The sequence below is a fragment of the Rossellomorea vietnamensis NBRC 101237 genome (assembly GCF_001591825.1).
Classification (GTDB): domain Bacteria; phylum Bacillota; class Bacilli; order Bacillales; family Bacillaceae_B; genus Rossellomorea; species Rossellomorea vietnamensis.
The window spans coordinates 57,672-115,150 of the sequence record NZ_BCVQ01000010.1; the positions used below are offsets into that span (position 1 = coordinate 57,672).

Here is a 57,479-nt window from a genome sequence, read left to right on the forward strand (position 1 = left end):
GATTTCATAAAAGCACCGCCCCTACTGGAAATACCGGTCCGTCACTGCAAACCTTTACGTAACTCGACCCTTCAGGATCATCCTGTTTATGACATACGCAGGCGAAACAAGCCCCGATTCCGCATCCCATCCGCTCTTCTAATGAGATAAAACCGCGTTTGCCCTCCAATTGCCTTTCAAGAGCTTTCAGCATGGGTGTCGGTCCACAGGAATAAAACACATCAAAGTCCGGCTTCTCTTCAGAGATGACATCTGTTACAAATCCTTCACTTCCAAGGGAGCCGTCTACAGTGGCAACATATGTTAGCCCAAGTTCCCCGAACTTATCTTCATAAAAGCTCACTGATTCATTTTGAAAACCAAGAATGTGCTTCACTTCCCAACCGCTTTCTACAAGCTTCCTGGAAAGACCGTAGAGGGGAGGAACGCCAATCCCTCCACCTATTAACAGTGCGGTCTTACGTTGGCCATCCACGGAGAAACCATTACCCAAAGGTCCCAACACGTCGACCCTATCACTACGATCCACCAGGGAAAGGAGTCGTGTCCCTTTCCCTTCAGCCCGGTAGATCAGGGTCATGGTATGTTGTTCAGGATCGTGGCAGGCGATGGAAATCGGCCTTCTCAGTAATGGGTCTATTCCCGTCCCGACTTTCACATGAACGAACTGTCCCGGGGCCTTTATTTCATCCACCAGGCTCCCTTGAAGAACGAGTTCATAAATGTTTTCAGCTATCCGTTCATGAGAAAGCACAACCATGTTTTCGTTAACGATCATTGATAAACCGCCTCTTTCACTTTCGGTAGTGAGTCAAGTGCCTCTGCTGAAAAAGTCATAGATTCAATCACTCTCAGGATGGCTTCAGCAGTATCCAGTGACGTAAGACATGGAATGCCGTTTTCGACCGATTCCCTTCGAATTCTGAATCCATCCCGGGCAGGCTGTTTTCCTTTTGTCAATGTATTGATGACAAGCTGGGTTTCACCGCTTTGGATGATATCCAATAATGTAGGACCGCTGGATCCGATCTTATCCACTTCACGGACCGTGATACCTGCCTTGGCCAGATGCTCTGCCGTACCCTTCGTTGCGAGGATTTGATAGCCGATATCGATAAACCGTTGTGCCAGGAGGACTGCTTCATCCTTGTCTTTATCTGCCACGGTCATGAGTACGGAGCCGTATTCCTTCATTTGCATACCTGCAGCGACCATCCCCTTGTAAAGTGCCTTTTCCAATGTCTGATCTTTCCCCATTACTTCCCCAGTAGATTTCATTTCAGGTCCGAGAGTTATGTCCACCCGTCTAAGTTTGGCAAAGGAGAAGACCGGGACTTTGACGTACACACCCTGTTTTTCAGGAACCAGTCCTGATTCATATCCTTGATCTTTCAGGGATATACCAAGGATGGACTTGGTTGCAATATTCGCCATTGGGACATTTGTGATTTTACTGATGAATGGCACTGTCCGGCTGGAACGGGGATTCACTTCCAGGACGTATACTTCGCCTTTTGAAATAACATACTGGATGTTCAGTAATCCAATAATGTTCAACCCTTTTGCCAGTCTCGTCGTATAATCGATAATGGTTTGTTTCTGTTCCTGTGTGAGTTGCTGAGGAGGATACACGGCGATGGAATCCCCTGAATGAACTCCCGCACGTTCGATATGCTCCATAATCCCCGGGATGACTACGTCTGATCCGTCTGAGATGGCATCCACCTCGATCTCCTTGCCGATCAGATAACGGTCGATCAATACCGGGTGCTGTGGATTGACCTTTACTGCATTTTTCATGTATTGAAGAAGTTCTTCTTCCCTGTAAACAATCTCCATTGCCCGTCCTCCGAGTACGTACGAAGGTCTTACCAATACCGGGTAACCGATGCTTTTTGCTATTTCAAGTGCCCCTTCTACGGAAACTGCCGTTTTACCTTCGGGTTGAGGAATGCCGAGCTCATTCAGAGTATGCTCGAATTTATCGCGGTTCTCTGCGCGATCGAGATCCTCAAGTGAAGTACCCAGAATCTTGACGCCTCTTCTCACCAGCTCATCTGCCAGATTAATGGCCGTTTGTCCACCAAACTGGACGACGACTCCCTTTGGCTTTTCCAGGTCGATGATGTGCATGACATCTTCCACCGTCAGTGGCTCGAAATATAATTTGTCCGAGATACTGAAGTCGGTCGAGACCGTTTCGGGATTGTTATTGACGATGATGGCCTCATAACCCGCTTCCTTAATGGCCCAAACAGAGTGAACGGTCGCATAATCAAACTCCACTCCCTGTCCGATCCTGATCGGTCCCGAACCGAGGACGATGACACTCTCACGTTCTGTGACCCTTGATTCATTCTCATCTTCATAAGTGCCGTAGAAGTAGGGAGTTTCAGATTCGAACTCTGCCGCACAGGTATCTACCATTTTATATACCGGGATAAGGTCCTGCTCTTTTCTCCACGTATAGACATCCGCTTCAGAGCTTTCCCATAAACGTGCCATGGTGATATCCGAGAAGCCCATGCGCTTCGCTTTTTCTGCAAGCTCAGGGTTGAAGGGGTTCAACGCCAATTCTTTTTCAAACTCTATGATTCTATTCATCTTATATAAGAAGAAGAGGTCGATTTTGCTCCATTCATGGATGGTCTCGATTGTCACTCCCCTTCTCAGCGCTTCGCCGATATAGAAGAGGCGCTCATCCCCTGCTTTTCTGATCCTTTTCTCAATCCATTCGTCCGTAAATTGATCCGCGTCACTCAATTCCATATGATACGTATTGCTTTCAAGGGAGCGGATCGCTTTCAGTAGTGATTCTTCGAAGGTCCGGCCGATTGCCATCACTTCTCCGGTTGCTTTCATCTGGGTACCAAGGTTTCGTTTGGCCGCTTCAAATTTATCAAAAGGCCATCTTGGGATTTTCGTCACAACATAATCCAGTGCAGGTTCGAATGATGCATACGTTTTACCCGTCACAGGATTCATCATTTCATCCAAGGTCAGGCCGACGGCGATCTTCGCTGCAAGTTTTGCAATCGGATAGCCGGTCGCTTTGGATGCCAGGGCAGATGAACGGCTCACCCTGGGATTGACTTCTATGATGTAATACTGGAAGCTGTCAGGGTCGAGGGCCAGCTGGACATTACAGCCACCTTCGATTCCCAGCTCGCGGATGATATTCAGACTTGTATTCCGGAGCATTTGATATTCACGGTCGCTTAATGTTTGACTTGGTGCTACCACGATGGAGTCTCCCGTATGGATCCCCACCGGATCTATATTCTCCATATTACATACCACGATGGCGTTATCGGCTGCATCCCGCATAACCTCGTATTCTACCTCTTTGAAGCCTGCAATGCTTTTCTCCAGAAGGCATTGTGTGACAGGGCTGTATTTCAGTCCCGAACTTACAATCTCGACCAATTCGTCTTCGTTGTGACAGATTCCCCCTCCGGTTCCACCCAAGGTATAAGCTGGACGGACAATGACCGGATACCCAATTTCATTCACAAATTGATAGGCTTCATCCAGGGAATGGATGATTTCACTGTCCGGAACCGGTTCTCCCATTTCATTCATCAAGTTCCTGAACAAATCACGGTCTTCCGCTTTCTCGATGGCAGATAGCTTCGTCCCGAGGATTTCAACTCCGCATTCTTCCAAGACCCCGGACTGGGCAAGTTCAACAGCCATGTTCAATCCCGTTTGGCCACCTAATGTAGGCAGCAGCGCATCCGGACGTTCTTTACGGATGATCCTGCTGACGAATTCAAGTGTCAATGGTTCGATGTATACTTTATCTGCCATTTCAGCGTCTGTCATGATCGTGGCAGGATTGGAATTTACGAGGATGACCCTGTAACCTTCCTCTTTCAGTGCGATGCAGGCTTGTGTTCCGGCGTAGTCAAACTCCGCCGCTTGTCCAATGATGATAGGTCCGCTTCCGATAACCAAGATGCTTTTAATGTCTGTACGTTTAGGCATGTTGAAGCTCCTTTCTTTTCTCTTCTTTCATCAATTGCAGGAAATCATCGAATAAGTAGTTGGAATCCTCAGGTCCCGGAGATGCTTCAGGGTGATATTGCACCGTAAAGGCCGGATAGTCCAAATGTTTCAATCCTTCTACCGTTCCATCATTTATGGCCAGATGAGTGACCTGTAATCTCGACCCGGCTAAAGATTTTTCATCGACTGCATAGCCGTGATTCTGTGAAGTCAGTGCGACCTTTCCGGATTTTAAATCTTTGACAGGATGGTTGCCGCCACGATGTCCAAATTTCATTTTGAAAGAGTCCCCTCCACACGCCAGGGCAAATAATTGATGTCCGAGGCAGATACCAAAGAGTGGAATTTCACCAAGCAATTCCTTGATCGTTTCAATCGCCTGGGGTACATCTTTCGGATCCCCCGGACCATTCGATAACATGATCCCGTCAGGCTGCAGGCGTCTGATTTCTTCCGCTGAAGTATCATAAGGAACCACAATCACATCACAATCACGTTTGTTCAATTCCCTTAGAATCCCGTGCTTCATCCCGAAATCCATCAACACTACACGGTAACCTCTTCCAGGGCTTGCATAGGCCGTCTTCGTAGAAACCTGTTTGACCTGATCTGTTCGTAAATCTGTCCCATGCAGCTTATCAAGCATTGCCCCGGAATCCAGTTCAGCTGAACAAATAATGCCTTTCATGGCTCCATGCTTCCTGATGATCCTGGTTAACTTTCTCGTATCGATCCCTGATATTCCGGGAATTCCTTTTATTTTTAATAATTCATCCAATGTTGATTCATTTCTCCAGTTAGAAGGGAAGTCCGCCACTTCTCTCACAATGAACGCTTTGATGGCCGGGGTGATCGATTCAAAATCGTCCCGGTTGATGCCGTAGTTCCCTACAAGGGGATACGTCAAGGTGACAAGCTGGCCGCAGTAGGATGGATCTGAAAGGATTTCCTGGTAGCCGGTCATGCTCGTATTGAATACCACTTCACCTATACTTTCTTCATTTGCTCCGAATCCTTCTCCCACGAAAACCGTTCCATCGTCTAAAATGAGTTGTCTTTTCATTGTTCGTTTCCTCCTTCATTCCATACAAGAGATCCTTGATAAAAAGTTGCTTTCGGCCATCCTTTGCATTCCCATCCTTTGAATGGCGTGTTTTTCCCTTTGGACAAAAATCCAGCCGGATTGATTTCCTTTTTTTCATGCAAATCGATGAGCGTAAAGTCTGCTTCTCCTCCTACTTCAAGTAGTCCAAACGGAAGATTAAATGCTTCACTTGGTTTGATGGTCATCCAGTCAATAAGCTGCTTCAGAGAGAAGATCCCTTTTTCCACAAAGTTTGTATAAAGGAGCGGAAAGGCGGTTTCCAACCCGACGATTCCGAACGGAGCGAGCTGCATCCCTTCCGACTTTTCGGCTTCCGTATGGGGCGCATGGTCGGTGGCGATGAAATCGATCGTTCCGTCCAGGAGACCCTCTATAAGAGCCTGTCGATCCTCTTTACTTCTGAGAGGAGGATTCATTTTGAAATTTGGGTCAAGCCCCGGGATATCGTCTTCACAGAGCAGAAGATGATGAGGTGTCACCTCAGCCGTCACGTTGATACCGGCCTTCTTCGCATCCCTGACCACCCGGACAGATTCTTTTGTCGATATATGGCAGACGTGGTAGTGTACCCCGGCTGCTTCAGCTAATAGCACATCCCTGGATATATGTACAGCTTCACAGATGGAAGGAATGCCTGGCAGATTATGTTCTCTGGAGAATGTCCCATCATGGACCGCTCCTCCGTAAATCAAGGTGTTCTCTTCACAATGGGCGACGATTGAGGCATTGATTCCGGCTGCCATCTTCATGGCTTGATACATCATGTCCGCTGATTGTACCCCTACCCCGTCGTCTGTGAATGCAAATGCCCCGTTTTCTTTTAATGATGGTAGGTCATTAAGCGTATTCCCGATTTGTCTTTCCGTGATGGCAGCATACGGTAACACCCGGACACTCGCTGTTTCAGAGATCTTCTGATTCAGGGACTGAAGAGTTTCCACCGAGTCGGGTACAGGTCGGGTATTGGGCATTGCCGCTATGGTGGTGAAACCACCCTTTGCTGCTGATTTCGTTCCCGTTTCAATGGTTTCCTTATGTTCTCCGCCCGGTTCTCTCAGATGGACATGCAGGTCGACAAAGCCTGGTGAAATCACTGACCCTTCTGCTTCAAACTCCTCATGATCTTTCCCTTTAAGCCCTGAACCGATCTCGATGATCTTCTTATCTTCCACCTTTACATCTACAGTCTCAAGATCACCATTCTTCGTTACTATTCTTGCATTCCGGATTAACCAATTCATTTCAGATTCCCCCTAATCAGTTGATTTCAAGTGCTCTTTTTAAAACGGCCATTCTCACGTATACTCCATTTTCCATCTGCTTGAAGATCCTTGATTGCTCACATTCGACCAATGAGTCGGCTATTTCCACACCACGGTTGACAGGTGCAGGATGAAGGATGATAGCGGATGGTTTCATCCTGTCTTTCCTGGATTCCGTCAGTCCGAAGCTTTCATGGTATTCTTCTTTCGTCAGGGTCGAAGTGATCGCGTGACGTTCATGCTGGATACGTAGAAGCATGATGACATCAGAATCGGTTATGCATTCATCTATAGGCAAATAGCAATGTCGGTCTGTTGCTTTGAACCATTCTTTTGGGCCTGAGAAATAGACCTCTGCCCCGAGTTTTGTCAGTGCTTCCGCATTCGACCTGGCGACCCTGCTATGGGCGATATCTCCGATTATGGATACCTTGATTCCCTCGAATCGGCCAAATTCCTGATGGATGGTCAACAGATCTAGCAAACATTGAGTCGGATGATTTCCACACCCATCCCCGCCATTGATCACACTTATGTTAAGAGGGGCCAGTTGATCAAAGTAGCGTTCAAGTGAATGACGGATGACGACCGTATCGACTCCTATGCTCTCTAATGTTTTCACCGTATCATACAGGCTTTCACCTTTTTGGATGCTTGATGTTTGGGCTTCGAAGGGAATGACTTCAAGACCAAGTTTCCTTTCCGCCATCTCAAAGCTGCATTTTGTACGTGTACTTGCTTCGAAGAAAAGATTGGCCGCGTATTTCCCGGTCCGTGACTCCCAGGTTTCACCCTTTTGAAACCGTTCCGCCTGATTCAGTATGTGAATGATTTCTTCTTTTGATAAGTCATTCATCGTCAACAAGTTCTTCATCATGAGACAACCCTTTCTCTCTCTTCTCTTCCAAAAAAAACACCCTGTCATCTTACTGACAGGGTGTTTTTGAACATACTTACAGTGACAGTGCGGAAAAATCCCGCATGTCTTGTTCAAATTCACCCTTCTCAGACTCTCTGGACCATGTTAAAAGGTGTTTCTATTTATGCAACATCTTGCTTAGCCTTCTCTTCTTCGAATAAGTTGTTACTTCCTTCACTTTCTTCCCTGCCCGGCAGGACAAGGTTCAGGAACACCCCAACGATTGCTGCAAGGGCCATCCCAGATAAGGAAACCTGCTCGTTGATCTTTACGAATGCCCCTCCGACTCCGATGACCAGGATGACACTCGAGATGACTAAATTACGCTTGTTCCCTAAGTCTACTTTGTTATCGATCAACATGCGGAGTCCACTTGAAGCGATGATCCCGAACAGCAGGATGGATACCCCACCCATGACCGCTGATGGGATCGAACCGATCAAGGCCGTTATCTTGCCGACAAATCCAAACATGATGGCAAGTACCGCCGCGCCGCCGATGACAAATACGCTGAACACCCGTGTAATGGCAAGCACCCCGATGTTTTCACCGTACGTAGTATTTGGCGGCCCGCCCAGGAAGGAGGCGATCACAGTCGCTACCCCGTCCCCAAGGATGGAGCGGTGAAGACCCGGCTTTTCAATGAAATTTCGTCCTACGACCTTACTTAATACCATCTGGTCCCCTGTATGTTCTGCCAGGGTGACAAGTGCAACAGGAACCATGATCCCTACGATTTCCCATGAGAAGCTCGGAGTGTAGTCCACAAAGGGGACAAAGAAGTCCGGCATCTGGAAGAATGGAGCATCGATTACCTGTTGAAAATCCACCAGCCCTGCGAAAACCGCGATGACATATCCTCCGATGATACCTGCAAGAATCGGGACCATCCCGAGAAATCCTTTGAAGTAAATCGAACAGATGACCGTGATTCCCAATGTGGCAAGAGCCACCATGAAGTGCGTGTTACTGTAAACCAATTGTTCTGCTCCGGGATTTTCATACATGGCCATATTGACGGCCGTTCCGGCAAGACCCAATCCGATCACCATGATGACGGGCCCTACCACAACCGGAGGGAGGATCCTGATCAGCCATTTCAATCCAAGCTTTGATATGAGCAGCGCGACGATTCCATATACAATCCCTGCAAGGAAGCTTCCCATCATGGCAGCTTCCGGTCCTCCCAGGCTCTTGGCAGCGAGGATCGGTGCGATGAAAGCGAATGACGATCCAAGGTAAGCAGGGATCCTCCCCTTCGTGATCAGGAGATAGGCAAGTGTTCCGAGCCCGCTTGAGATCAAAGCAACCCCAGGGCTTAATCCAACCAGGAACGGGACCAGCACCGTTGCCCCGAACATGGCGAATAGATGTTGTATGCTAAGTGTAATCCATTTTCCTATATTAGGTACTTCTTCTACGTCTAACACGACTTGTTGATTTTGATTCATGTTTATTTCCTCCTCCAATACCCATTTTTACCCATTAAAAAACCCTCTTTATCCTAAAGAGGGCACAAAGAGGGTATAAGAAGGCATGATTCTACCTTCATTCCCATCCTTTGTCAGCCTCACTGGACCACTCTTAAAAGGACTTCCATTATTCTTTTTCGTGTATGGCAACTATGTCTTCCTGGTCGACTTCTGATAATGCGACCATGATCTTCTCAGAGCTTGATGTCGGAATATTCTTCCCGACGAAATCCGCCCGTATCGGTAATTCCCTATGTCCACGGTCAACCAGCACAGCCAGTTGAATCTGACTTGGCCTTCCGAGATCCATTAAGGCATCGAGCCCGGCCCGGACCGTTCTTCCAGTGAATAGGACATCATCCACCAAAATGACTTTCTTGTTTGTAATATCAACCGGAAGGTCAGAACCCTTCACTTCTGGTTCATGATCCTCTGTTTTCGTCGTTAAATCATCACGGTATAGGGTGATGTCGATTTCTCCGACCGGAATTTCTTCTCCTTCAATCGCATGAATCCGCTCGGCTAATCGATTGGCAATATAAATGCCCCTTGTTTTGATGCCGACTAAAATGCAATCTTCAATTCCTTTGTTTCGTTCGATGATTTCATGGGCGATCCGTGTGAGCGCCCTTCGAATGGCGGGTTGATCCAGTACTGTTGCTTTCTTTGTCATTTTCGCCACCTCATTTTCTTTTATTTCAATAAAAAATCCCTCTCACCGCAGAGATGAGAGGGCACACTTATCGTTATGATCTGATTGCACGCCAAAGAATTTTTGGTCGTACACTGCTCCTTCTCAGCCTCACGGGACCGTATTAAAGGTTACTTATTCAATTAACACTATCATAAAGGCAAGGTCGAAATTTGTCAACGGTTATTTTCAAGGTGCTTAACCAATTTCGTGAATTCTTCGGGTAACTCCGCATGGAACTCCATATATTCTTCCGTTCTGGGATGGACAAACCCAAGCACACCTGCATGAAGGGCCTGTCCTTCAATGCTTAACGTTTTTCGCGGGCCATATTTCGGATCACCCGCGAGCGGGAAACCGATGTATTTCATATGCACACGGATTTGATGGGTTCTGCCTGTCTCCAGTTCACATTCAACGAGGGTGAAATCTTTATATCGGTCCAGCACCTTGAAATGCGTGACCGCTTGTTTGCCATTATCCACGACAGCCATACTTTGGCGGTCTTTAGGATCCCTGCCGATCGGCGCATCGATCGTCCCGTATTCGTGGGGGATCAGGCCATGTACGATGGCTGTATATTTTCTGGTAACGGACTTGTCCACAAGCTGATTCACCAAATGCTCATGAGCCATGTCATTTTTCGCCACCATCAGCAATCCAGATGTATCCTTATCAATACGGTGTACAATACCTGGTCGCAGCACGCCATTGATTCCTGACAGGTCCTTGCAGTGATGCATCAATCCATTCACCATTGTTCCTGAATAATGACCCGGTGCAGGGTGGACGACCATCCCTTTCGGCTTATTTACGACGATGACATCCCCGTCTTCATAGGCGATATCAAGGTTAAGATCTTCCGGCTCTACGTCCAATTCTTCCGGTTCCGGAATCGATACAGTGATGACTGCATTCAACGGACACTTGAAGTTAGGTTTCACCGCTTCTTCATTTACTTTAATATGACCTTCTTTTATCCATTGTTGAACCTGGGAACGGGACCAATCCTTATTCAACTGGCTAACGACCTTGTCAATTCGTTCTCCCTGGTTTTCCTCAAGTATGTTGTGCTGAATTACTTCCATTTTTGTTCTCCTTCTTTGCTTTTCGTTCGTCTAAATACATATAAATCAGTAACAGTGCTACTCCAATGGTTAATGCTGCATCGGCAATATTAAAAATCGGGAAATCATAGGAAAAGATGTATGTATTTAAGAAATCGACCACTTCTTTTCTGAAGACACGGTCAAGAAAGTTTCCAATTGCACCGCCTAGCATGAAAGCAAGACTCAGACTAAACAATGAATGTCCTTTTGCATGGACTTGCATATAATACACGATACCTACAATCACTATTAATGTAATAATGTAAAAAAACCACATTTGTCCTTGGAGTATTCCCCATGCTGCACCTTGATTCCGATGAGAAGTAAGATAAAAGACATTATCTATGATCGAAATGCTTTCTCCCTCGGTCATTCTTCTTACAACCAACCATTTTGTTAATTGATCCAGTCCAATTACAACCAAAGCCACTAAATAATAATACACAAAGGCAACCTCCGAACATCTTTAAATGATTACCTTTGCATTTTAGCATAAAAGGGGAAATAAAGACACTTAAACTGGAGAAGAACGATGGAAACGCGGGAGAAATTTACGAATAGGATGAGATCTTCCCAAACCTTCTCCATTCGTATGCATTTTCAATCGTCGTACAGGTTGGGTTCATCAACATGTAATCGAATGGGATTTCCTGCCCGCTCAATTCACAATAACCGTATTGATTCTCCCGGACACGACTCAGTGCCTGTTTCACTTCGGTGATCTCGTCGTTTATATATTGCTGGATTAAAGGGTGTTGAGATTGACTTGCTTCAAGCTCTTTCAAGGATTGTTTAAGCTCTTCTACAATGGATGTGTATCGGTCATATGTCATCTTGATCCCTCCACTTATAGTATGGGGGAAATGACCCTGAATATTGTGTTGCAAGATATAGCAATTATGGAATTTGAAACACTTTAGTATAAAGACAAAAAAAAGGTGACCTGTCACATGACAGGTCACCTCTTACTTGATTATGCCAGATGAGAATAGCTTTCTTTCACAACGGATGCACATCGTGTGCAAAGTGTTGGATGATCTTTATCCTCTCCTACTGTTGGTGTTACGATCCAACAACGGTCACATGTTTCACCTTCAGCTTTTTCAACGACAATGTTGTTTTCACCAAGGCTTAACGCATGCTCTGGAGCCTCGTTCACCTTTCCGCCGATTTCAAAGGCTGATACAATGAACAGCTGTTTTAAGTCTTCTTTGATGGAATCAAGTAAGCCTTTCGTTTCATCATTGACGTATAGGGTCACTTTAGCCGTCAATGACTTACCGATCACCTTCTGATTGCGTGCTTCCTCAAGTGCTTTTAAAACATCATCTCTTAATTCTAAGAATGTGTTCCATTTTTCCTTCAATTCATCCGCATTTGCGAGTTGTTGTACTTCAGGCATATCGGTCAGTTGGACACTTTCGCCCTCTGCACCCGGGATGTATGCCCAAACCTCATCTGCTGTATGGGAAAGGATCGGGGACATCAGTTTCGTAAGTGCTACCAGGCTTTCATACAATACCGTCTGAATCGCTCTGCGCTCATAGTGATTTTCTGACTCGATATACAGAACATCCTTTGCAAAATCCAGGTAGAACGAACTCAAATCCAGTGTACAGAAATTATTGACTGCATGATAAATGCTTGCAAATTCATATTTATCGTACGAATTTTTCACATTCTTCACAAGATCATTCAGCTTCACGAGCATAAATTGATCCACTTCTCTTAATCCATCAAAGGATACCGCATCTGTTTCAGGATTAAAGTCAGAAAGGTTCCCCAACAAGAAACGATAGGTGTTACGGATCTTACGGTAGACTTCAGCAACCTGCTTCAAGATAGGGTCAGATACTCGAACATCTGCCTGATAATCAACAGACGCTACCCAAAGACGAAGGATATCGGCTCCAAGTTGTTTCATTACCTTTTCAGGGACAACGACGTTCCCTAATGATTTACTCATCTTTCTTCCATCGCCATCAAGAGCGAATCCGTGACTTAACACGCCTTTGTAAGGGGCTTTACCCGTTACGGCTACGCCTGTTGTCAATGAAGAGTTGAACCAACCACGATATTGGTCGGATCCTTCCAGGTAAAGGTCTGCAGGACGCTGCAAGTCATCTCTTTCCTCAAGAACGGCCTGATGGGAAGATCCTGAATCGAACCACACGTCCATGATGTCCTGTTCTTTCGTGAATTTCCCATTGGGACTGCCTTCATGTGTAAATCCTTCAGGTAAGAGTTCTTTTGCCTCTTTTTCAAACCAAATATTTGATCCGTGATCACGGAAAAGCTTGGACACATGATCGATCGTTTCATCTGTGATGATTTCCTGACCATTCTCAGCATAGAATACCGGGATTGGCACTCCCCATGCACGCTGACGGGAAATACACCAGTCTCCACGGTCTCTGACCATATTGAATAGACGGGTTTCTCCCCATGCGGGAACCCATTTCGTATCCTTTACCGCCTGGAGTAATTCTTTACGGAATTTATCGATGGATGCAAACCACTGTGCCGTCGCCCGATAAATAACAGGCTTTTTCGTGCGCCAGTCATGTGGGTAAGAGTGGGTGATGAAGTTTAACTTCAATAATGCCCCCGCTTCCTGAAGCTTTTCTGTGATTGGTTTATTGGCCTTATCATAGAATAAACCTTCAAACCCAGGAGCTTCTGAAGTCATGACCCCTTTATCATCGACGGGACATAACACATCCAGTCCATATTTCTTCCCTACAAGGAAGTCATCCTCCCCGTGCCCTGGAGCTGTATGGACACAGCCAGTACCTGAATCAGTCGTAACATGCTCACCAAGGACCACAAGGGAGTCACGATCGTACAGTGGATGTTTTGCTACGATATGCTCGAGTTCTCCACCCTTGACCTTTTTGGTCACAGAATGATTTTCCCATTCAAGATTCTCGGCGACGTCTTCAAGCAAATCTTCGGCTACGACATAGCTGTTTTCCTTCACATTTACAACGACATAATTCAAGTCCGCATGTACGGCAATTCCAAGGTTCGCAGGGATCGTCCACGGTGTGGTCGTCCAGATGACGAGTTGGGTTCCTTCATCAAGGACACCCTTACCTTCTGTAACGGCAAAACCTACATAAATGGACGGGGAACGCTTGTCCTGATACTCGATTTCAGCTTCTGCAAGGGCTGATTCACTTGAGGGGGACCAGTAGACAGGCTTCTTCCCTTTATAGATATAACCCTTTTTCGCCATATCACCGAAAACTTTGATTTGCTGTGCTTCATATTCAGGTTTTAATGTGATATACGGGTTTTCCCAATCGCCCCGTACACCTAATTGCTTGAATTGCTTGCGTTGATTATCAACTTGCTCATACGCATACTCTTCACATAATTTACGGAACTCGGCGATCGTCATTTCTTTACGCTTTACGCCTTTATTCGTTAACGCCTGCTCAATCGGCAAACCGTGAGTGTCCCATCCTGGAACATACGGGGCATGGTAACCGCTCATGGACTTATAGCGTACGATAAAGTCTTTCAGGATCTTATTCAATGCGTGACCCATATGGATATTCCCATTGGCATATGGAGGACCATCGTGAAGGACGAATAAAGGACGATCACTCGTTCTTTCCTGTACCTTTTGATAGATGTCCATCTCTTCCCACTTTTTCTGTGTATCCGGTTCACGCTTCGGTAAGTTCCCTCTCATCGGGAATTCCGTTTTCGGCATCAATAATGTATCTTTATATTCCATGAAATCATCCTCCTAATCATATCTCTCTTAATTGCCATCTTTTCTATATCATTCACTTCTTAATCAGGCAGGGTGAACTTTCCTTTTTTTCGAGAAATAAAAAAAAGCTTTCTCATCCCTGAATAGGGACGAGAAAGCCTTTCCCGCGGTACCACCCTCATAAAGACCTAATTTGGCCTTCACTTGTTGATTCGTAACGTGAATAAATCGCCACTCATTACTCTTCGGAGAAGAATTTCATGAGCAGGGCTCGAGGGTGATCTTCCGGGCTTCTTTCCTTGTCGGGCTTACACCGTCCCCGACTCGCTAGAAAGGATTCATGATAAGTACGTACTGTCCCTGTCTTAGCCTATTAATACAATTAAGATTGTTGTTCAATTATATGAAAGTATTGCTCTTTTCGTCAAGACAATGTCTCTTCTTCTTTTAAAGTTTTTAAATCCGTTGCATCCAAATCGAATTCCATTAACTGATCCCAGTCATTTGTATCAAGAAGATCAAGCTGTGCTTCGATCAACATTTTGAAACGAGTACGGAACACTTTTGACTGCTTCTTGAGTTCTTCTATCTCAATGGCAATCTTACGGGCTTTGGAAAGTGATTCATTCACGATCCGATCGGCATTCTTCTCGGCTTCCTTAATGATCAGCTTTGATTCTTTCATTGCATTCCGTTTAACTTCTTCCCCTGCTTCTTGCGCAATGACGATTGACTTATTTAACGTTTCCTCGATGCTTGTAAAATGACCTAAACGTTCATTCAATGAGTTTAAACGTTCTTCCGTTTCTTTCTTCTCTCGGATCAGAATTTCGTAATCTTTAATAATCTGATCTAAAAATTCGTTAACCTCGTCCTCATCATAACCACGAAAGCCACGACTAAATTCTTTATTATGTATGTCTAATGGCGTTAAAGGCATGGGAGCCACCTCCAGTACTTGGTGAATTACATATTTATTATAACTAAAATTTCGACAGTATGTGGGAGAATTCCTCTATTTTTCTGAAATTATTTCAGAATCCCCACAGAGATTCGCCATTTATCCCGTTTTGTTCTTCCTTCAACGGAGAGCACCTTACTTCTTCCGTACCCTCTGGCAGATAGAACATCGGAAGCTTCGACTTCAAAGGAGGGATTTTCAACTGCTTTCCAATTCACTTTTACATGTCCGCTTTTGATCAAGGTTTGAGCCTTTTGACGGGAATCATTATAGATGGCTGCAAGGACTACATCCAGCCTCATGGAACTGACGGTAGTCGTTTTCTCCTGCCATTCTTCCCGGTTTTCCATTCGTTCACTCTGTGGAATATCCTTTAACGAAATCTTGGCTTTCCCTATTTGGGTCAGTTCCATCTGGACATAATCTGCAATTTCATCTGCAAGCATCAGCTGAATGGTATCCTCCCCTGTCAGGATATCCCCGAACTTATCTCTTTTCAATCCAATTGACATCAAGGTCCCTAATACCTGTCTATGTTCTATTGTAACAAACTTCGAAGGGTACTGTATTTCAAATAACCGTATTCCAAAATCTTCTTCCTCTGGCTGATAATAAGGTGGATACAATAAAGCTCGTTTCCGCTCCGTATTCTCAGGATAAAAGGATAAAAGGATTTCATCGTTTTGACCAATGATGGACCTGACAATATGCTGCTGTCTCGGGTCCAAAAAGTCCGTTCGTTTCGCTGTATATTGATCTTCCACCGTCTGCTTCCACTGGAGCACCGCATCTACAAATTCCTTCTCATCCGGCCTGAAATGTTGATAGATCGAAGACATACTCATCACCCCCTCTGTGTTTTACCCAAAATAAAAGGACCGAAACTGTTTGACCGGTTTCAGCCCTTTATAGATATCTTTCCTTACCATAGTCCTGATTAAATAAGCCATCTAAATAATTGGTACAACCCGGATTGGGCCAGATTCAGCACAATGAATGCCACAATCGGTGAAATATCAATCATACCGATCGATGGGACAAATCGTCTGAACGGTTCTAAATACGGTTCACAGATCCTTGCAAGGAACTGTCCGATCGACGTCTCTCTGGCATTCGGGAACCAGGACATTAGAATATAAATGATTAACGCCCAGGAGTATAGTTGTATTAGTTTTGACAAAATTTCATAAAGCATTACCATAATTTACATTACCACCTCGAGTCTGCTAAATCTTCCTCTTTTAAGAATTCAGAAATATTCCCGCTCACTTCAACATTGTCAGGTGTGCAAAGGAAAATATTATCACCTACACGTTGAATGTCGCCGCCGATTGCATACACCGTCCCGCTGAGAAAGTCGACAATACGCTTCGCCTGGTCATGCTGTATCCGCTGCAGGTTTACCAATACAGAGCGTCGATTCTTTAGATGGTCTGCAATTTCCTGTGCCTCTGCATATACTCTTGGTTCTACAAGGATCATCTTGGAAGATTTCTGGACACTCTGAAGGCTCACAACATTTTGTTTTGTATTTGAAAGCTGCGACTTCATGGGCTTTTTCTCCTCGTATTCTTCTTCATACTTTTCTTCTTCATATTCGTATTCATCTTCATCCAGCAAAAAGAACGTTTTAAACTTTGACTTAATACCCATTTGTATTCATCCCCTCTCAGTCATTTCCAACTAATGCAGTTCCAATACGAATAAATGTGGCACCCTCTTCAATTGCAATCACATAATCGTTGCTCATTCCCATGGATAATTCTGTACATGGGGCATATGGAAGATTAAGTGAACGGATTTCTTCCTGAATGGTCTTCAGCTGCCTGAAACAAGACCTTAAGAAAGGTTCATCATCCGTATGTGGAGCCATTGTCATCAATCCTACGACTTTAATATTGGATAAGTCTTTTAAACTGCCGACAAATTCTTTCACTTCATCGGGAGAAATACCATGTTTGGATTCTTCTCCGGAAACATTCACTTGAACGAAGCAAGACACAGGCTTATCCGCTCTTTTGTGAATTTCTTTGGCCAATGACAGACGATCCAGGGAGTGTATGTATGATACTTTATCAATGATGTTTTTGACCTTCCTTGATTGCAGGGAACCGATGAAATGCCACCGGGCCTTGTCCCGTAAAACATCCCACTTGGAGGTCAGACCCTCATCCCGGTTTTCCCCTAAGTGAAGAAGCCCTGCTTCGACTGCTTCTTCTGCACGGTCGATGGATACGTATTTCGTGACCGCCACGACATGAACGTCTTCCATCCTTCTGCCGCTGCGTTCACAGGCACGTTGGATGTTTTCATTGATGTGTTGAATATTTTCAGATACCTTCATCTTATTTCTCCTTCCAGCCAATAAAACTCATCATTCTTCCCGTTTCTCCACCATCTCTTCTATAAGAGAAAAATTCATCGTGACAGGACGAACAAAAACTGGAAGTATGAATTTGATCAGAATGCAATCCGGACTGAACCAAGAGCTGATGATTTAATTTCTTCAGATCCAGATTGTACTGTCCCTCTTCCTTTAAATTATAGGGTAAGTTGTTTTCATCTTCTAGTGTTTTTTTCACTTTGTCAATCACATAATCATCCACAATATAGCAATCTTTACATATGGAAGGTCCAATCACCACTTCTATGGAAGACAGGGAGGAACCTTTCCCGATAAACGCACCGACCATTTTAGGTCCTATCTCAAGGACCGTCCCCTTCCACCCTGCATGTGCAAGACCGATTGTTCCGGTCATCCTGTCAAAGAAATAAAGGGGGACGCAATCTGCATAACACATCGTTAACAGAAGGTTTCTTTCCCCTGTCAAGAATCCGTCGGTATCTTTAATGCTATTATGATAGTTCTTTGCACCTTTCCCTCTGTCCTCGGGGCTCACGAAAGAAATATTCTTCCCATGTGTCTGTTCAGCAGCCACAAAGGAATCAAGAGGCATATCCAGAGCGGATGCAAGAAGTTTACGATTGTGAATGACGGATGCTTCCTTATCTCCTACATGAAGCCCCATATTGAATGACTGAAAAGGACCTTCACTTATTCCGCCACGATTTGTGGTGATGCCCGCGACGAGTTCCGGGTTTTCTTTCGTCCATTTTCCAATGGAGTAATATGAGTTTGTCTTTGTTATAAAAGGCTCTTTCAACACGGTGAATCTCCCTCGTTTTTTATTTAGTGTACCATAGTCCATTGAGATTCGTCATGTATCGGGGGATTGTTTCGGTTCCTGAAGCTGTCCTTGTATATAATGGCTGTCTTTATATCGGACAAGAATGACGTCTTCCCCAATCTTTACGATACTGCTCCATGGAATCACGATATCTTCATCCTTCCCGAAAAAACCCAATATTTTCCCCCCAGTGCCTATCACGATTGCCTCGATTCTTCCAGTATCCAGATTGATCTCAATGTCACCGATATTCCCCAATTTCCTCCCATCTGAAATACTGACAACATCCTTCACCTGGAATTCTGATATACGCACCATACTTCTTCACCCTCTTTTCATGAAGTTCCTTATCGGTTGATAACGGTGATACACTTCACCTTTTTATAGTAGATATTATAAGTGTATGCATCAAAAAAAAAAGGCAGACCTTCCCTTGGGAAATCTGCCTTTTTTCTTAATATCATTGAATATTTTTGTTCATTTGTTTAATTGCTGCTTTTTCCAGTCTTGATACTTGTGCTTGGGAGATTCCGATTTCCTCTGCGACTTCCATTTGGGTTTTTCCTTGAAAGAAGCGTTTGCTGATAATGAGTTTTTCACGATCATTTAATCGTCTCATTCCTTCTTGAAGGGCAATTTCTTCGATCCAGTGGAAATCGCGATTCTTTTCGTCGCTCAGCTGATCCATAACGAATATGGGATCTCCTCCATCATTATAGATGGGTTCAAACAGCGAAACGGGATCTTGTATGGCATCCAGTGCGAATACGATTTCTTCGTGAGATACATCAAGAACTTTGGCTATTTCTTCCGCAGTCGGCTCCTTGGATGTCTCCCCCATTAACTTCTCCCTTACTTGCAGAGCTTTGTACGCAATATCCCGCAGTGAACGGGACACCCTTATCGGGTTATTGTCCCTCAAATATCGACGGATTTCCCCAATGATCATCGGTACCGCGTATGTAGAGAATCGAACGTTTTGACCCAAATCAAAATTATCGATGGATTTCATTAATCCGATACACCCTACTTGAAATAAATCATCAACATACTCACCACGGTTATTAAAGCGTTGAATTACACTTAAGACGAGGCGTAAATTCCCGTTGACCAGTTTTTCTCTCGCGGAAATATCACCCGCTTGCATTTCCTTGAATAAAATTCTCATTTCATCATTTTTGAGTACTGGCAATTTGGACGTATCCACACCACAAATCTCGACTTTATTACGTGTCATTCTTTCCCCTCCTTGTAGGAGCTGCTGTACAAAATTCAGTATTTCCTTGAAGAGGAAAAATATGCATTTCATTCTGACAGGCAGTGGCAGGTGCGTTCCAAATCCCTTACGATAACTGATTTAAAAAGCTAAAAATTTTTTTAATTCCTGGCCATATTAAAAAGCTGACCTTTTCAATTGAAAAAGTCAGCTTTAAAGGTTAAACCATTTTATTGAATTCCTTCTTCAGTCGCTTAATAATCCTTTTTTCCAAACGGGAAATGTAGGACTGGGAAATCCCAAGCATATCAGCTACATCTTTCTGGGTTTTTTCCTCTTCCCCCATCAATCCGAATCGAAGCTCCATTATTTGCTTTTCTCGATCTGAAAGCTGATGCAGGGCATTAAAGAGTAATTTTTTATCCACTGTTGCTTCAAGGTCTTTCGTAATGATGTCTTCATCCGTCCCGAGTACATCTGATAACAGCAGTTCATTTCCATCCCAATCGATATTAAGGGGTTCGTCAAATGAGACTTCCGAACGGATTTTGTTGTTCCTTCTTAGGTACATAAGAATTTCATTCTCTATACACCTAGAAGCGTAGGTCGCCAACTTGATTTTTTTCTCTGGATTGAAGGTATTGACTGCTTTAATAAGGCCGATTGTGCCGATACTGATCAGATCTTCTATATTGATGCCTGTGTTTTCAAACTTTCGGGCGATATAGACTACCAGTCTTAAATTACGTTCAATCAATAAGGATCGCGCTGCCTTGTCACCTTTAGGCAATTTATGGAGGAGGACTTCTTCCTCTTCCTTTGTCAACGGTGGAGGGAGCGCTTCACTACCACCTATGTAGTAAATTTCATCTGTCTTCAGGCCCAGCTTGATTAACAGTTTGTACCAGTAATATAAAAATTTGAATTTGAATTTTTTCATTGTTGCTCCCCCTTCTATTTCTTTAAATTGTGAGTATAGTAGTATTAATTGATTTACGAAACGTTAAGCACCGGCTTTCTTGCAGCCATTTTCGGATGGACGATCGCCCCGAAATTGCCATCCGCCGATAAGGGTTCTTCCCTAAAGGCGACTAACCCATTTGATATGGTCCATTCTGCCTCATGATCACTGAGTACCAATGAATCAGGCTTTATCGCTGCCAGAAGCTGACTGCTTCTTCCCACCGATTGTGCCGGGACGATACGCATCCTGTCAGACCAGCGGGTATCGATTTGTTTCTCACCCGAAAAAATGTCATCTACATCATGGCAAAGTGCCTTCATTTCATCCGGGATCTCACCCTCGATTTCTGCAATGGATAGAATCATCACCGGACTTTTTGAAATGGGATCCTGAAGTTGGTTCCCACTATCCACAAGACCATTTACAGTACAATGGAAATCATCGATCTGGATCTTGACCTTCAGGAGCTGATCATATTGGAGCTTCACATGCTCGATACTATCCACCCTTCCCTTAGAAAAGTACCAGGCAAGCGGCAGGGCGAGCATCACAAATACCCAGCTTATCGGGTCACCAAACCCGCGTATGCTTGCAAGCAGCATGGATGATTCCGTGCTTGGATCGAAGCTGATAAAATAATGAGTCCCAATTAATATCCCACCCGTAAAAAAGGTGACGAAATAGAACATAAGAAGATTTGACATATAGTAGCGCCATCTTCTATAGCCAAAAGCTGAATACACCATGACAACGGAAAATAATAACTTGACTAAGGGGTTTCCAGTAAAGTGAGCAAATGGTGAAAAAGCGAGGAGAATAATGACTGAGCCTATCAGACTCCCGATCGCTATTCTCCAGAGGGTGTATTGTCTCTTTAAGATGATTCCTGTTAACCATAATAAGAAAAAGTCTACTAACAGATTTAACAACCAAATGACATCCAAGTATAAAGTCAATCTCTACCCTCCTTTTAACACCTCACAATTCGATTCTGATAAAGACCGGAATGACTTATCAGAAGTATATCGTACATCCTTTTTAAAGGTTGTCATTTTTTGTATGCTCCCACGGAAAAGTTTTCAGAGATATGAACGAAAAATGTCATTAAATATGGATGCAACAGACACCTCCAATATATGGTTTTTAGTTTGTATTTTGGGTCCGGATAATAAAGTATTCTATAGAAATAAAAATCCCCCAAGGCTTAATGCCTTGGGGGATTCCTATTTCTATTCCATTATTAACGACGACGGTTTCTATTGCGAAGGAAGGTTGGAATATCCAATGTTTCTTCCGCACCTTGATTCGAAGAGGTTCTCACAGGCTCCTGCTGTTGAGGCTGCTCTTCACGTTTAGGCTGTTCCCGTTTCACCGATTGGCTTGGGTTAGGACTTTGATTTGGTTTCATCCCACCGAAAGTTGGACGGGTTTGTTTCGGAGGTTGAATGACCTCTTCATTGAACCCGGTTGCAATGACGGTAACGACGATATCATCTTTTAAATCTTCGTTGATCACGGAACCGAAGATCATATTTACTTCTTGATCAGATGCAGAGGCTACGATATCGGCAGCTTCCTGAACTTCGTAAAGGCTTAAGGAAGTCCCACCGGTGATATTCATCAGGACGCCTTGGGCACCATCGATGGATGTCTCAAGCAAAGGACTTGAAACGGCCTTTTTCGCGGCTTCTGTTGCACGGTTCTCTCCAGATGCTGCACCGATTCCCATCAGGGCTGAACCTTTGTTAGACATGATTGTCTTAACATCTGCAAAGTCCAGGTTGATGAGACCAGGTGTAGCGATAAGATCCGAGATACCTTGTACACCTTGACGCAGTACATTATCGGCTTCACGGAAAGCTTCAAGCATCGGAGTACTCTTATCTACGATCTCCAGAAGGCGATCGTTTGGAATGACGATAAGGGTATCCACGCCTTCTTTCATTGCAGCAATACCACCGCTTGCCTGATTTGAACGCTTTCTGCCTTCAAATGTAAACGGACGTGTCACGACACCGACCGTCAATGCGCCGATTTCGCGGGCAATTTGGGCAATGACAGGAGCTGCACCAGTTCCTGTTCCTCCACCCATTCCGGCAGTGACAAAGACCATATCAGCTCCTCTAAGGGCCTCTTCAATCTGCTCTTTACTCTCTTCAGCAGCTTTTTTACCTACTTCAGGATTCGCACCCGCTCCTAATCCCCTGGTTAATTTGCCACCGATTTGCATCTTTATTTCAGCTTTTGATAGATTCAAAGCCTGTGCATCCGTGTTGACAGCGATAAATTCAACACCTTGTACGCCGTGCTCGATCATGCGGTTTACGGCGTTGTTTCCTCCGCCACCGACACCAATAACTTTTATTGTCGCTAATGAATCTAAATTTGTATCAAACTCCAACATGACAAATCCTCCTAACTCGTCGAATCTATGGATTCCTTTATTTATTCAAAGAAGTATCCAAAGAACTTTTTCACTTTTGACATGGCCTTTTCATCTTCATGTTCTTCTTCTTTTACCTTTGCAGGCTTCGGCTTTTTATTCACAGGTTTTGATTGACGCTTCTCAGCGGCCTCTACAGGCACTGGTTCCGCGCTTACAGATCTTCCTTGCAATCTAGCATTCTTTTGAGCGTATTTAATCAATCCGACCGCTGTCGTATACTGGGGTTCCCGTACACCGATATAATCAGGAATTGCCACTCGTACACGATTTTGGAAAACGATTTGTGCTAATTCTAACACACCTGGAAGATTTGCTACACCACCAGTTAGAACATATCCACCCGGCAGGTCCCTGATTCCCAATCGTTTCAGCTCATGGCTGATGAGGTCCAGGATCTCTTCAAGCCTTGCTTCTATGATATCAGAAATTTCTAATTGATTAAATTGCTGATGTTGATCACTGCCAATAATTGGCACACTGAACACTTCATCTTCTGACGCATGGTCATAGAATGCATGTCCATATTTAGTCTTGATTTTTTCTGCGTCGTCCGTTGAGGTGCGTAATCCGATCGACAAATCCTTCGTGATATGCTCCCCTCCTACGGGCAGCACGGTTGTCGCCTTCAGGTGCCCCTGTTCGAAAACGGCTATCGTCGTAGAACCGCCACCTATATCGATCAGGGCAGCTCCAAGGTTCTTTTCATCCTTTGACAAAGCAACCGTACCTGCGGCTAAAGGCTGAAGGACGATATCGACAATTTCAAGTCCGGCTTTTTCTACACAACGGAGAGTATTATGTAAAATCGTCTTAGATCCCGTAATGATGGTGCCTTCCATTTCAAGTCGAACACCGATCATCCCCCGTGGATCTGTAATCTCATCCAATCCATCAACGATGAATTGTCTTGGGATTACGTTGATGATTTCCCTTTCTGGAGGAATCGATACAACCTGGGCTGCATCCATCACTCTTAGAACGTCTTCATCGCCGATCTCCCTGTTGTCACTCGACACTGCCACCACACCATGACAGGATTGAAGCGACACATGGTTTCCTGTTATACCTACGATGACCTGGCTTATGGATAAACCGACCATCCTTTCAGCTTGTTCAACTGCCTTCTTGATTGTATGAACAGTTTCGTCTATATCTACGATGGAACCTTTTCTGATTCCTTCTGAGTTCACATTTCCTACACCGATTATGTTTAAGGAATCATTTGTCATTTCACCAATGATTACTTTCACTGTGGATGTACCGATGTCTAGGCTAACGTAAATTTCATTGCTGTTCACTCTATGGCACCTCCTTAAAGAATGTTTATTTGGAACAACAATCCTAGAAAAACATGATTCTAAGTATATCTTAATATGATATTCGTCGTAACAAAAACGATTCCCTTTTAAAATTCTAATTTTTTTCTCTTTTTTCTTGATTATTTGACCAATTGCTAATCATTATTCTTCTAATCACTGCAATGTTTTGGAATAACCTTACCCCAAAAGCAAAAACAGCCGCCAAATATAAGTCTACACCAAGATGTACACCCAGAAAAGCTAAACTTGCTGCTAGTAAAATATTAAAAAAGAATCCAGAAACAAAGACCTTGTCATCATAAATATTTTGAAGGTGGGCACGAATACCGCCAAATAATGTATCCAATGCTGCGAGGACCGCAATCGATAAATAATTGGAATACTCTTCTGGAATCCTAATATCTGTCAGAAGCCCCAGGACGACCCCTACTAGCAACCCTAAAACGGGAAGCCACATATTATTCGTTCCCTCCCCTTTCCTTAACCGGTTCCATGAAGCGGATCCGGATCGTATCTTTATATTCTGGAACCGTGAGCTTTTCTAAAGGCTTTGAGATGCTGACCCGGAGGTTATCGATAAAGAAGTCTTCAACGGATCTAGAAACCTGCATGCGGTTATACAGGTCCTTGGCTGCATTTACATCCTTGGTCAACACCCTGACTTCAAACGGTATTTTCTTGATTGAATTACCGTCCACCTTCGTTTCTCCATTGATATCCCGGATGACTGACGTATTGATTAGGCGATGGCCGTCAATCGCGATATCTACAGCATCATACTGATTCAGTTCATTTACAAGCCTCTCCAAAAGTTCTGGTGAGACATTCTGAACTTTTTCACCGAGGAGGATTTCCTCCATCGAAGGCTCTATCGTCAGGATAAGACCGGGACCCGTTTTTTCCGTCAGGCCCATTTCAGTCTTCAATTCCTCTAACGTTTGCTTTAAGGCCTGCTCGGGGCTTGATTGCTGCTCGGTTTTATACTGTTCCAGCTTCGCTTCCACAGAACGCGTTTCCGATAATAAATTGGAATTGACTTCCTTTTCTTTCAGAAGCGCTTCCCTCAGTTCCCAGATATCTCTGGTATCCCGGACAACTGGCTCTTTGACAGTCTGGAACTGAATGGCAATCATAAACCCGATGATGACCGTAATGACGGTAAAGCTGATTTTAAGTTTGTTGTCCATTTATTGCACCTTACTTTCGGGACCTGACCCTCGCCCGTATCATTTACTTCAATGGGAGCCGGCTCATGATTCGCCAATCGTGGGTTCGAGGATGACCGAATTTTCTTTTTTCATCTCAAATATGATATTTTCATTCACCAGCTGATCCTTCACTCCGCCTGTGATATTCATGGCGGAGGACAGCACTTCCGGATCTCCGATTGCCGTTATTTTGAATGGGGCAGGGTACTCGATGCCATCAATCTGGATGACTGGACCGTTACACAGTATGTATGAATCATGCTTAAGTCTTTGTCCGTTGATGGCAACCGCAGAGGCACCTGCTATATATAATTCATTGATCACCTTAAAGACGTGGTGTTCATGGACAATATAATTATTTGCGTTTTCTTCCTCCGGGTCATATTTCGCATCGGACAAGGTCACCGTCACCCCCGGCCCCTTCACTTTCGTTTTGCCTAGGTACATACGGTACTTCTCGGCATCCTCTGCCAGGTTGAAATAAATTTGCTTCTCTTTGGAGAATTCCTTCTCCATATTGCCGACCTTCTCCTGTTTCTCATAAAGCTTTTCCTGCAGGCGATTATTCTTCTGCTGGTACTCGAGGATTTGATCTCTTAACGTTTCTTCCTGTTTCCATTGACCATTTGTCCGGCTCCCGAGCTCATTTTGTTCTGTGTTTGCCAGACTGAATGAAAAAGCTAGGATGAAACCCAAAACCAGACATACAAGAGAGAGGACCACGTGCTTACCTCTCACCTTCATCCTCTTCATCCGTTTGTTCACCTTCCGTTTCGTATGCTCTGAAGTAAGAACCGACCTCTAGGTCAATGACCCCTTTTACCGAAGGGTCTAATTGGCTGACGATCGAAGGATAATGCACCATCTTTTCAGAGAAGCTCCGGATGGTCGCACTCACTTCGAACCCATCATTCATAAATAGAGTCAAGTGATATTGGTCTGTCTTCTTGGGAACGAGGTTAATCTCTGAGATGAGATGCTGCACTTCTTTTGGAAGTTCCCCTAATTCGTTCACCATTTTGACCAGGACCTTATCTTCTTCGAATCCCCTCAATAGAGGTGCATCCACAGGAATCGATCCGGTCCCTTTATCCAGGACCTTCCCATTTTCCAAAATGACAAAAAATTTATTCCCCTTTGAGAGATATGCTTTTTTATCATATTCTTGAATGGTAATGTCGAATGAATTCGGAAAGGATAATTCCACTTTCGCATCCTTTACTTCAGGAAGTTTCTTTAATTGCTCGACCGTTTTTTCTTTGCTTACACTCCATACATTCATACCTTTGTCAATTCCACTTTTTTGAAGAACCGTCTTATTGGATATAAGTTCATTCCCATGAACGGACACTTTGTTTACATGACTCAAGGGCGATTGAAAGTATACAACCGACAATATCATCAGAAAGAATAAAGAAAGTAAAAACAGTAGCCTGCGGTTTGCTTTCTTTTTTCGGTGTTGTTTTAGTTTAGGAATACGATCTTCAAGGGAAACAACATTTTCTTTTTTCATTTCGTTCTCCTCAATTTCACTTTGAATTCATTATGCCATGAGTAAGCTGAACTCGTCATGTCTTATAATGAAAGTACTCTTTACATTGGGATACCTTCTATTCTATACGAAGGAATAACATGTTAAAAGAGGAATAGAACGTTATTTTCTGCCATATTGCCTAATAAAGACAAAAAAATGAGTGATGCAGGGTTAATGGCCTATTTTGGGAGAAATTGACCCACCGTCACCATAAGATGGATTGTCCATACCGCTTTTCGTATATGTACTTTCATTCACTTTCCAAAAGAAGGACCATCCTATGTATTTCACTCTTGAACCCTATTTTAAACAACAATTGCACCATAATGAATGCATGTCATTGAATTGTAAAAGTTTTGGTTAACAAAAGTAACAAACTCTCCTTTATTTTGAAAAGGTATGATCAAAATGAATTACGTATATGTAATTTATTGTAACATCGAAAACGCAAATATCCTATCGTTATTTCATTCAACGGAAAGATTTTCTTCGTTGTGTAAGAGATACAAAAAAAGAGACCGACTGAGAAAAATGGGAAGGAGTGGTGAGGTCTTTTATGACCATGCACTTCTTTCTGCCATTTTTCATGTGTCAATCTCTTTAGTGGAGCATTAGTTCCTCGAATAGCGGCTTATATTCAACAGGACACCTACAGCCATGAGCATGAGGGTCAAAGAGGATCCCCCGTAGCTCAAGAATGGAAGTGTAATCCCGGTTACGGGCATCAGCCCCGTCACGACCCCTACGTTGATCATCACCTGGATGGCAATCATGGACACGATCCCCAGAGCCAGGAAGCTGCCAAATAAATCAGGTGCCCCCAATGCGATCCTGATCCCTCTCCACAAGATCAATGAAAACAGGATCAATACTAGGGTTCCCCCTATAAATCCAAGTTCCTCTGCTAAAATAGCAAATATAAAGTCGTTTTGAGGTTCCGGTAAATAAAAGAACTTCTGTCTGCTCTGTCCCAGACCCAAACCGAACAATCCACCAGGTCCGATGGCATACAGGGATTGAATGATCTGGAAACCGCTATTGAGCGGATCCTGCCAGGGATCTAAAAAGGATGTGATCCGTTTAATCCGGTAAGGAGCAGAAATGACGAGTCCTACAAACCCAAGCAAACCGATCATGCCGAGTCCTACGAAATGTTTAATCCGGGCCCCGGATATGAAGATCATCACAACAGAAGTCCCCACCATGACGGTACCCGTCCCCAAGTCCGGCTGGAGCATGATCATTCCAAAAGCCGTAAACACAAGTAAAAGTGCCGGAAGTACTCCTTTTCTAAACGAAGTAATATACTTTTGGTTCTCAGATAAATACTTTGATAGAAAAGCGATCATGGCGAGTTTCATAAACTCTGAAGGCTGAATGGAGAAGGCCCCCACCCCGATCCAGCTCCTCGAACCGTTCCGGAGTACCCCTATGCCGGGAATGAGAACGAGCACAAGGAGGACGAAGCATACGATGATGATGATCTTTGACCAGTTTCTCCATGTCCAGTACTCTACGTTCATGATGAAAAACATGGCGAATAATCCTACACCTGCGAAGAGCACCTGTCTTTTTGCAAAGAAAAAGGAGTCATTAAATTTGTAATCTGCCCATACAGCACTCGCACTGTATACCATGACCAGTCCAATCGCAAGCAAAGTGAGCGTAACCACAATGAGTATAAAATCGGGAGTCGATTTTTTTAAAGGCAATCCTAAACACCTCGAATAGACAAATTTAGAGCCGTTCGAGCATAGAAAACTACTGATCCCGGATTGAATGACTGGTTGTGTAAGTATGGATGCTCTATATGGACAAGCCCTTATTAAAGCTTATGCACGGCCTCGATAAACATGTCACCGCGTTGTTCAAAAGTACGATATTGATCCCAGCTTGCACATGCAGGGGACAATAATACGATATCCCCTTCCCGTGCATGCTCATACGCAACCGGAACCGCTTTTTCAACATTATCGACAGGAATAATCGTTTGTATCCCTGCCTTTTCCCCAGTCTTCACGAACTTCTCAGAGGTCTCTCCAAAGGTGATCAATGTTTTGACGTTTCCGAGGAATGGAATCAGGTCATCAAATTCATTTCCGCGATCCAATCCCCCTGCAAGCAGTATAGTAGGGGATTCAAATGCTTTAAGCGCACTTTTCGTCGCCAGGCTGTTCGTTGCTTTAGAATCATTGTAAAATTTGATGCCATTCATTTCCCGGACGAATTGAGTCCGATGTTTCACTCCGCCGAACGTACTCAATACCTTTTTGATACTATCATTTGACACCCCATATATTTTACAGGCTGCAACGGCACATAGGATATTTTCAAGGTTATGCGCTCCAGGAAGGACGATGGAGGATAAATCCACCACTTTTTCGTCTTTGAAATAGATCGCACGATCCTTAATATAGGCACCGCCTTCTATTTCCTTTTCGGTTGAAAAGCGAATCACCTGGGCTTTGGTAAAGCTGACCGTATCCTGTACATGCTCTTGGTCTCCGTTAATGATGAGATAGTCTTTTTCCGTTTGGTTTTTTGTAATATTGGATTTTGCTTTCCAATATTCGTTCAAGTCCCCATGGTAATCCAGATGGGCATCATACAAATTTGTAATGATGGCAATGTGCGGAGCGAATTCCTGGGTCCCCATCAGTTGGAAGGAAGATAGTTCGACTACCATCTTTTCGTCCTCTTTCGCATCCTGGGCCACTTCAGAAGCAACGGTTCCAATATTCCCGGCGATCAGAGGCTTTTGGTTATCCTCTTTCAACATTTCGAATAACAGTGTCGTGGTGGTCGTTTTTCCATTGGTTCCCGTGATCCCGATCATTTCCGCCTCTGAAATGAGATAAGCGAGCTCGACTTCTGTTAAAACGGGAATATTCTTCTCCATCGCTTTTTTTATCAATGGGTTATGATATGGGATACCCGGATTCTTTATGACATATTGAAAGCCTTCATCGAGAAGCTCGATGGGATGACTACCGCATATGACTTTAATCCCTTCCTGCAGGAGCCCTTGAGCTTCGGGATTTTCTGATAAAGGCTTTTGGTCATTGACCGTAACAAATGCTTCTAACTTATGTAGGAGAGAGGCAGCACTTACCCCACTTTTTGCCAAACCTAATACCAGTACTTTTTTATGTTTGAATTTTGTAATGTTTTTCACTTATAACCACACCTCAATATAGATTCCTAAAACGGCAAAAAGTAATCCCACAGTCCAAAACGTGACGACGACACGCCACTCCGACCATCCAACCAGCTCATAGTGGTGGTGCAATGGGCTCATTTTGAAAATTCGTTTTCCTGTTGTTTTAAAACTTGCCACCTGTAAGATGACGGAAAGAGTCTCAATGACGAAAACTCCCCCGATAAGGATCAATATGATTTCAAGCTTGGTTAGAATGGCGATCGTGGCGATTGCGCCTCCGAGTGCAAGTGAGCCCGTATCTCCCATGAATACTTTGGCAGGATGTGCATTGAAGACGAGGAAGCCAAGAACCGCCCCCACCACCGCTACTCCAAAGATGGCAACATCATATTGGGATTGACTCCACGCAAGTACAGCCAGTGCGCCGAATGCAATGGCACTTGTTCCGGACACCAAACCGTCCAGACCATCCGTCAGATTGACTGCGTTTGAAAATCCAACAAGCCAAAAGATAATGAATAAGCAATAAAACCAGCCTAATTCAAACGAAATATCCGTCAGTGGTATCGAAACAGTGGTCGGAAAGTCGTTTTGTTTAAAGATAAGATAGAAGATCACCGATATGACAATCTGTCCCAGCAGCTTCTGCTTGGAGGTCAAACCTAAATTCCTTTTCATCACGACTTTTATAAAGTCATCCAGGAAACCCAATAAACCAAATCCAACAGTCACGAGGATCATTAAATACGTTTCAGGGCCCGGTTCTGAATATTTACCGGTCATAACAAATGTCGTGATGACGATGGATACTAGGAACACGATCCCACCCATCGTTGGTGTACCGGTCTTCTTTTGATGCGACTCGGGCCCTTCATCCCTGATGCTTTGTCCAAACTTCAATCTTCTGAGGAAAGGGATAAATAATGGGGCAAGCAATACGGTTATGAGAAACGCCATTATGATGGTAAAAAAGATCACTTGTTCCATCATCGTCATTCCCCTCCCATTCCATCGGTTGGATCCAGTATAGATCCCTCCATAGACTTATCATTTGTTTGATGCTGTTCAGATTCGCTGCTAAAAATAAACTTCGTCATAATTTCCCACTTTTCTTGATTGTAATTTTGTTTGTAACTCTCTTGTAAGTCTACATAAGCCCTGTATACATCTTCAACTATAAATAACGGAAAGTGATTGGGGACAAATGATGGGATTTCTTCACCCTTGTGCCAAAGGGAAGCAATCGCTCCTTTTTCAATGCTTCTAAAAAGGTTCACTTCATCACCTGCAGGTATATATAGTCCTTTCTCCATTCCCATCCTAGTTGAATTTGAAACTACTAAAAAGGAGTAGCCCGGCAAATGGATTCCTCTGGTTTCCGGAAACTTTTTTCTAACTTCATCATAAAGGAGCATTCCTACATCCCCTTGATGAAGTGTCTTGCCACTTCCCGGTCATCAAAATCGTATACATGATTCCCGATGATCTGATAGGTTTCATGCCCTTTCCCGGCAATCAGGACGACATCTTCCGGTTTCGCAAGACTCAAGGCTTCTTTGATCGCGTCTTTGCGATCAACGATCAATTGATATTGCTTGCCGACAACTCCGGCTTCCATATCCTTCAAGATGGCCTCCGGATCCTCTGTCCTGGGATTATCAGAAGTGAAAATGGCATAATCGCCATAATCACAGGCAATCTCCGCCATGATCGGCCTCTTGATCCTATCCCTGTCCCCTCCGCATCCTACCACTACAATGACATGGCCGTTTGTAATCGTCCTGATGGTCTCTAACACATTCTTCAAGCCATCCGGAGTATGGGCATAGTCGACGATGACCGAAAATGGCTGACCTTCTGAAATGGTTTCAAACCGTCCCCTGACCCCTTTGGCTTTTTCGAGGCTCCTTATACTTTCATCAATTGGTATACCCGCAGCAAACGCTGTCGCTATTGCAGCCAGGGCGTTGTATACATTAAACTTCCCGGCATACTTTAAAACCATTTCCCGTTCCCCAAATGGTGTGACAAGGGTGAAGACCGACTCTGTTGCCCTAAGGACCACATCTTTTGCATGAAAGTCAGCTGATGGAGACAGTCCATATGTAACGACATGGGCGGCTGTGGATTTGATGAAATAATCAGATGCATCATCGTCCTTATTAATAATGGCATACTTAGGGGATTTCTTGAAATAAGTATTCCCTAATTGAGAAAACAATAAGCCTTTTGCATTACGGTAGTCTTCCATTGTTTTATGATAATCCAGATGATCCTGCGTCAGGTTCGTAAACACTGCTATGTCATAGTCACACCCATGCACACGTCCTTGATCCAAAGCATGTGAAGAGACTTCCATGATGGCGGACCGCACCCCTTTATCGCAAAATCGTCTGAACGTCTGCTGAAGGGTCAAACTGTCAGGCGTGGTATTATGGCTGACCTCCAACTCCTCCCCCACTTTGATATGCAGGGTTCCAATCAATCCTGTCTTCATCCCACTTTGAGTAAAAACATGATCGATGAGATGGGTCGTCGTGGTTTTGCCATTCGTCCCCGTCACTCCGACCAAAAGCAGCTGATGGGAGGGCTGTTTATAAAAATGGTCCGCTAGAATCGCCATCGCTTTCTTCGTATCGGGAACAATGATGACAGGAATGCCTGCATCCAGTCTCCTTTCTGCAAGGATCGCTGCTGCACCATTCTTCTCTGCCACCTCTGCAAGAGAGTGGCTATCGATTTCCAATCCATTGATACAAATAAATAAATCACCATTCTTTACTTTCTTGTGGTGATTCGCGATGTTTGAAATATCCGGATTCCCTTCACCATGTACTGAGAAAAACGGTAGTACTTCAAGCAAAGTGTGCAATCTCATCCTTTCAACTCCTCACAGGCAGAAAGCAACCTTTTTATATTTTACAAAAAAATATGAATGAAAGCTATCAACCTTTTAACTTAGTTCGATATCTTTTTTACGTCACGCGAACTGACACTTTATACCCCGGGGATCCATCCGTCCAAATCCCCGGCATAAATGAAAAGTATATCATGAAATGACGATCGTGTAGACCTTCTGTGCCATTATTCTTCAGATAGGTAGACCCTAACCTTTGAACCCTGTTTTATTTTCACTCCCGGGTCCGGAGACTGACTTACCACCTTTTCACCGCTTCCACTTACATCCAGGTCAAGATTCACCAGTTGTTCCTGCAGTTCATTTTTCGTCAATCCGACCAGATCCGGGGTTTCAATCAACGGAGTGTCGGTCCACGTCATCTCTTTTTCAATTTGACCTTTACGCTTCGGGACCCCCATTGCCTCCAGACTATCACCTATGATACTCCCTCCGATCGGTGCAGCCACGACTCCACCGAATTGAATCGTCCCCTTCGGATTATCGACAGCGACATACACCACAATCTGAGGGTCATCTGCAGGAGCCACTCCCATGAAGGAAACGATATGATTGTTTTCCAGGTACTTACCATCCTTTGCCTTCTGCGCTGTCCCCGTCTTCCCCCCTACCCGGTAACCATCTACAAACGCTTTCTTTCCGCTTCCTTTGGCCACTACACTTTCCAACGCTTCACGAATCTGCTTTGACGTTTCTTCGGAAATGACCCTTTTCTTGATCTGAGGGCTCTTTCTCATGACCACTTCTCCGGTTGAAGGGTCGATAAGCTCTTTTGCGATATAGGGCTGATACAATATTCCTCCATTGACTGCCGCTGACACTGCTGCGACCTGTTGAATAGGGGTAACGGCCACCCCCTGGCCAAATGCGGTTGTCGCCTGCTCTACAGGCCCGACACGGTCGAGATTAAAGAGAATGCCCTTCCCTTCCCCTTGCAGATCGATCCCTGTCTTCTCACCAAAACCAAAATCATGGATATAACTGAATAATTTTTCTTTCCCTAACCTTTGACCCAACTCGACAAATCCCGGGTTACATGAGTTCTGTACCACTTCAAGGAATGTTTGTGTTCCGTGTCCCCCACGCTTCCAGCAGTGTAGTGTCGATCCGGCCACTTCGATATGCCCGGGGTCATGAAAGGTTTCTTTATAGAGATCCACCTTTTTCTCTTCGAGGGCCGCTGCAAGCGTAATGATCTTGAACGTGGATCCTGGTTCATACGTGCTCCAAATCGGTAAATTCCGATTATAGATCTCCTGGGGCACATTACGGAAATTAGCCGGATCAAATGTCGGCCTGCTGGACATGGCGAGTATTTCACCATTCTTAGGATTCATGGCGATGGCGATGATGCCATCTGGATTATACGTCGCCTCTGCGATATCCAATTCACGCTCAACGATGGTTTGCACTTTGGTATCGATCGTTAACTTTAAATCCAATCCATTCTCCGGCTTTTCAAAATCATCGGCCATATCAGGCATTCTCTTTCCTTTGGCATCGGAGAAGAATTTCACATACCCTTTATCTCCACTAAGCTCTTCATCATAAGAAAGTTCGAGCCCCATGAGCCCTTGATTATCGATTCCTGCGAAGCCGAGTACATGGGATAAATAACTTCCATATGGATAATAACGCTTAGAATCCTCGCCTAAGTACACGCCTTTCAAATTTAAATCCCTTACCTCTTTCGCTTTTTCATACGAGATCTTCCTTGCTTCCTTTATCAGCACCATATTGGCTTTCTGTGTTACATATTTATATGCAGACTCAACTGAAATATTAAGAACGGCTGCCAGTTTATCCGCTGTTCCTTGAGGGTCCGTAATTTGCCGTGGAACGACAAATATAGTCGGTGCACTTTGATTCCCTGCGAGTTCTACTCCATTTCGGTCGACTATTTTCCCTCTCTCAGGTTGAAATGGAATATTTCGACTCCAGGAGTCTTTTGCCAAACCGGTAAGCCAGTCCCCTTTAAAAAACTGAACATACCCCAGCCGGATATCTATGATGGAGAAAATAAGGACTCCTACTATAAGCGCTACTGCCAACCTCTTCCTTACCGTTACATTGGATACTCTTTTCACAAATGGAACCTCCCCTTCTATGGCTCGTTCCATTATATGCTTGGACTCATGGTGGTATGTTTCAATTCAATGAAAGAGTCCGGGCTTTCGGCAGGGGTATAGGGTTTTAAGAATGGATGGACAAAAAGGGATGACTCCGGTAATTGAGTCATCCCTTTTTGTTAATTCAGCTGTTCTTCTTCTTTTTCTTTCGGTGCCGCCGCTTCTTCAGGGGTCTTGAAGTTGACGACGAGTGGCTCATCTTTCTTGACCTTTATCCCAGGCTGTATATTCTGGCTGAAAGCATATCCATTTCCAACCATATTAATCTTCAGACCGGCGATATTGGCTACCTTAAAGACATCCCTTACAGACCATCCCTTCATATCGGGAATGGTAATGTCTCCATCGGTTTTGATCACGACTCTTTCCCCTTCAAGAGTGGCATTTCCGCCTTGAGGAAGCTGTTTGACCACTTGTGAACCATTTCCGACCACCACTGGAGTCACGCCTGCTTTTTCCAGTTCTTTTTTTGCTTCTTCCACGCTCATGTCCCTCGTTTCAGGGAGTGATTGTTTCTTCAGGCTCACTTTTTCCTGAGGTTTGATGTTCAGGTACTTTAAGCTGTTTTGCATGACGGGATTGAAGACCGCAGAGACCGGATCCGATCCGATCTCAGTCGGTTCCAGTTCAGGCTGTTGGACCCCTACATACACGATTAACTGAGGGTCATCGATAGGGGCCATACCCATAAAGGAGAATAGATAATTTTCCTTTCCGACCATATAACGACCATTCGATGGATCAGGTATCTGACCCGAACCGGATTTACCGCCGACACGATATCCTTCAATCGCAAACTTCTGTCCTGTACCATGTTCAGATGTGACAGTCGTCTCCAGGTACTCCCTCGTCTTGATTGCCGTTTCCTTCGTGATGGGGCTTCCTGAAACTTCAGGCTTAGTCTCTTTGATGACTTTCTTTGTATTGGGATCGACGATCTTTGAAATGACATAAGGCTTCATCATTTTCCCATCGTTGGCAATCGCCGACTCCGCCTGAATCATTTGAAGCGGTGTGACGGTCGTACCTTGACCGAAAATGGTCGTGTATTTTTCAATCGGGTAATGATACAATATCGAACCCGATGCCTCATTTGGCAGTCCTACGTCTGTCGCTTCACCAAATCCAAAGTCATGTAAATAGTCTTCATATTTCTTAAATCCGATTTTATCCAATAGGTTCGCAAATGCAACATTGGAAGATCTTTGAACGCCTTCAAGGAATGTAATCGTTCCCCAACCTTCTCCTCCATTGTGATCCCTGATCGGGTTTGGAACATTTTCCACATAATACTTACCAGATTCATAGGTTTCATTCGGATTGAACTTACCTTCATTCACTGCAGCTGCAAGGGAAAAAGACTTCATCGTGGAGCCTGGTTCATACGTATCTTCAACGATGATGTTGGTCCAGTTATCCAGGAGCCCCTCTCTTGTATCCGGGTGGAATGTAGGTCTTTGACTCATGGCAAGAATCTTCCCTGTTTTCGGGTCGGATACGATTGCAAACATTTTCTTAGGCTTGTATTTTTTTTGGACTTCATTCATTGCTTCTTCCAGGAAGGTTTGAATCTTCTTGTCGATGGTCAGGTATAGGTCATCCCCATCTTCAGGCGGGGTAACATGTTCGTCTGAATTCGGCAGGAGATAGCCCCACACATCACTCTTATAAGAAACAGACCCATCCTTGCCTTTCAATACATCATTGAAACTTGCTTCCACTCCCATTTTACCCACGGTCGTAGAATCCCCATCGTCGTCGGTTTTTTTCTGAGCAAACCCGATAAGATGGGAGGCGAAGGAGCCGTTAGGATAAAATCGCTTCGCTTCCTTCCTGAATGTAACGCCGGGGATATCTTCTTCTTTAATGTCGAGCATCATCTGATGGGATAAATCTCTTCCTGCAGCACCGAATTCCACTTGATAAGGTAGTTTATTATCCGCTCTTTTTTTGGTTAAGCGTTCATAAATCTCACTTTCCTTCATATCAAGATACTCCGCGAGGACTTTGGCCGTTTTTTCAGGGTCTGTCACATGCTTGGGTTTCTTTGGATCACTGGTGATACTTGGATCTAATATCGCAACCAGTGTATAGGCGGATGTATCCTCTGCGATGACCTCCCCTTTCCCGTCAAAGATTGTTCCTCTATGTGCTTCTAAAATATGACTTTTAATATATTTTTTTGCCGCTTGTGATGCCAGGACCTTCCCTTCCGCTTCTCCCGTGACCTGAATGGTGACGAAGCGGACCATTAATACAAAAAAGAGCAAGCCGAAAATCCCGAAAAGGATGGCTGCCCCTATGTTCATACTTGGCCTTTTTTTCATTATTGTTCAACAACCTTAACGTTCTTTTCTTTCAAGTTAAGTCCAAGTTCCTTTGCTTTTTCGAGAATACGCTCATACGTACTAAGTTCACTTACTTGAAGTTTCAGGTCATTGTTCGCCTTTTCCTGCTTTTCAATGGTCGTTTCTACGTGCTGAACCTCTTTGTTGACATCATAGATGGCTGCCTGGGTCGAAACAATTTGAACCGCCAGGATACAAAATACCATTGCGAAGATGGCCACAAGGATTTTCTCACCCGGGGTGACAACGGACCTTCTTTCTTCATTCAGACGCTTGGGTTTGGCTTGAACGGACTGATAGGATTTCTCAACATTTTGCTGCTCATACTTTCTCGCTAAGTTACTCAAAATTCTCCCTCCTGTTTCCTTCTTTTTATATATTTTTTTCTGCGATTCTCAATTTAGCCGACCTGGCCCGATTATTTTCTTCCAACTCTTCTTCGCTCGGCAGGATCGGTTTTCTCGTTACAAGTTTAAGTTCTGCTTCATATCCTTCCGGGATAATGGGTAATCCCGGTGGCAGGTCCGGCCCTGATGCTTTTTCTTTGAACATCGTTTTACAAATCCGGTCTTCTAAAGAATGGAACGTAATGACACTCACTCTTCCACCCTTATGCAGAAGGCCTATGGCTTGTTCTAACGAATCCTCGAAGGCCCCAAGCTCATCGTTGACGGCAATTCGGATCGCTTGAAAGACCCTTTTGGCAGGATGACCACCCTTTCGCCTTGCAGGTGCCGGAATCCCTTCCTTGATCAGTTCTACCAATTCACCTGTCGTTTCAATTGCTTTCACTTCGCGTGCCGCTTCAATCTTCCTTGCAATCTGCTTCGAAAATTTTTCTTCACCATACCGGTAAAAGATTCGGACCAGATCTTCAAACGACCAATGGTTGACGACATCATAAGCACTTACTTCGCCTTGTAAGTCCATTCTCATATCCAGAGGCGCATCGTGGTGATAACTAAAGCCCCTTTCTGGAGTATCCAGCTGAGGAGATGACACACCCAGATCGTAAAGAATCCCATCCACACTATGTACTCCGAGATGTTCAAGTTCTTCCTTGATATGCCGGAAATTTGATTGAACGAATGTCACCCTGTCCTGATAAGCTGCAAGCTTTTCTTTCGCATGGTTGATGGCCGTTTCATCCTGATCGAAGCAATAAAGATGCCCCTCGGACGAAAGCTTTCCGGCCAGGTACTCACTATGACCCGCCCCGCCTAACGTACAATCCACATAGACTCCATCTTCCTTGATAGCCAGTCCATCTACGGTTTCTTTCAATAATACAGTTGTATGTTTAAACATGTTGACTTCACCTTTCCAATCGAACGTTTTGTGGTGGGCTATATATCAAACCCCACCATATTCTCTGCAAGCTCAGCAAATGAATCTTCAGACTGTGTGAAATAGTCTTCCCATAATGATTTACTCCAAATCTCAATTCGATTGGAAACTCCTAAAATAATGCATTCTTTATCCAATTGTGCATAATTCACAAGTGTAGCAGGAATATTCACCCTTCCCGTTTTATCCAGTTCACTCTCGGTTGCCCCCGAGAAGAAAAATCGAGTGAAGGCACGGGCATCTTTTTTCGTAAGCGGCAGGGCTTTAAGCTTTTCCTCAAGGGATCGCCATTCATCCATGGGGTAACCAAATAAGCACTGATCAAGTCCACGGGTGATGACAAATGAATCCCCGAGATGATCACGGAACTTGGCAGGTACGATTAAACGGCCTTTATTATCAATGTTATGTTGATATTCGCCCATGAACATATGCACTGCCCCCACTTTCTAACACAAATGTACCACATCCCCCCACTTTTCTCCACTCTTTTCTATATTCTTTCCCAGCAAAATATTTCCTCTATTTTTCAATAGTGTTTTTCCTGCTTTTAAAGACAAATTTCCAAGGTTGAATTTTGTCTTTAAACAACAGAAAAAGGACCAAATTCGCATATCAAAACGAATTTGGTCCTTTTTTATATTGACTGATCAGATATAGATCACTTTATGAGTGCCATCAAAGGAATAATCCAGAGAGGTCAAGTCCCTTATGAAAGTGGGGCCGTATTTGTTCAGGAAGTAGAGGACATTCCAGGTTCTTTCCTGTGGTCCTTCATTTGGTCTGATACTGTTTTCCACTTTCGTGAATTGGGTGAAGATCAAGGAGTGCTTGTCTTTTAACGCTTTGTCAATTTTTTTGCGTAAATAATCGAACTGACTATGGTGGAATTCAAGATTCTTATCAAGGATCGGATTTAACCCTTGATCGATCGAGACGGCCAGTTTACGGATTTCCTCATATCGGCGGTCGAGTTCATCCTGAATGGTTTTCATTTCCTTTTCTATCCCTGGACGCTCAAGAGATTTCCAAAAGGCATCCCTGGCAGTTGTTACCCCTTCTGTAATCACTCCGTGAAGGGATAATTGGAGGTCGTCGATCCTCTTATTTATATCCCTTTCCACTATGGTGATATTTAACCTTGGTACAACAGGAGGCATCTTCAAATTTACATATTCAAACGCTCTTTTCAATTCTCCCCAGTAGGCTATTTCACCGGGGCCTGCGATGAACGCCAGGTTCGGGAATAACCATTCCTGCATCATTGGTCTTGTGACGACATTATTACTGAATGATTGGGGGCTTTTCTCCAAAATAGATAATAACTCCACGGAAGAGTATGTGTTTCCGCTATTTTTTTCAAAAAACGTATCCCCATCCCGATCTAACAAGGCCCGTTCATTCTGAATCTGCAGAAAAAGATTGGCGGCAGAAGGAGAGATCTCCAGTTGAGTGTGAAAACCACTTTCCCGGATGTCACGCTGCTGCAGAAGGACCGCATCCGTTATCGATTGGCTGTTTTCAATCAGATGATGAAAGTGTGCCGCTTCCAGTTTCCTTAGCTGAGGGTGGGAGGAATCAATGACCAGTAATCCGAAATCCTTGAATAGACTCATGACGATATGGGCAAAGAAGCGGACGATCGACTCTTCCTCATCGATCATTTGATGAAGCTCCTCTGAAAGCTGTTTTGAATGTTCTGTTTCTCCTAAAGCAACGAGAATGTCATCAAGCCATTTCTTCATCATTGAATTAGAATACGTTATGTGAGAGGTCATCTTTTTTTCCAATACTCTCTCGGGATACCCCACCTTTTCAAGCTTCGACCCTTTTTCAACGTATATATGATTCACTTCCTGATAATCGTGGTCTTCACCTGCTATCCAAAAAACCGGTACAACCGGGTGCTTAAGGCGCGCTTCCTGCTGCCTGGCCAATTGGATGACTGATATGATTTTATGTATGGTATAAAGAGGACCGGTCAATAGACCTGCCTGTTGACCCGCCACGACGGTCACCGCATTATCCCTCAGTTTCTCAAGTGCCTCTTCTACTTTATCTGAAGAAGGCAGGCCTTTCATATAGGAAGAGATACATTCTGAGAGACCCTCCCGAGGGAAAGTACGTGATTCTAAATCCTTCATCCGTTCCTCGTAAACGGATGGGTTATTGATATTATAATGAAAAAAAGAAGTGACAGGCTCTTCTTGTTTTAAATATTTAGACGCAAACTGATTTATTGCTGGAATGTTTAAGCTTTCCAATTCCATATGAATTACTCCTTTTCTAGCTCTTGATATCCTAACGATGAGTATATCATTCCACATAAGGAAAAGGAAAAAACTTGCCTGCTGAATTTTAATACAGTTCCAGGATTCGGAGGATGAGGCCCGTGATCATCAACGTGATATAGGCAGTAAAAAATAAAAGGAAGTTCACCCGCCAGAATCCTCTGAGCACTTTTGGGTAGTCGATCTCACCCTTTGCTTTCCAATACATGATGGCAAACAGCACCCCGATTGAACAGATCACAATAAAAATGAGCCACAGATAGGATGTCCTCCATATGGCAATGACAATGAAATGAACAGATACAATCAAGAGAAATGTCGTAATATCAATGGCGATATGCACAGCTCTCCGGTGACTCTTTAAGATTTCCTTAGCAAGAATAAAACTGATGAAATACCCCAAAAATGGAATCATAACGAAAATGGCAATGATCGTCGAAAAAATGGAAGCCATTTTATCCCCCCAGACCTTCTCTTTCTATTCCTTTAACTAATTTGTAAAGTAGATTCATGATGGGTACAAAATGGTGTTCTTTTTGGGCTTTGTCCAAAAGGACGCCAATGATCGATTCAATTTCCGTCTTTCTTTGTGATTCTATGTCTTTTAACATGGAAGATCTGTTCTGATATGTATTCCGGCAGATATCGACTACTTTTTCGAAGGAAATATTCCCTTTCATTTGAGGAAATAAGAGAAGCATCTCGTTAAATAATTCCTTCTGTAATCCATGGAAATAAGGGTTTTCAACAAGCTTACCGTTCGTCACACCCGTTAAAGCTGTGAGGGGGTTGATTGATACGTTGACGAATAACTTAGTCAGGAGCATTTTCTCGAAGTCTTTCCGGATTGAAAACCGGAAGGAATCAGTACTCTTAGATACTATTTCTTCTATCACATGCCAATTCCCTCTAATTAACGCAATATTCGTCTCTGCTTCCCCTAAATGGTGAACGGCGGCATCATTTTCCTTCATGGCCCCATGATCCACCGAGCCCGCGACCAGATGCCGATGAGGCAATGATTTCACCCAATCAACATGACCTATTCCATTTTGAACAAACAGTAGGGGCACGTGAACTCCGAGTTCGACGAGTTCCTTTCTAAGAAACGGGAGATCATATTCCTTTACGGCCACAATCACAAGGTCGAATTCCTTCTCCGTTTCGGTTTCTTGTACGGCTCCTACCCTGGTTGTGATGGCCGACCCTTCTTTATAGATGGTAACCCCATTTTCCAACAGTGAGCGGACTTGAGACTCCCTCCGAACGATAAGGGTTACATCAAATAACCGGCCAAGATAACCGGCAAATAAAAGGCCGACCGCTCCTCCTCCAATGATTCCAATTTTCATACTAACTCCTTCTTTTTCATCGTTTATGAACATTTTACCAAATTTTTCTGAGTGAGAAAACGATTATAGGCAGAAAGAATCAATCCTTTTCGAAAGAAAGGGCCCGTTCAAAAGGAACGAGCCCGGCACTGATAGGTCCTTATACAGGATATACAGGATGTTTTCTTTCACTGAACGTGACATCCTTTGTTTCATAAAGCTTATAACGCTGGATCAATACGGATCGCAATTCATTCGGGGCGGTGATTTCATCTACAATTAATTCAGAAGCCAATTTATAAATGTCGATATACTCTTTATATTCCTTCTGTTTTTCCTGGACATATTGAATTCTTTCTTTCGGATCTTCGATTGCCTGGATCTTGTTGGAATATACGGCATTCACCGCAGCCTCAGGACCCATTACGGCAATTTGAGCCGTAGGAAGGGCAATACAGACATCTGGGTCGAAAGCAGGACCTGCCATGGCATATAAACCTGCTCCATAAGCTTTCCTTACGATCACAGAAATTTTCGTTACCGTTGCCGAACTCATGGCTGCTATCAATTTTGCACCGTGGCGGATAATACCCGCTCTTTCCACCTTGGTCCCGATCATGAATCCAGGTACATCAGCAAGGAACAACAAAGGAATATGGAAAGCATCGCATAATTGAATAAATTTAGCGCCTTTATCCGCGGAATCATGGAAAAGGACTCCACCCTTCACTTTCGGTTGATTGGCAATGATCCCTACTACCTTACCGTCAAGTCGCCCGAAACCTGTAATCAATTCAGGAGCGAATAGCTTTTTCATTTCAAAGAAGCTTCCTTCATCAATCAACGTATCGATGCAATCATACATATTGAATGGAGCATTTTGATGTTCAGGGATGATGTCTTCGAGAAGCTTTTCATGTTTAGGCGCAAGTCCCTCAAGCACCTTGGGCTTCTGTTGATAATTGGCCGGGAAATAACCTAAATACCTTTTCGCTTCTTCAATTGCCTCCTCTTCGGAAGCCGCAAGCAGGTCACCACAACCACTGACCGTACAATGCATTCTTGCACCGCCCATTTCTTCAAGGGTCACTTTCTCCCCAATCACCTTTTCCGCCATCCGAGGCGAGCCAAGATACATGGACGCATTCCCATCCACCATGATGACGATGTCGCAGAATGCAGGAATATATGCTCCTCCGGCTGCTGATGGTCCAAAAAGGACACAAATCTGCGGAACCATCCCGGACATCTTCACTTGGTTATGAAATATTTTGCCTGCCCCCCGACGATTCGGGAACATATCTAACTGATCGGTGATACGTGCACCTGCAGAGTCCACTAAATAAAAGATAGGCACTTTTAAATTAAGGGCCGTTTCCTGGATCCGGATGATTTTCTCAACCGTCCTCGCACCCCAGGATCCGGCTTTAACCGTGGAATCATTGGCCATGACGCACACAGTCTGCCCCCCTACTTTTCCAATCGCCGTCACTACACCATCAGCCGGTAAGTCGTCCGCCTTATTATTGGCAAACATCCCATCTTCCTGATAATCCCCATTATCAAATAATTGTTGCAGGCGATCCCGGACAAACATCTTTTTCTGTTCTTTCAATTTCTCATGATATTTAGGCTGACCACCGGAAGCAATTCTTTCCCTTGTTTCTTCAAGAGTATTGATGATCGTTTTAGATGTTGACATATTATCCCCTCCGTCGTTTTATGTAAAAATACAAGAACGGCTCATAAACAAGCCAGAAACCGCAAACGATTTCTGACTCATTGTCTTACCCGGATTATCCTTCGATTATTAGTAATACATCGCCTTCATTCACGAAGTCCCCTACATTTACTTTAATCTCTGTGACTTTCCCGGCAGCTTCAGCTTCAACGGGAATTTCCATTTTCATAGATTCGAGCATTAGAACAGTATCTCCGCTCGACACCTCTCCACCTTGTTCCACTAATACATTCAGTACCGTACCTGCCATTGTTGATGTGATTTCCTTCATGATTGATTCCTCCTGTTTGTCTTCTTATGTTTGATTGAGGTGCGGATCATTCCGCACCAACATTACGTACGGTTGGCTGTCAAAAAGTCCTGGAGCCATTTGGTCGTATATGATCCATCTTTAAACCCGTTGTCTTCAAGTATATCCCTGAAGAGACTGACATTGGTTTTGACCCCTTCAACCGTTACCCCCGCAAAGAAAAGCTTTGCCTTGTCCAGCGCATCCTGACGGTCATTCCCCTGGATGATACACTTGGATATCATCGGATCATAGAAGGGGGTCACATTGTTCCCCTTTTCGTATCCGCTGTCAATCCGGACACCTTCACCTTGACCCCATTCCAATTCTGTCAGCTTGCCTGGAGAGGGGTAAAACGTCTTTGGATCTTCAGCATACACCCTGAACTCAATCGCATGACCGGAATTCTGGATTTCTTCCTGCCTGCAAAGGGGCAGAGGCTCTCCGCTTGCTACCAGCAGCTGCCACTTCACGAGATCGAGCCCCGTGATCGTTTCAGTGACCGGATGCTCTACTTGCAGGCGGGTATTCATTTCAAGGAAGTAAAAATTCTCCTCTTCATCAACGATAAACTCCACCGTTCCTGCATTCGTATAATTCACTGCTTTTCCAGCCTTTATGGCAGCGTTGAACATCTTCTCCTTCGTTTCTTGAGATAGGCCGGGAGAAGGTGATTCCTCTATCACTTTCTGATTTCTTCGTTGTACGGAACAATTCCGCTCGAATAGATGAACGAGATTTCCATGGTGGTCACCAAAGATTTGTACTTCTACATGTCTCGCATTCTCTATACATTTCTCGAGGAAGACTTCCTCTTTCCCGAAATAGGCTTTAGCACGGTTTTTAGTAGAATCGAAGCTTTGAACGAGCGCTTGCTCATTTTCACAGCGGATCATACCGATCCCGCCGCCGCCGCCACTTGCCTTCAGCATCACGGGGTAGCCGATGTCATTCGCAACCTCTTTAGCAGCCTCTATGGTACCGACTCCTCCGTCGCTTCCAGGTACTACAGGAACAGACGCATCCTGCATCACTCTTCTTGCCTCTACCTTATCTCCCATTTTCTCAATGATGTCATGGGCAGGACCAATAAAAGTAATCCCCTCTTCGGAAACCCTCTTCGCGAAGTCGGCATTTTCCGAGAGCAGGCCGTACCCAGGATGGATTCCATCCACTTTCTCCTTCTTTGCAACATCCAATATATTGTCCACCACTAAGTATGAACGGTTCACTTGTGATTCACCTATGCGGAATGCAACATCCGCTTCTTTCACAAAGGGCATATCCTGATCTGCATCTGAATAAACCGCGACTGTTTGAATGTTTAATTGTTTACATGTTTTGATGATCCTAGAAGCGATTTCTCCCCTGTTTGCAATTAATATCTTCTGCACAATCTCTCCCCTTTCTTCATGGAACACACCTGTTCATAATACGAATTCTACAAAAATCGTCGAAATCCTTCTTCTCCATTGTAAACGTTTTCTTAATTAAGTGCAGAATTTTTTGTTATTTTGTTATATAATAATAATAAATACTAGTTCTAATAGTAAATGAATTGCAAACGGATACAACATTCTTATTGTATTCAAAGAATCATTTTTCAGCATTTTTAGGAGGTCATACTATGGCAGTAAAAGTGGAAAAATTAAAAGTAAACTATAAAACTCTTGAAGAGTTTAAAAAATTTAAAGAATATGGTGTACAGGAATTATCCATGCTTGAGGACCTGCAGGCGAATATCATTGAAAACGATAGCGAATCTCCGTTTTACGGAATTTACTTCGGGGATACTCTGGTTGCCAGAATGAGTCTTTATCAACGCAATGCCCGTTTTGATCAATACTTCGATCCTCCCCAAAATTACCTGGAGCTTTGGAAGCTTGAAGTATTGCCAAAATACCAGAATAAAAGCTACGGAAAAGAATTAGTGGAATTCGCCAAGACCTTTGGATTGCCGATCAAGACAAACTCCCGGATCAAATCTCAAGGTTTCTGGGAGAAGATGGGGTTTGAAGCCGTAACATACGAAGTGGAAAGAGATTTAGGTGAAAATCCATACGTATGGTTCCCTGAAGGGGTCAAAGAACAGAAAATCAGTTAATATACGAAAAAGGCTTGCTCAAGTACACTCGAGTCAGCCTTTTTCATTTCATTTATTCAATCTTTGTAAATTGCCGTTCTTATCCATCTGGAATTTTACTTTGTCTTCATTTCCTTGTAGCAGGGCCATCTTTCTCGCTTTTTCAAAGATGGCTAATAAAGATTTATGATCTTCTTCAAGGAGATTGAATTTTTCTTCATACTCTTTCAACTCTTCTTCTGTTGCTTTAAGCTTTTCCTGCAGTTGTGAGATTTGTTCGTGAAGCTGATTGTTTTCATTTCGTACTTTCTCCTCGTTACGGACGGCTTCCTCTGCTTTTTGAAGGTACTGTATCATGCTTCCCATCGAAAAAGCTTCCGGAGACTCCGACGCACATTCAACCGTCGGGATTTCCTGCTTCTCTTCAAAGGTCTTCTTTGGCGGAGAATATTTTTTTGATTGCTTTCTCTGTTTCTTTGCCAGTTCTATACCGGATTTATATTGTTTACGAACAAATGAATTCCAACGAAAGCCGCATGCCGCGGATGTCCTTGATAGTTTTTTCCCTACTTCTTCAAACGCTTGCAGCTGAGTCCCACCTTCACGTATATGACGCAATACCACTTCCGCTAACAACACATCTTCATCCTGGCTCCAGGCATCCTGTCTATTTGAAGACATATCCATCCCCCCTGTTTCGTCAGTTTCTCCATACATATGCTCTTACTAGAGAAGATAGAATCAGCATCACTATTTTTAACATACAAAAAAGGAACCGGTTTTCACCTGCTCCTTTTACATTCATGAACTATTTAGATAAAAATCGATCAACTGCTTTGTGATGCTCATCCTGTGCCCACAGTTTGGAGCAGTGTTTGATTTCCTCCAGGATATTGGCTTCTATCCTCTTTGTATTCCATTGATTAAGGAGTTGCCGTTTATATGCCTTCAAGACTCCTGCAGACTTAGACGAAATCATCTGAATAAATGGTACTTCATGTACAGGTACCATTTCATCCACCACTTCATCTACGAACCCCATTTCATGAAGTGCTTCTGCCTGTTCCAGACGTGCCGTCATTAAAAGAGACATGGCTTTGGAGACAGGAATTCTTTCAAGGAGAAGGGTCCCTCCTCCCCATCCGGTGGTGATGGCAAGATTCCCTTGAACGAACCCCATCTTCGCGGTTCTTCTTGCTACTCGGAAATCACACGCAGCGGCGATCTCACATCCCCCTCCAATGGCAGTGCCATTGATGAAGGCAATGGTTGGTTTCGGAAGAAAGGCGAGTCTCGTAAGGAGGCTGCCCATTTTACTGAGCATTTCGTAGCTTTCTCCTTCTGTTTTCAGATTGTGGAACTGCGACAAGTCTCCCCCGGAACAAAAAGCACGATCTCCGCTTCCGGTTATGATGAGCGCTTTTACATGTTCGTTTTGAACGCACTCATCCATCACCTTCTGAAGTCCATTCATGATTTCGTAGCTAACAGCGTTTCGTTTATCCGGGCGATCAATGATAAATTCCAATATTCCCTCATTGTTCATATGTAATACATATTCTCCCACTTCTAAAGCCCCCTTTTATCTTACATTTAGTGTATGGTGTTTCCGATCCATTGAACAGACCTTTTCTATAGATACGACAAAAAAGCGTGAAGAGCCATGGTCTCTTCACGCTTTTTAGCGGTGTAAGCGATTATTTGCTTACAACTTCTTTTCCTTTATACGTTCCGCACTCTTTACAAACACGGTGTGCTAGTTTCATCTCACCACAGTTTGGGCATGCTACCATACCAGGTACACTTAGTTTGAAGTGTGTACGACGTTGTCTTTTTGCTGTTTTAGAAGTTCTTCTAAAAGGTACTGCCATTCTTCCCACCTCCTTAAAAGAGATTCATACTCATTATGAAGCCAGTCGAGCTGGTACTTCGCTTTTAAGAGTTCTTGTTTTGATCAAGAAGTTTTGCTAAGTCAGCGAGTCGAGGATCTACTTTCTTCTCTTCCTCTTGTTCGACTTCATGAGCCTGTTCTTCGGTCATCACTTCCCAGTTCTTACCGGAAGGCATCTCATCTTGTTCTCTCGCTTCATCACTGATTACCTGCATCGGAATCTCAAGTAACAGCAATTCTCTGATAGCCGGTTTTAAATCAATAACATCACCTTGTATACGATGTACTTCTTCTTCCTCATACTGATCATAATCAGCTTCATTTAGAAGATACGTTTCAATCGTATTGATGTCAACTGGTAAATCGACATCCACAAGGGTTCTTGAGCAAGGCAGGACTAACTTTCCTTCTATATGAAGATGAAAAGTGACACGGTTTGAACCGATATCCGCCTTTCCGGACACCCGAATAGGTGAGACTTCTATAATTTGGGGATCGACTTCTTTCAGTTCGTCCAAATTAATCGTTTCGTCTATGGAAAGTCCCTTGTCTCTGAATTTTTGTAATTGGATTATTGACCATTTCAATGTAATCACCTCAAGGCAACAAAGGTAATTATAGCTTTCATAATACCGTTTGTCAATATTTTTTCTTTACACTCTCTTTAACCATAGTGTTGTAATTATAACGTTTAAATATAAGGACTTTCAAATATTTTATTATATTCGTTATGAGTCATTCAATTGAGATGCTTAATTGGGCTTATAATAAAACAGTGACCGTTCCTCTCCGCTGCAGCCACTTGCTTTCCTCGGGGAGGAAGTCAAGCCTCCTCGGGCTATTGCCCTGCGGGGTCTTGACCTTTCCTCTATTTCCCGCAGGAGTCAAGTGGCTTCCGCTACGATCCACTCTTTGATTCTAAAGAATAGTCTTTCCAATCTAACTGAAAGGCAGAATCATTAAATATGTTATATTTAGTTAGATTCAATAAAAAATGATATTTAGGTACTTTTATTTTCTACTATTATAAAGAATATGAGACTGATTATGGAAAGGTTGTGGGTTTTTATGAAGGCGACAGGGGTAGTTGTGGAGTATAATCCGTTTCATAATGGACATTTGCATCATTTGAGGGAAACAAGGGCCGCTACCGGGGCGGATGTTGTGGTTGCCGTGATGAGTGGGCACTTCCTCCAGCGTGGTGAGCCTGCACTTGTTTCAAAATGGGCCCGTACGAGGATGGCACTGGAGTCAGGAGTGGATGTCGTGATAGAGCTTCCGTATTGTTTTGCGACACAGCATGCGGAAATTTTTTCAAAAGGGGCGATTTCACTCCTGGACCGATTTGGCTGTGAAAGCTTCTGTTTCGGTAGTGAAGATGGGGATATTGATGCGTTCTTAAAGACGATTCAATTCATCCAAACACACCAGGAGCAATACGATACGTACATAAAGGAATTTATCCAGGAAGGGATGAGCTATCCCTCAGCACTGGCCGGTGCCTTTCGGAAATTGGGAAATCAGGATTCTGTCATCGATTTAAGTAAACCCAACAATATTTTGGGATTTCACTATTTGGAGGCAAGGAATCAGCTTGGGTCTTCATTGGAAGCGTATACGATTACCCGGGAATCAGCCGGTTACCATGATGAACATTTCTCTTCCCCTTCCATTGCCAGTGCAACCAGCATTCGCAAAAGTATATTCAGTACCCGAGGGAACCACGAGATCGAATCTTATCTTCCTGCCAGTTCTGTGCAGGAACTGGAAAGATATAAAGGCGAGTTTGGTGGATTACACAGGTGGGAGAGTTATTGGACCCTGCTTCAATATAAGCTTCTTTCCTCTTCAAAATCTGAGTTGAGGGATATATATGAAATAGAAGAGGGAATAGAAAACCGGATGGTAGAGTATGCGAAGTCTTGCTTATCCTTTGAAGAATTCATGACGAAGCTTAAGACCAAGCGATACACGTGGACACGCCTTCAAAGAATGCTCCTTCATGTACTAACCGATACACATAAAGAAGAAATGAGGAGCCGGCATGACTCTCCTCGTTATATCCGTCTTCTCGGTATGAATACCAAGGGAAGGGAATTCATCCACTCCCGGAAAAAGAATCTGTCCCTCCCTTTGATCAGCAAGCTATCCAGTGCAGACCCACATGATATCCATTTAGATATCAAGGCTGCGGAAATCTATTCATTGGGCCTGCAGGATCCAGACGCACGCAAAAGACTTCTACGACAAGAATGGTCCCAACCCCCTATTATGATGTCATAACAATGTGATTCAAACAAAGAGACTGCCCCCCGTATTGAAGGCAGTCTCTTTGTTCAGTTTTCGATCGATTTGAGGAAGGACAATGCTTCATCAAATGTTTTTACGGGTATCACTTTCATATCCGTACCGATATCTTCAGCTGTTCGTTTCGCAGCGGTATAGTTGGATTCAAGATCAGGGTATTTTTTCTTCATTTCTTTTGTAATGGTTTCATCCGGTGCAAGGAAGTATTCGGCATCCGCTTTATCAGCAGCAATGATTTTTTGTTCGATGCCTCCGATACGACCGACCACACCATCCTCTGAAATCGTCCCGGTCCCGGCAATCCTGTGCCCTTTAGCCAGATCTCCCTTCGTCAGTTGGTCATAGATTTCCAAACTGAACATCAATCCGGCGGAAGGTCCCCCTATTTCCTCGGTCTGAAGCTTTACGGGTGGATCTGTTATGATTTCTTTATCATCACTTAATGTGATGCCGAGGCCAATCTTATCAGGGACATCGGGAAATGCTTCAAGCGGGATCGTTTCAACCTTTTCCTCTTTATTCCTGACGAATGTGATATCCACTTTATCCCCTTTTGTTTTCCCACTTACGTAATCAATGAATTCTTGTGACGACTGAAACGTTTGACCGTCTATGGCGGTGATCCGGTCGCCAGGTTTCAACACTTTTTCAGCCGGCATATCCGGGTATATATTTAATACATAAATCCCTTTATATTTATATTCATACGGTTTGCCTGCTTTTTTATAGGCCACTTCAATGGCATGGGTTTGGGAATTATTCATGAGCTGAAGTTGGCGAAGATTGTATTCTTCATCGCTTTCATGCGGACTTCTGATCTCCTCAACCGGAAAGATATATTCATATTTCCTTATGCTCGCCATCAGATAGGCATATATATTCGCCCTTCCCATCCTGACGGTTGTCAGCATCAGTTCCCCATCGTCATCATATCCATTCTCGACGTGGACGATTGGATCAAGTTCATGTGCATTCCCGGGTTTCGTAACATAGAAAGGAAGATAATAAAAAGAAGTGGCGACCATAATGATGGTCATGATCAGCAGGGTTTTTATCAGCGTTTTTGTTTTCATATATTTTTTACTCCTTCCAATTGTCCAGAGCTTCCTTGATGGAAGGAATAGCCTTCTTTGCTTCTTCTTCTCCCATATCGATGATTTCTTCAATATTTTTAAAAGCTCTGGTGCTGTACATTTCTACATGTGGTCTGATCATGAAATCAGAAGCAAATTCACGGTGAGCGACGATTTCCAGTTGGAGAATATCAATGCTTTGCATAATCACGTCATAGATGGTGGTGATTTCTGCATTACGTTTCACATGGGACACATCGACCCCGATTACAATGTCCGCTCCCATTTCTTTCACCACGGAAACCGGCACCCGGTCAATGACCCCTCCGTCCACCAATAGACGGCCATTTATCCTTTCAGGCACAAAAATACCCGGTATAGCGATACTTGCCCGGACTGCGCTTGCTATTGGACCGGTGGTAAAGATGACTTTTTCTCCGTTTGTAATGTCAGTTGCCACAACACTTACAGGGATATTTAATTCTTCAATATTTTTATTATGGGTAAAGAGCTGAATGAACTCTTTTATTCTCTTGCCAGATATGAACCCCATTTTCGGAACGGTAAAGTCCAGATAATACTTCCTTCTGAAGGTAGTGGAAAGCTTGTATAGGTCTTCCATCTTGTGACCCACCCCATAAAAGCAGCCGACGAGCGCCCCCATGCTGCTGCCTGCAATCATATCAATCGGTATGTTGGCATCATCAAAGGCTTTCAAGACACCTAAATGAGCAAATCCCCTTGCGCCACCCGAGCCGAGGGCTAATCCGATCTTTGGTCTACCCATGCCCTTCCCCCTTTTCCCGAGTCATCGGTCTATTCATCATATGGTCTATTTCAAGTATGTATGAGTATATTGGATAATATGAGGACAAGTTGAATTAATCTCATTTTATCATTCTTTTCCCATTTCACAAGGAATTGAAATAGAAGGAACTATTTTTTAGGGGAGGAAGTCCTGTTGTTCAAATCTAAAATCAAAACCTTGGCTTTATCCATAAGTGTGACGGTATTTGCCACCTCTCTCATCTTGATGCCCGGGGAATCATTGGAGGCATCCATCAGAGGTTTGGACATGTGGTGGGAAATCGTCTTTCCATCCCTATTGCCGTTTTTCATTGTATCTGAAATGCTGATCGGATTTGGGGTTGTCCGGTTTATAGGTGTCATGCTTGAGCCCTTGATGAGACCATTATTCCGGGTTCCGGGAGTTGGTGGATTTGTGTGGGCGATGGGTATGGCATCAGGCTTTCCCGCAGGAGCTAAATTGACAGCCCGTTTGCGCCAGGAAAAACAGATTACAAAACTGGAAGGGGAAAGACTCGTTTCATTCACGAACTCTTCCAATCCGCTATTTATATTCGGGGCTGTTTCTGTCGGATTCTTCCAAAACGCGACCCTTGGGATTGTGTTAGCCGCTGCACATTATATCGGGAATATATGCGTAGGCATCGTCATGAGATTCTACGGGGTTAAAGAGAAAGAGGAAATCAGAAGCCGCCAGACAAAAAGGAAGGGTTTCATCCTCCGGGAAGCATTCTCGGCACTTCACCGGACAAGGTTACAGGACAAACGTCCCATCGGCAAACTACTGGGGGATGCCGTCACTTCATCCATTCAAACGTTGTTAATGATCGGTGGATTCATCATCTTATTTTCTGTCATTAATAAAATGCTGTACCACTTAAACATCACAACCTTTTTTGCCGAAGGTCTATCGGCTTTATTTATCCTTCTGCAATTACCCGACCAATTAAGTATCCCATTTATTTCAGGACTCTTTGAAATCACATTGGGTTCAAAACTCACAAGCGGTGTAACGGAAGCCACCCTCCTCCACCAAGCGATCATCACAAGCTTTATATTAGGTTTCAGCGGTTTCAGCGTCCAGGCACAGGTCGCAAGTATCCTGGCAGATACGGATATTCGATTTAAGCCTTTCTTTTACGCTCGCATAGTTCACGGATTTGCCGCATCCGTCACGACCATTCTCATTTGGAAGCCCATTTATGAGAGGTTTTCCGATGAGCAGCTTTCCAACGCCATCCCGGTATTCGCCAGGCACAACGACGCATTTTGGACCGACATGCTCTATTGGTTCAAGACGGCAGGTCCCATCATCACGATTTCAAGTCTGATCCTATACATGGTTCTATATGCACGAAAACATGTGAATCATTGAAAAACAGGGTTGATCCACTTAGACCGATTTCACAGTTAGTGAAGAAATATGGTCAATAGTTGGATCAACCCTGTATGGTTAGTCACGCTGATATTTCGCCTTTAATGATTCTTCTACACGCTTCGGTACAAGTTCAGAGATATCGCCTCCGTATTTAGCCACTTCTTTGACAATACTCGAGCTTAAGAAAGAATACTGATTATTCGTCATGATGAAGAACGTTTCAATTTCATCATCCAGTACCCGGTTCATGGACGTAATCTGCATTTCATATTCGAAGTCCGATACCGCCCTTAATCCCCTGATGATTGCTTTTGCATTCACACTCTTCGCATAATCGACCAACAAGCCTTGAAATGAATCGACTACCACATTTGGTATATCCCTGGTGACTTCCCGAATCAATTCGATTCGTTCTTCAACCGAAAAGAGTGGTTTTTTAGAAGAATTATTTAATACTACCACGTACATTTCATCAAATACTTTGGCACCCCGTGTAATAATATCCAAATGTCCATATGTAATGGGATCAAAGCTTCCCGGACAAACTGCTATACTTGGCATATATTTACCTCCAGCTCTTTATCGTAATCCTCAATCATTCTCCCCTGGAAAATATCGATATCCTGATGATTCCATAGGTCTCTTCCCTTACCTTCTTCAAGCTCCCCACTTTATCTTCCAATGTTATTTCAGATCCATGTTCACACATGACGAAACCGCTTTCATTCAGAAGGTTGTGTTCTTCGATGAACTCCAGGAGTTGTTGAAGTTTCTGCTGTTTGTAAGGGGGATCCAGGAATATGTAGTCAAAGACTATTTCTCTTTTTAGTATCGCCTTTAACGCTCTTGTAGCTTCATTTCGATATACTTCACTTTGGTCCATCAGATCACAGTCTTTAAGATTGGCCTTTACCGTTTGGAAAGCCTTCTGATCCCTATCCACAAAGATGACGGAATCGAGTCCACGGCTTAATGCTTCAATGCCCAGACCGCCGCTTCCTGCAAACAAATCCAATCCTGTCCCGCCTTCAAAATAGGGACCCAACATATTAAATATCGATTCTTTCACCTTATCTGTTGTGGGCCTTGTTCCACTTCCAGGAACAGCTTTTAACGGCCTGCCCTTTAACGTACCTGATATGACTCTCATAATCATCCACCATATATGTATTTTTTCCTCCCTATCCTATCATATCTCGACACATATCGCCACATTCAGAATTTGCATCAAACATGTATAAAATCATTTTGATAGGTGATAATGAGAGTAACAGCATCCTAACTGATGTTGTTGCCAACCGCGGAGAAGACTTACGATTCCCCATAAGTTCTTCCTCCGGTTTCTCCTCTCCCTTTGCCTTCTTTCCAGAGATGGATATAGAAGGACCCTGCAGAAAGTTCTGCAGGGCTTTTTACGTTTCCTTTAAGATTTCGATTGCATTTTTCTTGTTCTTCACTTCCGCATTGAACAATTTTTCAAACCAATGGGTATCCATATAGGTGGTATCCCCTATCGTTTGAACCGGCTTTCCCAATAATCCGTAATTTTCTTCATTGTAAATAAAATAATCTTCATTTAGATAAAACCTTAAAGTATTACCCTCTACTGTAGTGAAGTACACGCCAGGCTGCAGTTCTTTCATTTCGTTCCCCATGGCCTCGACTGCCTCAGGGAATTGAACATATTCCTTTTGCTGATAAGAAACGTATGATAACTGAATTGATTTTTGATTGACTATTATCGGCTTACTAGCCTTCAAAATAAGCAAAGGATGCTCATTTCCTTTCACACTGTCAGCAAAAAATGAACAATTGAACCCCGTCACGTTACTGACTGCATCATCCAACATGTTATGGTCTACGGTTTGGTTCCTTACCCTGTGTCTAAGATCATCCCACTCGGAGGGGCTCAGACCTTCTTTTAACTGCTTGTATGCCCATGCCGGTTTGGCAGCGTTTGGAGGCTCATTGAGGAGGATACTGACAACCAATTCCTTCAACCAGGCATCTTCATCCCTTGAGGACAGTGTTTGGTACAATAAGCTTTGCCTTATCCTTTTCACTTCTTCTCCATAAGCATCATTCAAAACGATGAGATGGGGGGACTTAAAAGGTTTAATTTTTTTTGAAATGAGAACAGTCACAAAGCCGTCAGCGGATTCGAATGAATCCAACTGATCAAGATCGACTGGATCCCCTTCCCCAGTCAATACCTTTACTGCTCGCGACCCGCTTTCTTTCAGCGATTCTTTTGTCCACACTAAATCTGAAGGTTCCCCTCTGCCACTGAAGAAATAGTAATCGATATAATCCAACTTTTTATGGTTGGATGAAGGATACCCCGCAATCCATTTTCCGTTCCTTAAGCTCTTTTCCGTTAACTCAATGTCCGTTTTGAGGGTTGAAACCCCGGAAAGTACAGGATACCAATTTCTTAAAGGTACACTGTCAGCTTTCATCGAGTGCTTTAATGAATAGGTGATGGTGATTTCCTGAGGATCCTGATTCAAGGTCTTAACATAAAATTCACCGTTTTCTTTCGTCAAACAATTGTTTTCTTCTTTATCATTACAGCCAAAGTTCCCTGCCCCCACCGGCCATTTGATCAGGAGTGGATCAGAAGGAATGCCCGATGGGAAATGAATCGTCTCAGTCACATCAAACGTATCTCCTTTATGAATGATGGAATAGTCTTGACTTACTTCAACAATACCCGACTCACCCGCACTCTCTGTCGTAAACCCCATCCATTGGAAGACGAGAATACCGCAACTAACCAGGATCATCAAAAAACCAAAAGTGAACACAAATCGTCTCATACTATACCCTTACCTCCGTTTACTACTTAAAGAATAGCAGAAGTATAAGGATAATAGTGGTACATATTTGTGAAATCCTTCAAATATTGTTGTTTTTTCACTTCCTATGATCTGTAGCCCTGTCAACGAGTGTGAGCTACAGGGTGAGGGGAACTGCTTCGCTTTCCACGGACGTTCGGCCGAGCCTCCTCAGCACAATTCGCTTCCGGGTCTCGACACGACCGTTTTTCCGTAGGAGTCTACGCAGCTCCTCACACCCTCTTATTAAGCTATTGGTGACAGAGCTAAATGCTTCTCAAAAATCTTTAAAGAATTAAGAGCATTTAACTTTAACAATTCTACAACTATAAACAATCACTTCAGCCTTAAAAAATTCGAAGTAATATAGACATTTATTCAAGTTGTTTAAAACATTTTTAAATAGTTGATTGGAGCGGAAGGT

General features: G+C 43.7%; 56 protein-coding genes and 1 other annotated feature (1 of these 57 only partly in view). Of the genes, 3 read left to right on the forward strand and 53 right to left on the reverse strand.

The window, feature by feature from the left end; all coding sequences use genetic code 11:
• The 44 genes from BVI01S_RS07740 to BVI01S_RS07955 all read right to left on the reverse strand — a co-directional run.
• Positions 1-8 carry the start of a dihydroorotate dehydrogenase gene (locus BVI01S_RS07740; protein WP_034755789.1) on the reverse strand. Its footprint begins 934 nt before the window's first position, so the window shows 8 of its 942 coding nt (coding positions 1-8); its start codon is at positions 6-8; the stop codon falls past the left edge of the window.
• Positions 5-778 carry a dihydroorotate dehydrogenase electron transfer subunit gene (locus tag BVI01S_RS07745; RefSeq protein ID WP_061809821.1) on the reverse strand — a complete coding sequence of 258 codons (774 nt, stop codon included), beginning with the start codon at positions 776-778 and terminating at the stop codon, positions 5-7. Before BVI01S_RS07745 ends, BVI01S_RS07740 begins: the two co-directional genes overlap by 4 nt.
• Positions 775-3,987, reverse strand: a complete 3,213-nt coding sequence (gene carB / locus BVI01S_RS07750) for a carbamoyl-phosphate synthase large subunit (protein WP_034755794.1) — start codon at positions 3,985-3,987, stop codon at positions 775-777. The genes BVI01S_RS07745 and carB overlap by 4 nt, the downstream gene beginning before the upstream one ends.
• The gene (locus tag BVI01S_RS07755) at positions 3,980-5,071 is read right to left on the reverse strand and encodes a carbamoyl phosphate synthase small subunit (RefSeq protein ID WP_156029913.1); all 1,092 of its coding nucleotides are present in this window, start codon (positions 5,069-5,071) and stop codon (positions 3,980-3,982) included. The genes carB and BVI01S_RS07755 overlap by 8 nt, the downstream gene beginning before the upstream one ends.
• Positions 5,068-6,354: a dihydroorotase gene (pyrC, locus tag BVI01S_RS07760; protein ID WP_061809822.1), complete on the reverse strand. Its 1,287-nt coding sequence runs from the start codon at positions 6,352-6,354 to the stop codon at positions 5,068-5,070. Before pyrC ends, BVI01S_RS07755 begins: the two co-directional genes overlap by 4 nt.
• A 16-nt stretch (positions 6,355-6,370) precedes the next feature.
• Entirely contained in the window at positions 6,371-7,249 is an 879-nt protein-coding gene (locus BVI01S_RS07765) for an aspartate carbamoyltransferase catalytic subunit (RefSeq protein ID WP_061809841.1), read from the reverse strand.
• Positions 7,250-7,416: 167 nt separating this feature from the next.
• A complete protein-coding gene (locus BVI01S_RS07770; RefSeq protein WP_061809823.1) occupies positions 7,417-8,745 on the reverse strand; it encodes a solute carrier family 23 protein in 1,329 nt (442 codons plus the stop codon).
• Between the two features lie 148 nt (positions 8,746-8,893).
• Positions 8,894-9,439: a bifunctional pyr operon transcriptional regulator/uracil phosphoribosyltransferase PyrR gene (gene pyrR / locus BVI01S_RS07775; protein WP_034755802.1), complete on the reverse strand. Its 546-nt coding sequence runs from the start codon at positions 9,437-9,439 to the stop codon at positions 8,894-8,896.
• Positions 9,440-9,633: 194 nt separating this feature from the next.
• Positions 9,634-10,545 (reverse strand): RluA family pseudouridine synthase, encoded by a 912-nt coding sequence (locus BVI01S_RS07780; RefSeq protein ID WP_034755805.1) that lies wholly within the window; start codon positions 10,543-10,545, stop codon positions 9,634-9,636.
• Entirely contained in the window at positions 10,517-11,011 is a 495-nt protein-coding gene (gene lspA / locus BVI01S_RS07785) for a signal peptidase II (protein ID WP_034755807.1), read from the reverse strand. Before lspA ends, BVI01S_RS07780 begins: the two co-directional genes overlap by 29 nt.
• Before the next feature lie 106 nt (positions 11,012-11,117).
• Positions 11,118-11,399: a hypothetical protein gene (locus tag BVI01S_RS07790; protein WP_034755809.1), complete on the reverse strand. Its 282-nt coding sequence runs from the start codon at positions 11,397-11,399 to the stop codon at positions 11,118-11,120.
• 140 nt (positions 11,400-11,539) lie between these two features.
• A complete protein-coding gene (ileS, locus tag BVI01S_RS07795; protein ID WP_061809824.1) occupies positions 11,540-14,311 on the reverse strand; it encodes an isoleucine--tRNA ligase in 2,772 nt (923 codons plus the stop codon).
• Positions 14,312-14,432: 121 nt separating this feature from the next.
• Positions 14,433-14,666 (reverse strand) — a binding site (T-box leader).
• Positions 14,667-14,714: 48 nt separating this feature from the next.
• Positions 14,715-15,230: a DivIVA domain-containing protein gene (locus BVI01S_RS07800; RefSeq protein ID WP_034755815.1), complete on the reverse strand. Its 516-nt coding sequence runs from the start codon at positions 15,228-15,230 to the stop codon at positions 14,715-14,717.
• Positions 15,231-15,319: 89 nt separating this feature from the next.
• On the reverse strand, positions 15,320-16,090 hold the full coding sequence (locus BVI01S_RS07805; RefSeq protein ID WP_061809825.1) for a YlmH family RNA-binding protein: 771 nt from the start codon (positions 16,088-16,090) through the stop codon (positions 15,320-15,322).
• Between the two features lie 98 nt (positions 16,091-16,188).
• Positions 16,189-16,452 (reverse strand): YggT family protein, encoded by a 264-nt coding sequence (locus BVI01S_RS07810; RefSeq protein WP_034755819.1) that lies wholly within the window; start codon positions 16,450-16,452, stop codon positions 16,189-16,191.
• Between the two features lie 8 nt (positions 16,453-16,460).
• Positions 16,461-16,904: a cell division protein SepF gene (locus BVI01S_RS07815; RefSeq protein WP_034755821.1), complete on the reverse strand. Its 444-nt coding sequence runs from the start codon at positions 16,902-16,904 to the stop codon at positions 16,461-16,463.
• Between the two features lie 16 nt (positions 16,905-16,920).
• Entirely contained in the window at positions 16,921-17,595 is a 675-nt protein-coding gene (locus BVI01S_RS07820) for a YggS family pyridoxal phosphate-dependent enzyme (protein WP_034755823.1), read from the reverse strand.
• A 1-nt stretch (position 17,596) separates the two neighbouring features.
• A complete protein-coding gene (gene pgeF, locus BVI01S_RS07825; protein ID WP_369690884.1) occupies positions 17,597-18,418 on the reverse strand; it encodes a peptidoglycan editing factor PgeF in 822 nt (273 codons plus the stop codon).
• A gap of 51 nt (positions 18,419-18,469) precedes the next feature.
• On the reverse strand, positions 18,470-18,757 hold the full coding sequence (locus tag BVI01S_RS07830; RefSeq protein WP_034755825.1) for a YlmC/YmxH family sporulation protein: 288 nt from the start codon (positions 18,755-18,757) through the stop codon (positions 18,470-18,472).
• A 142-nt stretch (positions 18,758-18,899) separates the two neighbouring features.
• Positions 18,900-19,748: an RNA polymerase sporulation sigma factor SigG gene (gene sigG, locus BVI01S_RS07835; protein ID WP_218000676.1), complete on the reverse strand. Its 849-nt coding sequence runs from the start codon at positions 19,746-19,748 to the stop codon at positions 18,900-18,902.
• A 127-nt stretch (positions 19,749-19,875) separates the two neighbouring features.
• The gene (gene sigE / locus BVI01S_RS07840; RefSeq protein WP_034755828.1) at positions 19,876-20,595 is read right to left on the reverse strand and encodes an RNA polymerase sporulation sigma factor SigE; all 720 of its coding nucleotides are present in this window, start codon (positions 20,593-20,595) and stop codon (positions 19,876-19,878) included.
• Positions 20,596-20,648: 53 nt separating this feature from the next.
• The gene (spoIIGA, locus tag BVI01S_RS07845) at positions 20,649-21,575 is read right to left on the reverse strand and encodes a sigma-E processing peptidase SpoIIGA (protein ID WP_061809827.1); all 927 of its coding nucleotides are present in this window, start codon (positions 21,573-21,575) and stop codon (positions 20,649-20,651) included.
• A 284-nt stretch (positions 21,576-21,859) separates the two neighbouring features.
• Complete coding sequence (gene ftsZ / locus BVI01S_RS07850) at positions 21,860-23,023, reverse strand: cell division protein FtsZ (RefSeq protein ID WP_061809828.1); 1,164 nt, start codon at positions 23,021-23,023, stop codon at positions 21,860-21,862.
• Positions 23,024-23,064: 41 nt separating this feature from the next.
• Positions 23,065-24,363 (reverse strand): cell division protein FtsA, encoded by a 1,299-nt coding sequence (ftsA, locus tag BVI01S_RS07855; protein ID WP_061809829.1) that lies wholly within the window; start codon positions 24,361-24,363, stop codon positions 23,065-23,067.
• 115 nt (positions 24,364-24,478) lie between these two features.
• Positions 24,479-24,841: a small basic family protein gene (locus BVI01S_RS07860; RefSeq protein WP_034755840.1), complete on the reverse strand. Its 363-nt coding sequence runs from the start codon at positions 24,839-24,841 to the stop codon at positions 24,479-24,481.
• Position 24,842: 1 nt separating this feature from the next.
• On the reverse strand, positions 24,843-25,571 hold the full coding sequence (locus BVI01S_RS07865; RefSeq protein WP_034755843.1) for a DUF881 domain-containing protein: 729 nt from the start codon (positions 25,569-25,571) through the stop codon (positions 24,843-24,845).
• A 63-nt stretch (positions 25,572-25,634) separates the two neighbouring features.
• The gene (locus tag BVI01S_RS07870; protein WP_034755846.1) at positions 25,635-26,345 is read right to left on the reverse strand and encodes a DUF881 domain-containing protein; all 711 of its coding nucleotides are present in this window, start codon (positions 26,343-26,345) and stop codon (positions 25,635-25,637) included.
• Complete coding sequence (locus BVI01S_RS07875; RefSeq protein WP_034755849.1) at positions 26,320-27,105, reverse strand: cell division protein FtsQ/DivIB; 786 nt, start codon at positions 27,103-27,105, stop codon at positions 26,320-26,322. Before BVI01S_RS07875 ends, BVI01S_RS07870 begins: the two co-directional genes overlap by 26 nt.
• A 632-nt stretch (positions 27,106-27,737) precedes the next feature.
• Positions 27,738-28,838, reverse strand: a complete 1,101-nt coding sequence (spoVE, locus tag BVI01S_RS07880) for a stage V sporulation protein E (protein WP_034755851.1) — start codon at positions 28,836-28,838, stop codon at positions 27,738-27,740.
• A gap of 113 nt (positions 28,839-28,951) precedes the next feature.
• Complete coding sequence (gene murD, locus BVI01S_RS07885) at positions 28,952-30,301, reverse strand: UDP-N-acetylmuramoyl-L-alanine--D-glutamate ligase (protein WP_034755854.1); 1,350 nt, start codon at positions 30,299-30,301, stop codon at positions 28,952-28,954.
• A complete protein-coding gene (gene mraY, locus BVI01S_RS07890) occupies positions 30,302-31,276 on the reverse strand; it encodes a phospho-N-acetylmuramoyl-pentapeptide-transferase (RefSeq protein WP_034755857.1) in 975 nt (324 codons plus the stop codon). It lies immediately after the preceding gene.
• A 2-nt stretch (positions 31,277-31,278) separates the two neighbouring features.
• The gene (locus BVI01S_RS07895; RefSeq protein WP_156477313.1) at positions 31,279-31,599 is read right to left on the reverse strand and encodes a hypothetical protein; all 321 of its coding nucleotides are present in this window, start codon (positions 31,597-31,599) and stop codon (positions 31,279-31,281) included.
• A 104-nt stretch (positions 31,600-31,703) separates the two neighbouring features.
• The gene (locus BVI01S_RS07900; protein WP_034755862.1) at positions 31,704-33,164 is read right to left on the reverse strand and encodes a UDP-N-acetylmuramoyl-L-alanyl-D-glutamate--2,6-diaminopimelate ligase; all 1,461 of its coding nucleotides are present in this window, start codon (positions 33,162-33,164) and stop codon (positions 31,704-31,706) included.
• Between the two features lie 206 nt (positions 33,165-33,370).
• Positions 33,371-35,290, reverse strand: coding sequence for a stage V sporulation protein D (locus BVI01S_RS07905; RefSeq protein WP_034755865.1), 1,920 nt, complete (start codon positions 35,288-35,290; stop codon positions 33,371-33,373).
• Positions 35,291-35,451: 161 nt separating this feature from the next.
• A complete protein-coding gene (locus BVI01S_RS07910) occupies positions 35,452-37,659 on the reverse strand; it encodes a penicillin-binding protein (protein ID WP_061809831.1) in 2,208 nt (735 codons plus the stop codon).
• Positions 37,659-38,027: a cell division protein FtsL gene (gene ftsL, locus BVI01S_RS07915; RefSeq protein WP_034755869.1), complete on the reverse strand. Its 369-nt coding sequence runs from the start codon at positions 38,025-38,027 to the stop codon at positions 37,659-37,661. The genes BVI01S_RS07910 and ftsL overlap by 1 nt, the downstream gene beginning before the upstream one ends.
• Positions 38,028-38,052: 25 nt before the next feature.
• Entirely contained in the window at positions 38,053-38,988 is a 936-nt protein-coding gene (rsmH, locus tag BVI01S_RS07920) for a 16S rRNA (cytosine(1402)-N(4))-methyltransferase RsmH (RefSeq protein WP_061809832.1), read from the reverse strand.
• Between the two features lie 38 nt (positions 38,989-39,026).
• Positions 39,027-39,458 (reverse strand): division/cell wall cluster transcriptional repressor MraZ, encoded by a 432-nt coding sequence (mraZ, locus tag BVI01S_RS07925; RefSeq protein WP_034755875.1) that lies wholly within the window; start codon positions 39,456-39,458, stop codon positions 39,027-39,029.
• Positions 39,459-39,677: 219 nt separating this feature from the next.
• On the reverse strand, positions 39,678-41,297 hold the full coding sequence (gene bshC / locus BVI01S_RS07930; RefSeq protein ID WP_244886903.1) for a bacillithiol biosynthesis cysteine-adding enzyme BshC: 1,620 nt from the start codon (positions 41,295-41,297) through the stop codon (positions 39,678-39,680).
• 88 nt (positions 41,298-41,385) lie between these two features.
• Positions 41,386-41,772 carry a DUF3397 domain-containing protein gene (locus tag BVI01S_RS07935; RefSeq protein ID WP_034755879.1) on the reverse strand — a complete coding sequence of 129 codons (387 nt, stop codon included), beginning with the start codon at positions 41,770-41,772 and terminating at the stop codon, positions 41,386-41,388.
• A gap of 1 nt (position 41,773) precedes the next feature.
• Positions 41,774-42,670: a 2-dehydropantoate 2-reductase gene (locus tag BVI01S_RS07940; RefSeq protein WP_061809834.1), complete on the reverse strand. Its 897-nt coding sequence runs from the start codon at positions 42,668-42,670 to the stop codon at positions 41,774-41,776.
• A 139-nt stretch (positions 42,671-42,809) separates the two neighbouring features.
• A complete protein-coding gene (locus BVI01S_RS07945) occupies positions 42,810-44,351 on the reverse strand; it encodes an acyl-CoA carboxylase subunit beta (RefSeq protein WP_061809835.1) in 1,542 nt (513 codons plus the stop codon).
• 94 nt (positions 44,352-44,445) lie between these two features.
• Entirely contained in the window at positions 44,446-44,661 is a 216-nt protein-coding gene (locus tag BVI01S_RS07950; RefSeq protein ID WP_034755887.1) for a biotin/lipoyl-binding carrier protein, read from the reverse strand.
• A 62-nt stretch (positions 44,662-44,723) separates the two neighbouring features.
• The gene (locus tag BVI01S_RS07955; RefSeq protein WP_061809836.1) at positions 44,724-46,073 is read right to left on the reverse strand and encodes an acetyl-CoA carboxylase biotin carboxylase subunit; all 1,350 of its coding nucleotides are present in this window, start codon (positions 46,071-46,073) and stop codon (positions 44,724-44,726) included.
• A 233-nt stretch (positions 46,074-46,306) separates the two neighbouring features.
• Between BVI01S_RS07955 and BVI01S_RS07960 the strand changes: the two genes are divergently transcribed.
• Positions 46,307-46,783: an N-acetyltransferase gene (locus tag BVI01S_RS07960; RefSeq protein ID WP_034755893.1), complete on the forward strand. Its 477-nt coding sequence runs from the start codon at positions 46,307-46,309 to the stop codon at positions 46,781-46,783.
• 48 nt (positions 46,784-46,831) lie between these two features.
• Here BVI01S_RS07960 and BVI01S_RS07965 read toward each other — a convergent pair whose 3' ends face one another.
• The 4 genes from BVI01S_RS07965 to BVI01S_RS07980 form a co-directional block, all read right to left on the reverse strand.
• A complete protein-coding gene (locus BVI01S_RS07965; RefSeq protein WP_034755895.1) occupies positions 46,832-47,443 on the reverse strand; it encodes an RsfA family transcriptional regulator in 612 nt (203 codons plus the stop codon).
• 127 nt (positions 47,444-47,570) lie between these two features.
• Positions 47,571-48,329 (reverse strand): enoyl-CoA hydratase/isomerase family protein, encoded by a 759-nt coding sequence (locus tag BVI01S_RS07970; RefSeq protein ID WP_224520318.1) that lies wholly within the window; start codon positions 48,327-48,329, stop codon positions 47,571-47,573.
• A 130-nt stretch (positions 48,330-48,459) separates the two neighbouring features.
• Complete coding sequence (gene rpmF / locus BVI01S_RS07975; RefSeq protein WP_034755898.1) at positions 48,460-48,633, reverse strand: 50S ribosomal protein L32; 174 nt, start codon at positions 48,631-48,633, stop codon at positions 48,460-48,462.
• Between the two features lie 64 nt (positions 48,634-48,697).
• Entirely contained in the window at positions 48,698-49,240 is a 543-nt protein-coding gene (locus BVI01S_RS07980) for a YceD family protein (RefSeq protein WP_034755901.1), read from the reverse strand.
• Between the two features lie 460 nt (positions 49,241-49,700).
• Between BVI01S_RS07980 and BVI01S_RS07985 the strand changes: the two genes are divergently transcribed.
• Positions 49,701-50,936: a nucleotidyltransferase gene (locus BVI01S_RS07985; RefSeq protein ID WP_347815208.1), complete on the forward strand. Its 1,236-nt coding sequence runs from the start codon at positions 49,701-49,703 to the stop codon at positions 50,934-50,936.
• A 53-nt stretch (positions 50,937-50,989) separates the two neighbouring features.
• Here BVI01S_RS07985 and BVI01S_RS07990 read toward each other — a convergent pair whose 3' ends face one another.
• Together BVI01S_RS07990 and BVI01S_RS07995 are read right to left on the reverse strand one after the other, a co-directional pair.
• Positions 50,990-52,033, reverse strand: coding sequence for a SepM family pheromone-processing serine protease (locus tag BVI01S_RS07990; protein WP_061809837.1), 1,044 nt, complete (start codon positions 52,031-52,033; stop codon positions 50,990-50,992).
• Between the two features lie 7 nt (positions 52,034-52,040).
• Complete coding sequence (locus BVI01S_RS07995) at positions 52,041-52,820, reverse strand: patatin-like phospholipase family protein (protein ID WP_034755906.1); 780 nt, start codon at positions 52,818-52,820, stop codon at positions 52,041-52,043.
• Between the two features lie 174 nt (positions 52,821-52,994).
• Between BVI01S_RS07995 and spoVV the strand changes: the two genes are divergently transcribed.
• Complete coding sequence (gene spoVV, locus BVI01S_RS08000) at positions 52,995-54,215, forward strand: dipicolinic acid transporter SpoVV (RefSeq protein WP_061809838.1); 1,221 nt, start codon at positions 52,995-52,997, stop codon at positions 54,213-54,215.
• A gap of 78 nt (positions 54,216-54,293) precedes the next feature.
• On the opposite strand, the gene coaD is transcribed toward spoVV, so the two are convergent.
• The 3 genes from coaD to BVI01S_RS08015 all read right to left on the reverse strand — a co-directional run bounded on the left by coaD (position 54,294) and on the right by BVI01S_RS08015 (position 57,037).
• Positions 54,294-54,779 (reverse strand): pantetheine-phosphate adenylyltransferase, encoded by a 486-nt coding sequence (coaD, locus tag BVI01S_RS08005; protein WP_034755912.1) that lies wholly within the window; start codon positions 54,777-54,779, stop codon positions 54,294-54,296.
• Between the two features lie 34 nt (positions 54,780-54,813).
• Positions 54,814-55,368: a 16S rRNA (guanine(966)-N(2))-methyltransferase RsmD gene (rsmD, locus tag BVI01S_RS08010; RefSeq protein WP_034755913.1), complete on the reverse strand. Its 555-nt coding sequence runs from the start codon at positions 55,366-55,368 to the stop codon at positions 54,814-54,816.
• A gap of 262 nt (positions 55,369-55,630) precedes the next feature.
• Complete coding sequence (locus BVI01S_RS08015; RefSeq protein WP_061809839.1) at positions 55,631-57,037, reverse strand: hypothetical protein; 1,407 nt, start codon at positions 57,035-57,037, stop codon at positions 55,631-55,633.
• Positions 57,038-57,479 lie beyond the last annotated feature (442 nt).

What these genes read in the sequence shown, in the direction of transcription:
- BVI01S_RS07985 (WP_347815208.1), top strand. Translation starts at nt 49,701, where the DNA reads ATGGAAAGGTTGTGGGTTTTTATGAAGGCGACAGGGGTAGTTGTGGAG.
- BVI01S_RS07865 (WP_034755843.1), bottom strand. Translation starts at nt 25,571, where the DNA reads ATGGACAACAAACTTAAAATCAGCTTTACCGTCATTACGGTCATCATC.
- BVI01S_RS07870 (WP_034755846.1), bottom strand. Translation starts at nt 26,345, where the DNA reads ATGAAGAGGATGAAGGTGAGAGGTAAGCACGTGGTCCTCTCTCTTGTA.
- BVI01S_RS07875 (WP_034755849.1), bottom strand. Translation starts at nt 27,105, where the DNA reads ATGAAAAAAGAAAATGTTGTTTCCCTTGAAGATCGTATTCCTAAACTA.
- BVI01S_RS07900 (WP_034755862.1), bottom strand. Translation starts at nt 33,164, where the DNA reads ATGAGATTGCACACTTTGCTTGAAGTACTACCGTTTTTCTCAGTACAT.
- BVI01S_RS07940 (WP_061809834.1), bottom strand. Translation starts at nt 42,670, where the DNA reads ATGAAAATTGGAATCATTGGAGGAGGAGCGGTCGGCCTTTTATTTGCC.
- BVI01S_RS07995 (WP_034755906.1), bottom strand. Translation starts at nt 52,820, where the DNA reads ATGGGTAGACCAAAGATCGGATTAGCCCTCGGCTCGGGTGGCGCAAGG.
- BVI01S_RS07780 (WP_034755805.1), bottom strand. Translation starts at nt 10,545, where the DNA reads ATGGAAGTAATTCAGCACAACATACTTGAGGAAAACCAGGGAGAACGA.
- BVI01S_RS07765 (WP_061809841.1), bottom strand. Translation starts at nt 7,249, where the DNA reads ATGAAGAACTTGTTGACGATGAATGACTTATCAAAAGAAGAAATCATT.
- mraY (WP_034755857.1), bottom strand. Translation starts at nt 31,276, where the DNA reads ATGATGGAACAAGTGATCTTTTTTACCATCATAATGGCGTTTCTCATA.
- BVI01S_RS07935 (WP_034755879.1), bottom strand. Translation starts at nt 41,772, where the DNA reads ATGGCTTCCATTTTTTCGACGATCATTGCCATTTTCGTTATGATTCCA.
- BVI01S_RS07820 (WP_034755823.1), bottom strand. Translation starts at nt 17,595, where the DNA reads ATGAAGGTATCTGAAAATATTCAACACATCAATGAAAACATCCAACGT.
- BVI01S_RS07770 (WP_061809823.1), bottom strand. Translation starts at nt 8,745, where the DNA reads ATGAATCAAAATCAACAAGTCGTGTTAGACGTAGAAGAAGTACCTAAT.
- pyrC (WP_061809822.1), bottom strand. Translation starts at nt 6,354, where the DNA reads ATGAATTGGTTAATCCGGAATGCAAGAATAGTAACGAAGAATGGTGAT.
- BVI01S_RS07910 (WP_061809831.1), bottom strand. Translation starts at nt 37,659, where the DNA reads ATGAAAAAAAGGCCAAGTATGAACATAGGGGCAGCCATCCTTTTCGGG.
- BVI01S_RS07815 (WP_034755821.1), bottom strand. Translation starts at nt 16,904, where the DNA reads ATGGGTATTAAGTCAAAGTTTAAAACGTTCTTTTTGCTGGATGAAGAT.
- bshC (WP_244886903.1), bottom strand. Translation starts at nt 41,297, where the DNA reads ATGGAATTGGAAAGCTTAAACATTCCAGCAATAAATCAGTTTGCGTCT.
- ileS (WP_061809824.1), bottom strand. Translation starts at nt 14,311, where the DNA reads ATGGAATATAAAGATACATTATTGATGCCGAAAACGGAATTCCCGATG.
- rsmD (WP_034755913.1), bottom strand. Translation starts at nt 55,368, where the DNA reads ATGAGAGTCATATCAGGTACGTTAAAGGGCAGGCCGTTAAAAGCTGTT.
- BVI01S_RS07895 (WP_156477313.1), bottom strand. Translation starts at nt 31,599, where the DNA reads ATGGAGAAAGGACTATATATACCTGCAGGTGATGAAGTGAACCTTTTT.
- BVI01S_RS07950 (WP_034755887.1), bottom strand. Translation starts at nt 44,661, where the DNA reads ATGAAGGAAATCACATCAACAATGGCAGGTACGGTACTGAATGTATTA.
- BVI01S_RS07945 (WP_061809835.1), bottom strand. Translation starts at nt 44,351, where the DNA reads ATGTCAACATCTAAAACGATCATCAATACTCTTGAAGAAACAAGGGAA.
- sigE (WP_034755828.1), bottom strand. Translation starts at nt 20,595, where the DNA reads ATGAAAAAATTCAAATTCAAATTTTTATATTACTGGTACAAACTGTTA.
- pyrR (WP_034755802.1), bottom strand. Translation starts at nt 9,439, where the DNA reads ATGACAAAGAAAGCAACAGTACTGGATCAACCCGCCATTCGAAGGGCG.
- BVI01S_RS07965 (WP_034755895.1), bottom strand. Translation starts at nt 47,443, where the DNA reads ATGTCTTCAAATAGACAGGATGCCTGGAGCCAGGATGAAGATGTGTTG.
- coaD (WP_034755912.1), bottom strand. Translation starts at nt 54,779, where the DNA reads ATGCCAAGTATAGCAGTTTGTCCGGGAAGCTTTGATCCCATTACATAT.
- BVI01S_RS07960 (WP_034755893.1), top strand. Translation starts at nt 46,307, where the DNA reads ATGGCAGTAAAAGTGGAAAAATTAAAAGTAAACTATAAAACTCTTGAA.
- ftsZ (WP_061809828.1), bottom strand. Translation starts at nt 23,023, where the DNA reads ATGTTGGAGTTTGATACAAATTTAGATTCATTAGCGACAATAAAAGTT.
- sigG (WP_218000676.1), bottom strand. Translation starts at nt 19,748, where the DNA reads ATGAAATGCATATTTTTCCTCTTCAAGGAAATACTGAATTTTGTACAG.
- BVI01S_RS07860 (WP_034755840.1), bottom strand. Translation starts at nt 24,841, where the DNA reads ATGTGGCTTCCCGTTTTAGGGTTGCTAGTAGGGGTCGTCCTGGGGCTT.
- BVI01S_RS08015 (WP_061809839.1), bottom strand. Translation starts at nt 57,037, where the DNA reads ATGAGACGATTTGTGTTCACTTTTGGTTTTTTGATGATCCTGGTTAGT.
- BVI01S_RS07790 (WP_034755809.1), bottom strand. Translation starts at nt 11,399, where the DNA reads ATGACATATGACCGATACACATCCATTGTAGAAGAGCTTAAACAATCC.
- BVI01S_RS07830 (WP_034755825.1), bottom strand. Translation starts at nt 18,757, where the DNA reads ATGGTGCGTATATCAGAATTCCAGGTGAAGGATGTTGTCAGTATTTCA.
- BVI01S_RS07745 (WP_061809821.1), bottom strand. Translation starts at nt 778, where the DNA reads ATGATCGTTAACGAAAACATGGTTGTGCTTTCTCATGAACGGATAGCT.
- BVI01S_RS07805 (WP_061809825.1), bottom strand. Translation starts at nt 16,090, where the DNA reads ATGTCTTCGATCTATCAACATTTCAGGCCGGATGAGAAGGAATTTGTA.
- mraZ (WP_034755875.1), bottom strand. Translation starts at nt 39,458, where the DNA reads ATGTTCATGGGCGAATATCAACATAACATTGATAATAAAGGCCGTTTA.
- rpmF (WP_034755898.1), bottom strand. Translation starts at nt 48,633, where the DNA reads ATGGCAGTACCTTTTAGAAGAACTTCTAAAACAGCAAAAAGACAACGT.
- BVI01S_RS07755 (WP_156029913.1), bottom strand. Translation starts at nt 5,071, where the DNA reads ATGAAAAGACAACTCATTTTAGACGATGGAACGGTTTTCGTGGGAGAA.
- carB (WP_034755794.1), bottom strand. Translation starts at nt 3,987, where the DNA reads ATGCCTAAACGTACAGACATTAAAAGCATCTTGGTTATCGGAAGCGGA.
- rsmH (WP_061809832.1), bottom strand. Translation starts at nt 38,988, where the DNA reads ATGTTTAAACATACAACTGTATTATTGAAAGAAACCGTAGATGGACTG.
- BVI01S_RS07990 (WP_061809837.1), bottom strand. Translation starts at nt 52,033, where the DNA reads ATGAAAACAAAAACGCTGATAAAAACCCTGCTGATCATGACCATCATT.
- BVI01S_RS07800 (WP_034755815.1), bottom strand. Translation starts at nt 15,230, where the DNA reads ATGCCTTTAACGCCATTAGACATACATAATAAAGAATTTAGTCGTGGC.
- BVI01S_RS07810 (WP_034755819.1), bottom strand. Translation starts at nt 16,452, where the DNA reads ATGGTAATGCTTTATGAAATTTTGTCAAAACTAATACAACTATACTCC.